We start from the raw sequence: 57,671 nt of genomic DNA, 5'->3' as shown, positions 1-57,671 counted from the left end.
GAAGAAAAGGTCTGAGCAACCCTCAGACCTTTTCTCGATTATTCATTCATATTCACACGATGCCATTCATTGATGACATAAGCTAGTTCTCCCAACTGATAAAGACCAACACCACTGATTTCAGAACTTTCTGGGGTCGTTCCACCCAGTCCTGCAGTATAGATGGCAACCAAATAAGGGGTCGATTCATGGACAATGGCATCCACATTGAGCGCTTCCGCAACATAGCCCGGTTTTTGTTGAATGACCAAATCTGGCAAGAATTTCTTATAGTACTCACCTGGGAAAGATTCCCCAATCAATTCCAACAAATCTGCATATTTTTCTTGATGATTCCAAAGATATTGCAAGACATGGATATAATAATCCGTTGTCGTTTTATTATCTTCGCTAAAGGTTTTGACTTCTGGTGAGCGAGATTGACCATAGCGACTGAATAACTTGCGCGCTTGCTCCATTCCCCCTAAACGATCTGCCAAGGCATAGGCTGGGGTATTTTCAGAGTAAACTAATGAATAGCGTTGCATATCAGGGATAGACATGGCTCCATCAAAGGCAGCAACGTAATTGTCATGTTCCCCTACATATTCATAGTAGGTATTGGTAATGTCAAACCGATCTGTTAAATTGAGTTTCCCCTTTGTGACCTCATCCACCACCAACATGTTCAACGGTAGCTTATAGGTACTTCCTGCCGTCATTGGTTGAAGATCATTCATGGCAAATTGCTCTCCTGTAATGGCATTGCGATACGTGAAGGCAACTTGTGACGGATCAATTCCACTTTCCGCTAGGAAATCCTGGACAACCTCTACCAACCCCTTATTAGCATAATCATAGACAAGGCCATAAGCACTCATCGTTTCCATGTCTGCGTCTACTACTGCTTGCTTAGCTTCAGGAGATTTGACACGTGGTTTTTTCGTCTCAGGCGTAGACTGTTCTATATCTTTTTCTTTTGCTTCTTTTGTTTTCTTTGCTTTTTTCTCAATTGCTGATGCTGTTGGTTGCGTAATATGCAAGTAGCCCAGTGCGCTTGTTCCCACTAAGCACAATAGAATACTGATCGCAATCATGATCGAGCGTAGATTAAAATATTTTTTCATACGAGATTAATTATAAAAGATTCTACTAAAAATAACAAGAATTATCAGAAATAGAAAACGATTTCTTTTTAAAAAGTTTATTTCTTTTCATCAAAGGCTTATTTTCGTTTAAAGGAGCCCATAATGAGCTTAGCGATCTCACGCGCAATCGTCCGGAATAAGGAACTCAAGAAGGAATCTTTTGCCTTTTCAAGACTAGATTTTCTTGGACGACCTGGACTGCGTTTTTGCTCTGCTTTTTCTGTTGCAGCCCGTTCTTTCTCTGCTTCTTTTTTCTCTTCTTCTTGCGCTTCCTTGCTGGCTTTAGCTGCTAATTTTTCATAGGCAGATTCCCGATCAATCGTCGTCGCATACTTTTGATGGAAAGGCGATGTTGTGATCAAGGCCAATTGTTCACTCTCATTTAAGAGGTCAAAACTCGATTGAGGAGAGAGAATGTAAGCACGCTCAACCACACTAGGCTGTCCCTTTTCATTGAGGAAAGAAACCAAGGCTTCCCCTGTCCCTAACTCTGTGATCACTGTTTCTGTATCAAAGTCTGGATTCGGACGAAAACTTTGGGCAGCAACCTTGATGGCCTTCATTTCTTTGGGTGTATAAGCCCGAAGAGCATGCTGAACACGATTTCCAAGCTGTGCCAAAACAGATTCTGGGAGATCTTGAGGATTCTGGGTAATAAAGTAAATCCCTACACCCTTAGAACGAATCAGGCGTACCACTTGCTCGACCTTCTCAAGAAAGAGCTTGCTTGCATCCTTAAAGAGGAGATGCGCTTCATCAAAGAAGAAGACCAGTTTTGGCTTTTCAGGATCCCCAACCTCTGGAAGTGTTTCAAAGAGACGAGACAGCATCCAAATCAAAAAGGTTGAGTACAATTTTGGTGAATGAAAGAGCTTTGTAGCCGAAAGAATATTGATATACCCACGACCAGATGAATCGAGTTGCATGAAGTCATTTAAATCAAGTGCGGGCTCTCCGAAAAACTGGTCTGCTCCTTCTTCTTCAAGAACCAAGAGACTTCTTTGGATCGCTCCGACAGATTGTTTGGTGATATTACCATATTGGGCAGAATAGTCTGAGCTGTGTTCATAGACTTCCTTTAAAAGGCTTTGCAGGTCCTTCAAATCAATCAAGGGCCAATCTTTCTCTTGAGCCACTTTAAAGACAATTGCAAGAATTCCTGATTGAGTTTCATTCAAATCAAGTAGACGAGAAAGAAGCAATGACCCCATTCCTTCGACAGTCGCACGAACAGGATGACCAGCTTGGCCAAAGACATCCCACAATCGAACAGGGAAGGCTTGCGGCTCAAACGGATCTGTGAGGCCAAGCAGTTTGTAGCGTTCTTCCAGTTTTGGAGTCCATTGCCCCGCTTTGGCTAAACCAGATAAATCTCCCTTGATATCAGCTAGAAAGACCGGAATGCCCTCTTTGCTTAATTTTTCTGTGAGAACCTTGAGGGTAACTGTTTTCCCTGTCCCTGTTGCTCCTGCAATCAAGCCATGACGATTTAACATCCGTAAATAGATAGGTGTCTCAACTGCTCCTTTGGTAATGGTAATACTAGTCATTTTATTTCTCCCTGAATGTTTCAGTTTTCATTTTAACGGTCATCTTTTCCTTGCCTAGGCCCTTCAAAATGGGCTTCTGATAAGTATGACACACTCCTATTAGTGTATCATTTTCCTGTCCAAACGCAAGAAATTATACTCCGATTTTCCGGATACAAACAAAAAAATCTATAAGAGCCAATTGTCGCTCTTATAGATTCCTTTATTTTATTATTTTGCTGCTGCAAACAAGTCATTAACTTTATTCCAGTTGATCACTGAGAAGAAAGCTTTGATGTAGTCAGGACGTACGTTACGGTATTTTACGTAGTAGGCATGTTCCCAAACATCCAAACCAAGGATTGGTGTTTTTCCTTCAGAGATTGGTGTATCTTGGTTTGCTGTTGAAGTGACTTCAAGTTTACCTTCTTTGTTGACAACCAACCATGCCCAGCCAGAACCAAAACGTGTCGTTGCTGCTGCTGTAAAGGCTGCTTTGAAGTCTTCAAATGAACCAAATGTGGCATCAATAGCTGCAGCAAGTTCTGCTGAAGGAGCTGTTTGTTCTGGAGTCATCAATTCCCAGAAAAGAGCGTGGTTCAAATGACCACCACCATTGTTGATCACAGCTTGGCGAATGTCAGCTGGAATGGATTCAACATTAGCTAACAAGCTTTCAAGGTCTTCTCCAATTTCAGGATGTTTTTCAAGAGCTGCATTCACATTGTTTACATATGTTTGATGGTGTTTATCATGGTGCAAATGCATGGTTTCTTCATCGATATAAGGTTCCAATGCATCATAAGCATATGGTAATTCTGGTAAAATGATAGCCATTTTATGGTCCTCTTTTCTTTATTACTGACTTGATGATAACGCAAACAGCTAAATTATTCAACTAATCTGCTTGCAATTTCATTCATGTTTAGACGCTATTTGCCACTTTTAAAAGTGCCAAATCAAATAAGTAGTCTTTATCATACGTTCCACTTTTAATTGCATAATCCGTCTCGATGAAGGTCATCATGGCCTGCTTCAAAAAGGACAGGGAAAGTTTGCGGCTATCCCGTAAGGCAAACTTCACCTGATATGGATTGACCTTGCGTCCTGACAACTCCGACAAGCTCGCTACGATTTGGTTTTCGGATTGACCTTCTTCTGAAAATATTTTTACTTGAGAAAACATTCGGAATTGCCCCAACAGAATAGCAATCAATTTTATTTCATCTTCTCCTTGTAAGCGGAGATCTTTCACCAAATTCCGAGCTTGATCGATTTGGCGTTTGAGAATCATTTGGGTCAGATCAAAAATATTATCTTGCAAGGTTTTGGGAACAACCTCCTCAATATCTTCGAGGGTAATCTGACCATCCTCTTTATAAGCCTGCAAAAGAGCGAGATTCTTCTGTAACTCTCCAAAATCATAGCCAGATTTTAAGAGTAGTTGGTCCAAGGAATCGCCCACAAACTGCAGGCCCAATTCTTGGGCTTGGCTTGCAAAATAGCGCTTTACCTCTTGCTCTTTAGGAGTCGCCGCTTCAATGATTTGGGCATCCCGTTTTAGGAGTTTGACCAAGCGACGCTTACTATCTAATTTCCCTTCTGCAAATATCAGCAAATGGGTCGATTCAGAAGGATTTTCCAGGTAGTTTTCAAATTGCTTCAGATCTTCATCTGTTAAATAGCGTTTTTTGGCAGTAGTCAGATCCAATAAGTGATCCAAAATCACAATTTTTTCATCAGCGAAAAAGGGAAGACTGACCAAATCCAGCTCTACCTCAGCATAGGAGGCTTCCTTCATATCAAAATAAGAATAATTCAAATCTGAGGGATCATAGCCTATTTTTTTTAAAATGTCTTTTTTTAACCATTCAAATTGACCTACATCCTCGCCTGTCAAGACAAGAATAGAAGGCAGAGTTTGAACCGTCAGATGTTTAGTGTCGGTAATTGCTTGCATGAAACTCTCTTATCTTTATCCGTTTAGTGGATTTCGTATTCAGCAGCCATTTTTTGTTCCAATGGTGGTTTTTCGTCGGACAAATCTGGAGCTGCTACAAAATTAGGAATTTGCTCAAACGAGTTGCCTCCAAAGCTTCCTTCTGTGGCTGTGACCTGTGGTTCAGAAGTTACTCCCATAGGAGTTTCTACTGGTTGTGGGAAGGTATTTTTTCCTGGAAGCATCATGAGAATCAGGAGAGAAATAACTGTAATCACCCAAAGAAATAGGAAAATATCTAGCCCTGACAATAAATAGAGTAGGACCGGACCAAGGTTCAAAAAGATCCAAGACCAATGGATCCCAGCATCCCGCAAGCGACGCACACAAATGGCTTGACTGGGTACCAAAATGAGGAAGTAAAAGAATGCTAAGATAGCGAGTGCCCATAGACCTGTTTTAGAATGAATAGTTGAAAAATTGAGTATTTCTTGAGCATTTTGATGGGATAAAGAAGTCACGATGTAAAAAACCCAAAGAGGCAAAGAAATCAGGAAATTCCAGAAAAAAGCTAGCCAAAAATGAGCTCGACTGGTCTTACTTGAAAAATCTGCATACTGTATCCAAAATTGCTTAAATGCGTTCATACGATTCTACCTTTACATTGATTTCACCTTCTATAATAGCAATTTTCAGCATAGAAAGCAAACCTCTCCTTATCTCTAGCGGACCGTTTCTACCCTCCAATGATCCCACCCAATCAAGCGAATCGCTCCTCTTTCATCGGTACGAAGGTAAGAAATGGATCGTTCCTCTAAACGATCAAGCAATTCTTTATGAGGATGCTGGTAGCGATTTTTCTTTCCAACGGAGATTAAGGCCAATTGGGGATGTAGCTGATCCAAGAATACATCACTAGAGGAACCTTTCGATCCGTGGTGGCCTACTTTCAAAACATCCACTTGTAATTGGGGATAGTTTCCCAATAGTTTTTTCTCCCCAGCTTCTTCCAGATCACCTGTAAACAAAAACCGTTTCTGATAAAACTGCCCATAGAGGACAATCGAATCATTATTTTTGCCATCCCCCACTTCATCAGGAGATAATACTTCGAGATGATGATCAAAAATAGGAAGTTGATCCCCTCTCTGGACTACTTTAACTGGGCTATGAAGCTGTTTCAATTTATCTTGAAATTTGGAACTGGTTAGACTGCCTGGACTGACATACACTTTTTTAACCGGGATTTGTCTGGCAACCTCTACCATATCGCCCATATGGTCCTGATCTGTATGGGTCAAGACCAAAGCATCGAGTTTTCCAACACCTCGACTCTTGAGATAGGGAATCAAAGTTTTATCCGCATTGGCAGATTGACTGCGCTCTTGCCACTTGTCTCCACTTTTAAAAGTGACGCGTCCTCCGACATCAATCAAAATGGTCCTTCCTTTCCAATCGCGTAAAAAGATACTGTCTCCTTGACCGATATCCACCATGGTGATCTCATTTTCTAAAGGATGCTTGGTCCAACAAAAGATGAGTAGAATCATACCGATGAACAGAAAACGAAGTTTTTTTTGCTTTCGAAGATCATATAAGGTCCCTAAAAGAAGTAAGAGGACGATCAGAGCTAATCCCGTCGGCTTCCCAAATACCAACGGTACCGACGTGAGCTTTGAGATCCAACGAATACACTCCTCTATGAGTAGAAAGAAACTATTAAAAATCGTAAGCGGCTTTAGAATCGATAAGATAAATAGCACTGTTAACCCTGGAAGGAGAACAAGATCAAACAAGAAAGAAAAGAGGAAGGTTAAAGGGAGTGACCATGGTTGAAAGACACTAAAATAATAGGTCAAAAGGGGCAAGATCCCCAGACTAATCCAGAAACTTTCCACTAGCACCTTTTTAATTCCTGAATAAGAATTAGTATCTACCAAGGTCAAAATAAAGGCATAGGCACAACTCAAGACGCCTCCAGCTGTCAGGAGAAACTTGGGCATGAGAATCATTAAGAGCATCAAGGTCATCGCCATATTTTCCATCCCTCGGATGCCCTTTTGAGAGAGGATTTTTTGTAAGAGACTGCGAACCACTGAAACAGAAAAACCTGTCAAGCCAGCATAGACCAAAGAGATTGGAAGCATCCAGATATCGACTGTTTCTTGCAAGATTCCTAGACGTAAGAGAGCTTTTCGGATCCCATTAATGAAAAAGCCGACCTGCATTCCAGACAAGGCAAACAAATGAATAATTCCTAAACTCGTGTAAAGCTGATCCATCTCCTCAAAATCCGTATCTAAATAACCAAAAAGAAGGCCGGTCATATACTGGTTCATCGGCTGGGGAAAGTGATCCTTGCTCCAAACAATGGCTTGGCGCCTCCATTGAGATAGCCAATCGAAAACATTCCACGTTTGGATGGGAAGCGCAGATTGGATCGTTTCAATTCTAATTTGGTGATATATTCCCTGAGTCTTCAAATAAGCTCGATAGTCAAAACCTCTAAAATTTCGCTGCCCTTCTGGCTCTTCTATGACACCCTTATACGTCAAATCCATCAAGTGGATTTGATTTTGCCACTGCTGTTTTTCTTTCTCAGATTTCAAGGTGTAAAAAACTTGGTAGGTACTACCCTGATCTTTAGCACGAAAAGACAGGGCATCTCCATTAACCTTGATGGTATCTGGGATCAGATGTAAATGGGCTGGGGACCGACTTTCGACTTGTTTTGGATGATCATGGACTCGCTGAAAAACAAAGAAGGCCGCAAAACAAAGAATTGCTAAAGCAAGACGCAACAAACTTGAGCGATCCTCCTTATAGTGATGAACCACTAAACATATTACCACTACTAGACCGCTGATCGAAAGCCAAGATGGTTGATAAACACTAAAATACAACCAAAGAAGTAAAAAAGCGAGGTGTACAAGCGAAAAAGGGAGCTCTTTAATCCACCGTGAAAGCATCTCTTAGTTTCTCCAGTGTTTTCTCCCCGATTCCTGAAACATTTTTAAGATCATCCACTGATCGAAAAGGGCCATTTGCCTCGCGATAGGCGATAATATCCTGGGCACGTTTCTGGCCAATGCCTGATACCGCTTGGAGCTCTGACTCGGTCGCTCGATTTAAATGGACCTTGCCTGTTTTTACTGCCGATGCTGACGAAGTTGCAGGACTTTCTGAACTTCCAAGTGCTGGAACATCCTCCCCTTCTTTGGCAACATAAATCACTGCTTCATCAGAGAGTTTTTGCGCCAAGTTGACCGATTGGCTATTGGCTTCAGCAGTCATTCCACCCGCCTTATGAATGGCATCGTGAACTCTGCTATCAGAGCGTAACTCATAGACACCTGGTTGTTTAACAGCCCCTTTGACATCGACCGTAATGATTTCGGGCGCATCAGACACTGAAGCAGCTGGCTTTTCTTCTCTTGAACTAGAAGCAGATGTCTTTTCTTTGCTCGAAGTTGAACTAGAAGCCTGATAAAGATCCGGTATAGTGGATGCATTTGACTGAGGTCGATGGAAAAGAAAATACCCTCCAAGTAAGAGTCCGATAGCTGTAAGTGCTAAAAAGAGCTTATATTCTTTGATTTTTTCGATGATATCCTCCATAAGAAACCTCCTCTCACTTTTATTATTCGTAAAAATAAAAAAAAACTGAGAAAAACTCTCAGTTTTTTTACTTGTTTTTTCGATGTTTGTCCGGATTCCATACAAAGCTGGCTAGGTAACTAAAGAGCAAGGTCAAGATGGCCACGACTAAGACAAGGGGAATCAAAAGGATTTTTAACAAACGAATCAAGATAAACGGTTTTGTTGGGGTGTTGATCGCTTGTGCTTCCGCATCCAAGCGATCAAACTCCTCTTGAATACGACGGGCAACTTCTGCCACTCCTTCGTCATTCATCTTTTTAATATCCGAAATTTCAATCGGATGTCCAAAGTTCATATCAATGCGTTCACCCGTTGCCAACCCTTTCAAATCTCTTGGACCAGTATATGTCACTGGCATGATACGGACCTTAGCCATTTTGGCAATGATGGCAACACCGCCTTTGACGTCTTGAGAATGACGGCTTCCACTTGGAAACATAATCAAGGAACGGTTGCTCTTTTTCAGCATATTGACAGGATACTTAATGGCTTCTGCTCCCGGATTTTCACGGTTGATCGGAAAAGCCCCACACATACGAATCCACCAGCCAAAAATACGATTGGTGAAGAGTTCTTTTTTCGCCATAAAGATAAACTGCTTTGGCTTGGTCGCAAAGGCCATATAGACTGGATCCCACCAGGTCCGGTGAGGCGATACCAATATGTAGTTCTCTTCCCGATCTGGAATATTGTCCTTATGATGATAATGGGCATTGCCATTTAAAACCCAAAGAATAAAGGCAACAAGGCCCCGTAAGTAGGTGTAAAACATAGTTGTTCCTCAAATCCATTTCATTAATCTCTCAACATGATAGTCAATCATATTGAACCTTCTTTCTCATTATACCGTAACCTGATTTTGACCGCAAACTTTTTTTAGATAAAAAATGTCTCAGCGGACCTATTCTAGATAGTCTTTTTCTCAAAAAAATGATATCATATTGTCTATGGAAACGAATGAATTAAAGGGGTTATCCCTCAGTGAAGTCCGCAAGAAAATGGATCGCGGACAAACCAATGATTTTACAACGAATACAAGTACCAGTACCTGGCAAATCATCAAGCGCAACGTCTTCACCTTGTTTAATACCTTAAACTTTGTGATTGCCGTAGCCTTGGCTGCTGTACAGGCCTGGAGCAATATGATCTTTTTCGCGGTTATTTGCTTCAATGCCATTACAGGAATCATGACCGAGATGCGCGCCAAGCGGATGATTGATAAACTCAATCTCATGAGTCGTGAGCTGGTGACTGTCATTCGAGACGGGGAAAAAGATGCGATTCCACCAGAGAAGCTTGTCCTAGGTGATCTAATGCTTCTGTCTTCGGGTGAGCAGATCCCTAGTGATGCTGAAGTCATGTCCGGTATTGCAGAAGCTAATGAGGCTATGCTGACTGGTGAGAGTGACCTGGTCTTAAAAGAAATTGGTGATGAACTGCTTTCTGGTAGTTATATTGCCAGTGGTCAAGTCTATGCCCGTGTCAAGCGAGTTGGGGCAAACAACTATGCCAACAAACTAATGATGGAAGCCAAAACCTTGAAGCCTATCAATTCGCGTATTCTCTATAATTTAGCGAAAATCTCTAGCTTCACTGGGAAAATTATCATCCCATTTGGCCTTGCCCTCTTCTTTGAAGCATTGTTGATCAAGATGCTGCCGATCAAGGATTCTGTCGTGAATTCTTCCACAGCTCTCTTGGGAATGTTGCCAAAGGGAATTGCCCTACTGACGGTTACGTCTCTTTTGACAGCGGTGATTAAGCTCGGTATGCGCAAGGTTCTTGTCCAAGAAATGTACTCAGTGGAAACCTTGGCGCGTGTGGATACCTTGTGTCTTGATAAGACCGGTACCATCACTCAAGGGAAGATGACAGTCGAATCGCTCCATAGCTTATCTGATCATTTTTCTGAGGAAACCATCAAAGTTATCCTTTCAGCTTACATGCAAAATAGCGAGGACACCAATCCTACTGCTCAAGCTATTCGCAAGGCTTATGGGGAGTTGGAGCATGCTTATACTGCGGAAAACATTATTCCTTTCTCAAGTGATCGGAAATGGGGAGCCATGCACCTATCCAACCTTGGAACCGTCTTTCTCGGTGCTCCTGAAATGCTCCTTCAAGAAAATCCAGCTGCTGTCGTCGAAGCACAAGCTCGTGGATCACGCGTGCTCGTCTTGGCTCACAGTTCAGAACTGATCAGCATGCAGGAATTGAAACTGCCTGAAATTCTTGAAGGGATTGCGGTTATTGAGATTACAGACCCCATTCGTGAAGGGGCTTCAGATACTCTTGAGTATTTGCGCTCACAAGGAGTGGATCTCAAAATCATCTCCGGTGACAACCCTGTGACGGTCTCTTATATCGCTCAACAAGCTGGCTTCAAAAATTATGAGAACTACATCGATTGTTCAAAAATTTCTGATGATCAATTAGTGGATCAAGCAGAAGAAACAGCTATCTTTGGGCGCGTGTCCCCTCACCAGAAAAAACTACTCATCCAAACCTTGAAAGCAGCTGGTCGGACGACTGCTATGACAGGAGATGGGGTCAATGATATCCTTGCTCTTCGCGAAGCAGACTGCTCCATCGTGATGGCTGAAGGAGATCCCGCAACCCGTCAAATTGCCAATATTGTTCTTTTGAACTCTGACTTTAATGACGTTCCAGAAATTCTTTTTGAAGGCCGTCGTGTGGTGAATAACATTGGACGAATCGCTCCAATCTTCTTTATCAAAACGATCTATTCCTTCCTCTTGGCTATCATCTGTATTGCCAGTGCTCTCTTCTTTAACGTCAACTATTTGCTGATTTTCCCTTTCATCCCTATTCAAATCACCCTGATTGACCAATTCGTCGAAGGATTCCCACCATTTGTGTTGACCTTTGAACGCAATATCAAACCGGTTGAAAAACACTTCTTGAGACGTTCCCTTCTGTTAGCCTTACCAAGCGCCTTGATGGTCGTCTTTAGTGTTTTGTTCATTCGCCTTTGGGGAGCAAGCCATGGTTGGTCTGCAGCCGATATGTCTACTGTATCCTACTACTTACTTGGATCCATCGGTTTCCTATCCGTTATCCGTGCTTGCCTGCCACTAAATATCTGGCGGGCCCTCCTCATCCTCTTCTCTGTAGTAGGATTCTACGCATCTGCGATCGTGTTGAAAAACTTGATCGAGATTTCCCTCCTTACAGCCACTACTTTCCCAGTTTATCTGGCATTGATGGCCATCTTTACAGGAGTCTTTATCCTCACTACAATTCTCCAAAAATATGAATTTGATTAAAAAAGTTGAGAGTAAAAACTCTCAACTTTTTATGTTTTATCGATCTTTCCCCAGGCCTCTTTTCATGCTATAATAGAGCCATGACAGATATCGAATTAAAAGACGGCGAGCGCGTCAATCAACTTTTTTCAAGTGATGTGAAAATTATACAAAATCGGGAAGTCTTTAGTTATTCCGTGGATAGCGTCCTGCTCTCGCGCTTTCCAAAATTGCCCAAGCGGGGCTTGATCGTAGATCTCTGCGCTGGAAATGGGGCCGTGGGACTTTTTGCGAGTACTCGGACAGAAGCCCAGATCATTGGTGTCGAAATACAGGAACGTCTGGCGGATATGGCAACCCGCTCCATTGCTCTCAATGGCTTGAACCAGCAAATGTCCATGATCACCGATGATCTCAAGCATTTACCCCAACATATCAAGGGCAGTAAGGTGGATATTATCCTCTGCAATCCCCCTTATTTCAAGGTGGATGAGCATTCCAATCTCAATGAGAGTGAACACTACCTCTTAGCTCGACATGAAATTACGACCAATTTAGATGAGATTTGCCATGTGGCTCAGCGAGTTCTTAAATCAAATGGCCGCTTAGCGATGGTCCATCGTCCAGATCGCTTCTTGGATATCATCGAAACCATGAAACGTTACAATCTTGCACCTAAGCGGATCCAGTTTGTCTATCCCAAAGTGACCAAAGAGGCGAATATGTTGTTGATTGAGGCGATCAAGGATGGCTCACTGGATGGTTTAAAAATTCTGCCTCCCCTCTTTATTCACAATGAAGACGGCAGCTATACAGACGAGATTCATGAGATCTACTATGGAAACTAAGGCTTACATGTATGTCCTAGAGTGTGCGGATGGCTCCCTCTACACTGGCTACACCACGGATGTTGAAAAACGCCTAAAGACTCACAATGCTGGAAAAGGCGCCAAATATACACGGGCTCGCCTCCCCGTTAAACTTCTTTACCAAGAATCCTATCCAGATAAACCCTCTGCTATGTCTGCCGAGGCTCTCTTTAAAAAGAAATCACGCCAAGCAAAGCTAAACTATATCAAAAAGAACCGTCGGACTCCTTAGTCCAACGGTTTTTCATTTACAAAATGGTGATACGGTACTGGTGACTCCGTGTTTCTTGAGGAGCCAACTGGATCACACCTTTTTTATCTTCGAAGAAATCGCCCTCTTCTGCAGATGTGGAAATACCCGTCCAAGGCTCCAAGGCAATGAAAGGCCCCTTGTTATTGGTAGACCAAAGGACGAGATTCTCAAAATCTGCAAAGGCAAATTCCAAACCTTTACCAGATTTTTTCGAGAGGAGCTGCACAGATTTAGAAGCTAATTGATCTAAAATAATGGCGTCTTTTTCAAATAGTTCATGGCGCAAAGGTAGGCTACGACTATGGTCTAAAAATGGCGTCCGCTGCAGGCGATCAACCAACCCGGTTTCTGTGAACAAGAGAGGAACGCTACAGCTTTCTTCTTTTTCAAAAATCAACTCGTAGTCTTCATAGTCTTCATCTGCTAAAAGGGGACAACGAAAGGCTGGATGCCCTCCAATGAAATAAGGCATGACTTGATCTGACTCTAAATTTTGCACGCGATAGGTGATGGTGATCTCTTTCCCCTGCAATTCATAGATAATTTCCACTCGAAAATGGTAGGGATAATTTTGTAAGCTTTCGTCGTTATAGGTAATTTCAAAGACAAGACGATGGTCTGTTTGTTCTTTGAGTTCAAACTCTCTCTTCCGAATAAGGCCGTGTCTTGGAAGCTGGCCTGTCTTCACTCCATCTTTTAGATGATACTGCACTTGACCATTACGAACACTCCCGCAAATCGGAAACAGAACCGGCGCTTGTCCTGACCAATACTCTGGATCCCCTTGCCAGAGATATTCTACGCCTTCTTTATTACGAATGGAGCTCAATTCCCCTCCAAATGTCTTACATTGTACTTCTAGATCATCGTTTTTTAATGCAATCACCATGGACGACACCTCTTTATAATTAATATAGTTATTATATTCATTATAACCTTTTAGCTAAGATTGTCAATTTTTATCTTTTTAGTTAAAAATTTTTAAAAAAATAAGAAAAAATCCTTGACAAGGCTTGGAAATAATTGTAGACTTAATATGTTAACAGAAATATTCCATTTTAGGAATTCATTCTTTCTGTTGTCTGACTTTTTTGGATGCTCCTTATCATGATACATTTTTCTAAAAGAGTCAGTTATCATTTAGGTCTCCTTATAAATATACAAGGGTTAACAGCTGGTTAACCCTTGTATTTTTGATTTTCATTAAAAAAACGGCCTATTGCTAGACCGTTCTTAGGGCTTATTTATCCCCTTTATTGCGGATGACAAATCCATTTTTCTTTTCATTGGAAGTACGATGAGGACGTTTGTTGCCCTTGCCTTCAAAGTCTCGGCTATTTTTATTGGACTTACGTTTGAAATCACGGCGTCCACCTTCACGGTCATCTCTGCGATTGCGGTCACGACGTTGGTCTCCACGACGGCCATTTCCACGGCCACCTTTGCCTTTTCCACCAAAGCCACCACCGGATGGTTTAAATGGTAATGGTTTTTCACGCGCAATTTCAACTTCTGGAAGGCTGTCTGGATCTTGAACAGTCAAGCTCAAGATATACATGGCCAATTCTTCAGGAGTGAATTCTGCAGCCAATTTGCGAGCATCCTTGCCAAACTTCTCAAAGTTGGTCCGGATTTTTTCATCTTCAAAGTCTCGCTCAATTTTCTTCAGCGCTACTTGTTTTTTCGCTTGGAAGGCTTCTTCTGCTGTTGCAGGTTTCATTCCCTTCATCCGCTTTTTGGTCAAGTTCTCAATGATTTGCAAATAGCCCATTTCATTTGGCGATACAAAGGTAATGGATTGCCCTGTTTTCCCAGCACGACCTGTCCGTCCGATCCGGTGAACATAGCTTTCTGGATCTTGTGGAATATCGTAGTTGTAGACATGGGTCACACCTGAAATATCCAAGCCACGTGCCGCAACGTCTGTTGCTACCAAGACGTCCAAGTTCCCATTTTTAAAGTCACGAAGGACTCGGAGACGTTTGTTTTGATCCAAATCACCGTGAATTCCTTCTGCTCGGAAGCCACGAATCTTCAAGCCACGAGTCAATTCATCGACCCGGCGTTTTGTCCGACCAAAGACGATAGCAAGCTCTGGTTGCTCCACGTCCATGAGACGAGTCATGGTATCAAATTTTTCGCCTTCTTTGACACGAATATAGTATTGATCGACCAAATCGGTTGTCAATTCTTTGGCCGCAATCTTAACGTGTTCTGGCTCTTTCATAAACTGAACACCGATTCGTTTGATGGCTTCTGGCATCGTTGCTGAAAAGAGCAAGGTTTGGCGTGTTTCTGGGACACGGCTAATGATGGCTTCGATATCTTCCAAAAAGCCCATGTTGAGCATTTCATCTGCTTCGTCCAAGATCAAGGTTTCAATATGATTAAGTTTCAAGGCCTTGCGCTTGATCAAATCTAGCAAACGGCCAGGTGTTCCCACAACGATATGAGCGCCTGACTTCAAGGCTTTGATTTGCTTTTCAATGCTTGATCCACCATAGACAGAGCGGACTTTGACACCCTTGCTGCGTCCAAAGCGGAAGAGTTCTTCCTGACTTTGAACCGCCAACTCACGCGTTGGGGCAATAACAAGAGCTTGGATCACAGTATTATCGACATCAATCTTCTCCAAAGTTGGAAGACCAAAAGCAGCCGTTTTACCGGTCCCTGTTTGCGCTTGGCCGATGACATCTTTTCCTTCAAGGGCCAAAGGAATAGTTTGTTCTTGGATGGGGCTTGCTTCTACAAAGCCAGCTTTTTCGATTTCTGCTAATAATTCAGCAGATAAGTTAAATTCATTGAATTTCAATTCTTTCTTCTTTCTAAAAAGTGGTGCGAAGCCACTTTATCAAACTTCTTTCAATGCGAATACGCACTGATTGCATAGGAAGTCATCTTCCCGGTTACCTGTCGCAAGACTCATCTAAAGAAAAACTAGTCCGTCTGTTTAAGACTACATTTTCTTTAGAGAAAAATGTTTTGCGTCCTAACGGATGTTGTTGACTAGAATCGTTTTTTCAAACAAATAGGCAACATGATCCTATTTGCGGGAGTCTTCTTTCGAACAGAAGCCTTCCATCTGTTCAGTCTCCCCACCATTTCTCTCATACAAGTTTGCAACTTATCTAGTATAACATAATGAAGAGGCAAATGATAGTCACAGGAGACTAATTTTATTTTTTAGGAAAAAATCTTAGATAGCTTAAGATTATAAAAACGCCCCTAAATCTAGCCAGGACTGGTTTTCTTCTTGCGACCATTTCATATACTTCATCATTGGAGTATAAAAAAATCGGAAAACTTTTATTTTTTGGTAACTCTTATCTTGCGTTTTTACAAATAAATATGTATAATACAGTTAGTATCTAAAATATTTCTGTATAAAGAAATAGGATCATTTTATCTGATTCAACGATTTATTCTAAGTTCTGATTTATTTAGAACCACTCAGTACTATTAAATCTACTCCTACTATTTCCAAGAAGATTTTGTACAGTCGATGAACTATTCACACTGCCCCTTCTTTGGAGAGGAGGGCAGGTGTCTAGATGGTTCCTATTTCTCAGATTATTCTAGATACGAAGAGGCTCGGATTTCTCCAAGCCTCTTTTTTTTATCTTTTTTTCACAATCCACCGCATGACCTTTGCCAAAATGAGCCATAATATAAAGCTACATAGGGATACATAGATCCAAGCATTGGGATCCTCTGTCATCGGAAGAGGGATATTCATTCCAAAGAAACCGGTGATAACGGCTAAGACCGCCAACAAGGCTTCAAAGATGGTTAGGGTTGTCAAGTTGTCATTCAAGTTGTTGTTTAGGATATTGTTGTATGATCCAGACAACTGCTGTAAGACATTGGAAATCAACTCGGTCATTGAAACCAACTGACGCGCTTCGATCATGGCATCATCAAACTGCTCTTTTTCAACATCATTCATCCTGCGATAAATGACATGTGCTTTGATATGTTCTAGCAACATCCGATTTTGCTTGGCTGCCGCGACCAGATACACCATACCGGTCTCAAGGTCAGACAGGGCATAAAGATTCTTTGTCGTCGTTGTCTTTCGAAGCAAACGATTGAGTTCATCTTTGTGCTTATCTAAGCGATCAATAATCGGATAATAAGCATTACTGATCATTTCAAGACCTGCAAAAAGCAACTTATAGATCGACAGCTCCTCATGGCTTTCCAAATAACGAACCATTTGTTCAATGATATAGGCATTGTCTTGGTTACTGATGGTCACGAGTCGCGTATCTTGAACGATAAAGGTCATGGGTATGGTTTCGTAATATTCCTTGTCCTTTTCTAAATCCAATACATTGTAGATAAAGGTGATCGTTCCGTTTTCTCGATTGTAATCCATATGGGCACGTTCGTTCTTATCCATCGCGTACTCAATGGTTTCTTTGTCAATATCGTATTTTTTATAAAGATATGAATTTTCAGCAATCAAATCCGAGTCGATATTGATCCATTTCCGATCTTGACCCAATTGTTTATCGATAAACATTCCGTCTCCTTTCTCAACTGTTCTCTATCAACATGATTTTTTATTTAAAGACCGCACTGGCTAATGCTTGCTGGATTTCAATGACACTGTTGTCACTCTTGAATTGTAAAACTTCTGAAGGTTCCACTGCTGAAGAGACCCAGATTTTTAATTCAGCATCCAAATCAAAATGACCGGAAGTTTCTACTGAAAATCGAGAGATGGAGCGATAAGGAAGGGATTTGTAGGAAGTTTTCTTTCCTGTTACTCCTTGCTTATCCACCAAGATCAAACGAAACTCTGTAAAGACGATTAAATCACGAATCAAGCTAAAAGCAAGTGTGACTTGCTCTCCCGGCACCAAGATATCTTCCAGATCTCTTTCTACTTTATCAACATTCTTTTGAGAGGCATTGCCCATCAAACCACTTAGTAATCCCATAGTTTCTCCTTTATAAGCGAAAACGGGTAGATTTTCGTCTTCTTATTCTATTGTTATGGATCGGTTTTGAATCGTTCCTTACCCCATCTTTTCTTCCAGCTCAACGTCTGGATACTTATCCGCAAACCAACGGAGGGCAAAGTCGTTTTCAAAGAGGAAGACTGGTTGGTCAAAGCGGTCCTTCGCCAAGATGTTTCGGCTTGAAGACATGCGCTCATCTAAGTCTTCTGGTTTGATCCAGCGAACGGTCTTTTTACCCATTGGGCTCATGACCACTTCGGCATTGTATTCATTTTCCATCCGGTGCTTAAAGACTTCAAACTGAAGTTGACCAACGGCACCAAGCATGTATTCACCTGTTTGGTAGTTGGTATAGAGCTGAATAGCTCCTTCTTGCACCAATTGCTCAATCCCTTTGTGGAAGGATTTTTGCTTCATGACGTTCTTAGCAGACACCTTCATGAAGATTTCAGGCGTAAAGGTTGGCAGGGGTTCAAATTCAAACTTGTTTTTGCCCACTGTCAAAGTATCTCCAACCTGATAAGTCCCGGTATCGTAAACCCCGATGATGTCTCCTGCTACAGCATTGCTGACATTTTCACGGCTTTCGGCCATAAATTGAGTCACGTTAGATAACTTAGCGCCCTTACCGGTACGAGGCAGGTTGACGCTCATGCCACGCTCAAATTCACCCGATACGATCCGCACAAAGGCAATCCGGTCACGGTGACGAGGGTCCATGTTGGCTTGGATTTTAAAGACAAAGCCTGAGAAATCCTTGTCGTAAGGATCGACCATTTCTCCATCGGTCTTCTTGTGGCCATGTGGTTCTGGAGCAAACTTGAGGAAGGTTTCCAAGAAAGTCTGTACACCAAAGTTCGTCAAAGCGGATCCAAAGAAGACTGGTGTTAATTCACCCGCAAGGATAGCTTCTTCTGAAAATTCATTTCCGGCTTCTTGCAAGAGTTCGATATCGTCTTTCACCTGCTCGTAGAATGGATTGTTGGCAAAGAGCTTGTCTCCATCTTCTAGACTGGCAAAGCGTTCATCCCCTTTGTAGAGTTCCAAGCGTTGGTTATAAAGGTCGTAAAGACCCTCAAAGGCTTTCCCCATCCCGATCGGCCAGTTCATTGGGTAACTCGCAATGCCCAAGACTTCTTCCAATTCTTGCAAGAGGTCCAGTGGCTCGCGACCGTCACGGTCCAGCTTGTTCATAAAAGTAAAGACTGGAATGCCACGGTGTTTCACAACCTCAAACAGTTTCTTGGTTTGAGCCTCGATACCCTTGGCAGAGTCTACAACCATAACCGCGGCATCCACCGCCATCAAGGTCCGGTAAGTATCTTCTGAGAAGTCCTCGTGCCCTGGGGTATCTAGGATATTAACGCGCTTGCCATCGTAGTCAAACTGCATGACAGATGAGGTTACCGAAATCCCACGTTGTTTCTCGATGTCCATCCAGTCAGATTTAGCAAAGTTTCCTGTTTTCTTTCCTTTTACGGTACCAGCTTCCCGAATCTCTCCCCCAAAGTAGAGCAACTGCTCTGTAATCGTCGTTTTACCAGCATCCGGGTGGGAGATGATGGCAAAGGTACGGCGTTTTTTAATTTCTTCTTGTACGTTCATGTTCCTAATTCTTTCTCTTCTTATTTTTTGATAAATTTATAAATTCATCTCTACATCGGATTTCTCCTCAATTTCTCTATCTGTCCTATTATAGCGAAAAGAGGCACTTTTTTCAACGATGATTCTTCTTTGAGAGCAAAAAGAAAGACCAAAATCCGTCGATTCTAGTCCTCTTATCATGACTGTTAGAAGGCTCCAAATCCTCCGCCACCGCCACCATCAGAAAAGCCACCGCCGTCAAAACCGCCACTGCCATCTGAGGAGTTAGTAGAGAAGCTTGAAACGCTATAGGAATCATCTGCATAACTCATCAAGGTAGAGCCGTCTAGGAAGGAATTTGAAGAGGTCGTTATCCAAACAACAGCATCCCAATCCTCATATGGTAAGGAAATCTGATGATTTTTGAGTACCTGACTCACTTTTTTAGCTTGACCATACATAGTTGCATAGACTAGGATACGATTCCATAGGATGACACTCTCAAGTTCTGCTTGGTTGAAATTTGGAATACTTTCGATCATATTTCGAAAGGCCATCCATTGGAATTGTGAATCCAAGTTTTCTAAGGATTGGAGATGTTCTTCGCGAATTTTCACAAGAATATAAAATGGAATGAAGAGAACGACCAACAATACAATCATCCAAAAATAGAAGGAAGATAGGTGGGAACCAAATCCAAAAGATAAGAAACACATGCTCACAAATAAGATCAGTAAGAGCCAAAAATGTATGGCACAGCCTGTTTTTGAAAAAGCTTCTTCTTTTTCAGATAAGTCTCTAAAATAAGAAGGCAATCCTAATTTCGCAATCTCCTTCTCTACCCCTTTTGACAATTGCTGGGCATCTTTTTTTAACAGTGATTGAACGTCATTTCCGACCTTTCGAATACGGTCTCGTTGGGTGTCTGATTTAGCAGCTCGAAAGTCTTTTTTTAGGGCTACTTTGTCGATTTTATACCTTGAAAATACTTCACTGATATTGATTTGAGATTCTTGATCAAAGATCATTTCAATAAACTTCAATTCAAAATCAGCCAAGCCTTCATAATGGAGACAGGTCAAGGTTTCCCCATTTTCATCCCTAGTCAACCGAAGATTTCCTCGATCAATAAGATCTAACATGGTTGCCTGGATGAGATGATTAAATTTTAGTTGCCCCTTCTCTCTAGACATCACCATCCGTTCAAAATCAAGTTGATACAGTGCCTTAGCTAGGACAAGAGGAGGTAAATTCTGTGGTGGTTCGTATAATCGTACTCCTTTTGCAATCCGACGAGTTCTGGTACTGATAAAATACCGGATCCATGGAATGAAAGCTAGGATAAATAAAAGAACCGATACAATTGGAACGACCTTGAGTAGAAGGGTCCGATAGAGGAACGTTTTTTGTTCAATGGATTTCTCTTTTTTGAGAAATTTCTCTTTTCCATTTCCCTTGTCAATCTCATTTGCTTGGTCTCGACGCAGGGCCTCTGTCATTGGCCAATAGGCATGCAGTTCGAGCTTACCATTTTTGGGAAAATCCTTTGTCCAAATATGATAACCAGTTGCAGTCCGTTCGACTTGGGCTGGTGGATTAAAGTAACCAGTATGGGCATACAGTTTTCCCTGCTTGGCATCCAAGCCATCTACATAAAAATCTAATTTCGCGACTTTCTCATCTCCATCTGAAATAGGAAACCAATTCAGTTCTGCAATATCCTTGTAGAAAGTCAAGAGATGATCAATCTTCCATTTTACTTTGATCTTGACCGTTCCTCCGACGATACGGGCATTGTATATTTTTAATTGCCGACCATCTTCCAGGTCTGTCTCCTCTACACGAATCTCACGTTTTTCCCCATCCACATAGGCTTCCACCTCAGGATGACGATGAATCTTAAACCCTTTTGGAAGAGGATCTGCGCTTCCTAGGGTCACATATTGACCATGATAGCCTGTCTGAAACTGATAGGTAATCTCTTGTGTAAATGTTGCTTGGCTATCTTCCTGCAATTGGAGGTGTCCTACATAGGATTCAATCGAATAGCGAACTTCATCATCTGCATGTGCGATCGTGATTGTACAAACCAAACTCCAAATGAGGGAAATCATTAGCAAGAAACGCTTCATATATTCTCCTTTAATATAAAACAGGGTTGAGACCGAGATATCCCAACCTTCCTACTTGTTATTTTCTCACTTTCACCCGCTCACTTCTGCGACTGAAGAACTGATTAAAGAGTAATAAAGCAAGAGCTAAAATACTGGATACAACCAGATAGTTGAGCCACACCTTATCCCCTCTCATAATCGGAGGGCGGGCCATCAAGCCATAATTTCCTCCCGTCAATTGATTGACTCCAACCAGGAATAAATCTAAGGCAAAGGTATAGAGAACAATCTGACTATTTTTTAAGAGGTTTCGATCATACCATCTCAAGAGATAAATCAAGGAATTGATTAAAAGACAGTAATGTCCGAGGAGGAAAGAAAAGCTTGTAATATGAGGGAAAGTATAGGGATCAAAGACTGGATAACCCAAGGCAAAGATGGCTCCACTCACTCCCATCAAGGCAAAGAACTGTTTACTTTTCCAGCGGTCTGGTAAAAACAAGACCGCAAACATGGCCAAACGGCAATGATAAAATGGTAAGCTATTGGACCAAGGAATGTGGTAGGCAAAATACCAAAGATACAAGCAAATTAACTGGAAGCCTTGTAAGTATTGAAACCATTTCCGAAATTGCTCATTCTGATAATAGCGAAGTGACACCATAATCGCTGTCACAATTAACAAGACCATCACACTATACCAAAGTGCTGAAATAGCTGGTGGTGCTGTAGATTCTGTAGTGAAAAAATGATGCATAAAATCTCCTTATTTAAACAGATTTAGGTATTCTTCTTTTCTTACTGTACTGAACGATCGTATTGATGAAAATCAGTGTCCCCGTCATGAGAACTGTCACGATCAAATAGTTGAGCACAAGGCCGTGGTCACCTATCACAGGAGGGCGACGCATAAAGCCGTAGTTTCCACCCGTTGCGAGATTCGCAAGCTGAATAATGGCATTGACCCCAAACGTCATCTGACAGATTTTCCAAACAGCCCCTTCTTCCACCTGGTAGGATTGACCCAGATAGATCAAACAGTTGGCCAGGAGAGCCCAGTGACCAAAGACATTGTTGATAGAGGATACATGAGGAAAAGGATAAGGATAAAAGACAGGATGAACCAAAGCCATAATGGAGCCAAAGACACCAACAAGAGCAAAATATTGCTTGAAGCTTCCCTTGGGAGCCAAAAGAATAATCCACATGGCCATCCGGCTATGATAGAAGGGAAGACTCTCTGAAAGAGGCAAGTGAGCAGCTAGATACCAAGAGTTGATGATGAGCAACTGAATCAATTGACCCCAATACCAAAAGTTTTGATAGCCTTTGGAAGAAGCAAATCGAATGGATAGAAGACCCACCACTACCAATGAGGTCGGCAACAAGAAATACCAAGCCCCCAATTGAGGAGGGGCTGTTGGTTGACTGGTAAAAAATAAATCCCAAAGAGTCATGATTTCCTAACCTCAGCTAAGCTATTTTCTATTCTGACTGTGAAACGACAGTCTCTTCAACCATCTTGTATTTGTACTTATACCGTTGGTTGACCAAGCAAATTCCAGCTACCATCACAAAGCTAACCAAAAGGTAGTTCAAGAGTGCACCGTGGTCCCCAATAATTGGTGGACGCCGTAAGAAGCCGTAATCCCCTTTCGTCAAAAGGTTGACCAAGAAAATCAAGGCATTCATGCCAAAGGTGATCTTGAAAATTCTCAAGCCGTCTTGTTTTTCAGATTGATAATGATCCTGTAGGTAAATCAAACTATTGGCAAGCAAGGCCCAGTGGCTAAAAATTAGATTTAGAACTGTGATATGAGGGAAAGGGAAGGGATCAAAGGCTGGGTAAACCAAGGCCGCAATCGATCCTAGAACTCCCAAGAGAGCAAAATATTGCTTGATATAGGTCCCTCTAGGTGCAAAAAGAATCACCAGCATGGCCAAGCGGCAATGATAAAAAGGCAAATTATCCGTCAAAGGCATGTGGGCAAGAATATACCAAGCATTGATGGTCAAGACTTGGATCAACTGCGCCCAATACCAAAAGCGTTGGTAGCTTTTGGACTGTGCATATCTAATAGAAAAGTAGCCAACCACCAACAAAGAAGCTGGCAGAATGAAATACCAGAGCCCAAATTCAGGCGGGGCTGATTTTTGGTTCGTAAACAATAAATCCCAAAGTGTCATGTTCATATTCCTTTAGTTTATAGATCGTTTTTAATCACAATACAAATCTCGTTTCCCATCATAAACCTCCCAAAGGAAGTTCAATTGTTCTTCTGTATTACGCTTGGTAGAAAGAGCAGGCATTTTCCCTCTCTCAAAAAATGCAAGATCGGAAATTTCCTGATTCTGTTGAAAACTTCCATCCAGCAATTCACATTCAAATACCAATTTCACATATTGGCGGCTCTGCAATTGGTAGCGATTGGTATCAAATACTGCCAACAATCTGATTACACGCGCAGAATAGCCCGTTTCTTCTTGGATTTCCTTTAAAATGTTTTCCGTCGGAGAATAGCCAAACTCACCAAAGCCACCCGGCAAGGCCCAGGTCTCTTCTCCCTGACCTTTCACCAGACAAAGTTTTCCATCTTTGACAATCCATGCCCTAACATCAATCAAGGGAGTGTCGTAATGGTCTGTCGGTCTAAACAAATCCGATAATTCTTGTGGATTCAAATCAGTCGCTTCTCTGACAAGATCCTGTAAAATGGCACGAATATCCTGGTAGCGCTCTTGATCAAATGGATCTTTTGAGAACGCTAAGCCTGTATTAGTGATTGAAATCAAGCGCTGAATGTTCTTCAGTACATTATTACTCGCCATTCTCCAACTCCTCTACCAATTTGGCTAAATTCATGGAATTGCTTCCCTTGATAAGGATTTGGTCCTGCTCTTTCAAGCTTTCCTTGACTTGTTTGACCATATCCTCAAACTGGTCTTCCTCAGCTGTCTTCTTGAAATAATAGACATGTCCGAGTGGGAACATCTGACTCGCTAACTGAGCCAAGCCCGCAATGTCCTGGCCATAGAAAATCACCGTATCCAAGACATCCGGCGAGAGACTGAGAATCATTTGGTTGTGCAGATCAATGGATTGCTCCCCTAGTTCTTTCATATCTGCAAGAACTGCCAACTTCCGGCCATTTGGATTGGCAGGAATGGTTGAGAAGGTTTCTAAAATCAAGCGCATAGCCGTCGGATTAGCATTGTAGACATCGGATAAGATATCTGCTCCGTTACTGGCCTTTTTCCATTCCGTGCGGTTACGCGTCAATTGCAAGGTAGCAAAACTATCACGAATCGCCGCTTCGCTCACTCCTTCTTGCAGGGCAACATAAGCTGCAATCATGGCATTGGTCGCATTGTATTTTCCTGTTACTGGTAGATCAATCGCTTCTTCTAAGAAATTAGCTCGGAAAGTTAAGCTATCCTTTCGCTCGATTAACTCGGTAATAAAAATCTCCTCGTCTGGACCAAAGCGGACCACTTTTTGTTTTTCAGGGAGGTAGGCATTCACGATCGGATCAGCTGGAACCACCAGAAGGCCACCTTCTGGCATGCCATCCGCAATTTGGAGTTTTCCTTTTGCGATCTCGCTTCGATCTTTGAAAAATTCCAAATGGGCTTCCCCAATTAAGGTGACAATAGCAGCCTTTGGATGCGCCAGTTCTGACAAGAGATGGATATCTCCTAGATGGTCTTGTCCCATTTCAAGGACGAGTTTGTCTGTCCCTTCTGGCATATGAAGAACCGTATAAGGAAGACCAATTTCATTATTATAGTTTCCCTGTGTTTTATAGGTCAGGTAGGTAGTGGACAAAAGCTGTGCCAACATATCTTTTGTGGTTGTTTTACCATTTGACCCCGTCACTGCAAAAACATCTACTTTTGTCTTTTGAAGATAGGCTGCAGCCAATATTTGAAATGCGCTCAAAACATCTTCCACCAAAATATAAGGGTGGCCTTCAATCACTTTCTCTGAAAAAGTGGCTACGGCTCCATTTTCAAAAGCGGTCTCGATGAAATCATGACCATCACGCGCTCCCTTCAAAGGAACAAACAGGTCTCCAGGCCCAATCAAACGGCTATCAAATTCAGGCTTGACGAGGGCCACATCTTCAAATTGGCTGATATTATTTTTTGCATGTACTAGATGAGCAACTTCATGTAATGTGAGATTCATATCCGACTCCTCAGTTCTCCGTAGCGTCGTCCCCAAAAGTCTAGACGCTCGTTTCAAATTCTTCTTATTATACCATATTCTAGACCACAAAAAAAGCCACCAAACGGTGGCCTCTTTCTTACAACAAATGTGCTTCGTGTTTTTGGAAAACTTCTTTTCCAAGCTCTACTAACTTGGTGATCAAATCTGTATAGTTGAGACCCATATTGTCCCAAAGCAAGGGATACATAGACCATTGGGTAAAGCCTGGCATAGTATTGAGCTCATTTAAGAAGATCTCTCCTTTATCAGTATAGAAGAAATCACAGCGAGCTAAGCCCAAACCACCGATCGCACGAAAGGCTTTTTCTGCGTTGGTCCGCATGGTTTTCACAACCTCAGGGTCCAATTGAGCTGGAATGGCCATGGTAATTTTGTTGTCGATGTATTTGGCATCATAATCATAGAAGGCAACATCTTTGACAACTTCACCTGGCAAGGTACTTTTCACATCATAGTTTCCAAGGAGCCCAACTTCGATCTCACGCGCATTGACCCCTTGTTCTACCAAGACACGGCTATCGTATTTGAAGGCCAATTCGAGAGCAGTCCGAAGTTCTGTTTGGTTTTCAGATTTTGAAATCCCAACACTAGATCCCATATTGGACGGTTTGGTAAAGACTGGATAAGAGAGAGTAGCTTCAATTGCAGCAATTTTCTCCTCCAAGTCATCGCCTTCCACTACAGCTACATAAGGAACTTGTGGAATCCCTGCAGATTCCAAAACCCGCTTGGTCGTGATCTTGTCCATCGCGACACTAGAAGCCAAGATGCCACAGCCAACATAAGGCATTTTCAAGACTTCTAAGAAGCCTTGGATGGAACCATCTTCACCCATTGGTCCATGAAGAACTGGAAAGACCACTGCTCCTTCCTTGTAAATCGCTGATGGTGCGACTTTTTTAGACCAGTCCACTGTATCGTTGGTCATCAATTTCTCATCATCCGCTGGCTTCTCTTCAAAAGCTTGCGTCTGGATGAAATCTCCTGACTGCGTAATAAAATAGGTTTGAACCGAAAATGCTTGGTAATCAATCGCGCGCATCACGCTTTCTGCTGAAAGAACAGATACTTCACGTTCTGCGCTACGTCCACCATACAACAGGATTAAGTCTTGTTTACTCATAGTTTCTCCCTAATTGTTCCCTTGATTTCTTACTTGATAGTATACCATAATGATAGCCCTTTCGAAAGAACTTCTCTTATAATTCTGTCCGATTTTCAATCGCACGAAGAAGGGTCACTTCGTCCGCATACTCGATATCGGCTCCAACTGCTAGACCTCGTGCCAAACGGGTCACTTTGATGCCTGCTGGTTTGAGCACGCGTGAGATATACATGGAAGTTGCCTCTCCGTCTGCCGTCGCATTGGTCGCAACAATCACCTCAGTAACTGTTCCATCCATCAAGCGACTGAGCAAACTCTTGAGATTGATATCATCGGGTCCCACGCCATTCATGGGTGAGATCAAGCCATGCAAGACATGATAACGACCGTGGTATTCCTGGATATTTTCCATAGCAGAGACATCCCGGCTATCTTCAACAACGAGAATGAGGGATGGATCCCGCGTTTCATCTCGACAAATCTCGCAGGTTTCTTCATCAGTCAAATTGCCACAAATACTGCAATACCCTAGCTCACGCTTGGCATTCAGTAAGTTCTTGGCAAATTCATTAACATCATCATCTGACATGCCAATAGTGTAAAAAGCAAGACGGGTCGCTGTTTTGATCCCAATTCCTGGCAACTTCGAATAGCTGTCAATTAATTTTGCAATAGGTGCTGGATAAAGCATAGTTTCCTTTCTAATTCATGGGGTGTTTCTGATTGTATAAGTTAATAATGTCACGCGTAATGGAATGACTGACCGTCGCTTGCAGATTGGTATTGTGCGGAAAGACCACCGCTACTGCAATCTTCGGATTATTCGATGGGGCATATGCCACCACATTGGTATTAATGGCTTGTTTGCCTCCATCGACAGTGGTTTCAGCTGTACCAGTCTTTGCACTGATGGGCACACTGGCCCCTTGACCAAGGGTTTTCCCTGTCGTCAACCCACTCGTACCATTCGCAACCTGGTAGAATCCTTGTTTGATCAAGGCCATGTCCTCCTCTGAGATATGGACCTGATTGAGCTCCTTGGTTTCGATCGCTTTTTTCAACTGACCGAGGCCACCTTGGTCATTATTATCATAGATGCCTTCGACGACATGAGGACTCACCCGCTTCCCATCATTTGCAACGGTTGCCGCATACTGAGCCAATTGCATAGGGGTGTAGTTGTCAAACTGGCCAAAGGCATTGGTCAAATAATTACCGACTGTATACTCTTTCGGGATAAAACCGGTCGATTCATTGGGAAGGTCAATCCCCGTTGACGTTCCAAGACCGTACTCTGCAAAAGTAGAACGAAGTTTTTTCATAGCAGGGTCCACTTGATCTACTTGTAAGGTCATATTTGGAGTGTAGGGTTGCCCCATCATCTTAAGAGCAATTTGAACCATGTAGGTATTGGAAGAATATTCCAAAGCTTCTACTGCATTGATGGAGCGACTGCCATATTGGGTAAACCAAGAGTTAATCGGCGTTGATCCTGCAAAAACAATGGGCTGATCGGTCAGTACTTGATTGCCGGAAATGGCACCATTTTCCCATCCTGAAGTCAAGGTTGCTCCTTTAACGACCGATCCTGGGACGAAAACATTGGTGACTGTTCCCAAAGCATCGGTTGATAAATCTTGACTACCAGCCTGGTGTTTAATCCCTGCCATGGCAAGGACTTTCCCTGTATCAGGCTCAAGGGCTACAGCATAGACACCTTCGGAGTAGGTCGCATTTCCAGCTTGCAACTCTGCGCTAAAGGCAGAGCGGAGAATATCTTCCACCCCTTTTTGGAAATCCAAGTCAATCGAGAGCTTGAGGTTTTCCCCCTTAGCTCCTTTTGAAATGTCTACCACTTTATCCATATTGCCATTTTTATCCAGGAGAATTTCTTTTTCACTGCGTTTTCCTTGAAGGACGTTTTCGTATTCCTTTTCGAGATAAGAGGTTCCAACCCGGTCATTGAGGGCATAACCTTTTTTGACATAGTCCTCGACTTCTTCTGCTGGAAGTCCTGCCTGCTCAGTCGAAACCGTTCCGATGATAGAAGCTAAAGGAGTATCCAAAACCTTGCGGTCCCAGCTGGTCGTGATCGCAATTCCAGGAAGGTCCTGACTGTCAGCCGCGATGGTCGCAATCTGCTCAGCTCCTAGTGCTTGCGTCGAAATAATCCCCGTCGCAAAATTCTCCACAGCATTCATCTGGCTATAAAGATAGATAATCTTTTTCTCATCATCCGTGTAACCGAGTTTTGAAGGGTCAATGCTGTCCGCTGCTGCTTGATAGATTTTAGCTTCTGGTAGACGATTGCCATCGGTATCAAATTTCTTTTTCTCAGGCAGGTGCTCTACGACCTCTTGGTAGACTTTGGTATTGGCTAGATAGTAATCCACTTCTTGCCGTTCGGTTACTTGAGGATTTTCTACATCGACATACTGCAAGAGTTTTCCAGCTGTCTCTCGCATTTCTTGGGCCGTCATTTTACGATCCCGAGTAAAGGTCAAGACTTGTTTTCCCACATTTTCCACCAAGGGCTTACCAGAAGCATCATAAATTTGCCCTCGCACACTCCCTTGTTTGACCGTCTTTTTGGTAGCTTTTGCCAATTTATCCGTATAGTAGACTTGGTGAGTGATCTGCATATAGCCAAGCCTGGCAATGAGAGCCAAAAAAAGAAGGCAAATCAAACTAAACAGCAGGTACATTCTGCGTGTAATCGAATGATTTTCAAACTTCCGTATTTTCTTCTTCATGAAATTTTCTATCCTTCTTTTCTAATCAACACTTACCTTCCATTTTACTATTTTTCCAAGAGTATCTCAAGAAAAGGAAGGGTCCTTTTCTCTTTTTTGCAAGGAAAAAAGATTGGACATGCTCGCCCAATCTTTTTTTCTAATAAGTCACAACATTGATTTTTCCTTTGTCATACTCAGCAATGAAAATATCCAAAACGTTGTCATAGCCTTCTTTTTCCAATTCAGCTAGCAACCACTCTTCACTTTTCCCAATTGTTTCCAAAATTTCAAGCTGAACCACACCATCCGTAATGATTGGGTATTTAGGATTTTCATCCCCCGCACGGACAACGATCATTTGACCGTTTTGTTCAATGACAGCTCGTTTCACTCCCTTTAATTGGAAAATTCCTTGTGAACGCAATTTCAAGGCAACGTCTGAAGCAGAAAGTCCCTTGGATCGACAAGCTTCCGGATCAAGCTTCCCATTTTTGATAATGACAGTTGGTTTGCCATCGATCAAGTGCTTCATAAAACGGACATTGGTATTGAGCCATTTTAAGAGTAAGATCAAAATAGTCCACATCAAGAGAATCACAATGTATTGAAGAATAGTAATGGAGCTATTGTAGATGACCCCACCAATAATTCCCCCCAGAACAAAGTTCTGTATCTGGTCTACTGCAGAACTTGGTGCTAAGTTTCCTTTCCCGGTCACATTGATTACAAATACCAAGGAAATCAAGCCGATAGCTAATTTAATCAAAATGGCTAAAAAATCTACTGTCATTTGTTCACCTCCACAAGTTCCACGTCTGTTTTATACAGATCCATCTTTTCTAATAGGTAGCTATCTGGGTCAGAGCCTGCGATAGCTCGGTAATAAACCTCTCCAACCTTCAGGATCGCCCCATCTGTGGCTGCTGAAGTATTGACATAGACATCTTCTTTTTTGACATCCAACTCCTTTGAGATGAGCTCAATAAAATGGAGTGAGCGTTGGAACTGATCATTATTACTTTGGCTATTTTGGAAATTGCTGATACTGATCAAGACCACTGCAACCAGAGTCAAAATCGAGATAATGGATAATTCACGGAATTTGCTATCGTGCTTCTCCCGATAAGCTTTCACCGCAAAAAAACCAGTCAGTAGAATGAGCAAACCAGAGATCCCAATAGTCACCCAATTTTGCTGGCTGATCTGACTCAATACATAGTCATAAGAGTAAAATTTCATAATGAACTCCCTTTCTCCAAATGAATTCAAGCTATTATAATAGATTTCAGGGGAGAATTCAAGGCATTCTAATCAGAAAAAAATATATTTTTTGTTATAATAAAATTATCTATCATGTCAAGAAAAGGAAATACAATGAAACTCATTTCATGGAATATCGACTCGCTTAATGCTGCATTAACTAGTGATTCAGCACGCGCCAAACTCTCTCAAGAAGTCCTCCAAACCTTGGTTTCTGAGGATGCAGATATCATTGCCATTCAAGAAACCAAGTTATCCGCCAAAGGTCCTACTAAAAAACACCTCGAAATCCTTGAGGAGCACTTCCCTGGCTACGAAAACACCTGGCGCTCTTCTCAAGAACCGGCTCGTAAAGGCTACGCTGGAACCATGTTCCTCTATAAAAAAGAGCTCACACCAGTTGTGACTTTCCCAGAAATCGGAGCTCCTTCGACCATGGACTTGGAAGGTCGGATCATTACCTTGGAATTTGATGGCTTCTTTGTAACACAAGTCTATACTCCTAATGCCGGTGATGGTCTCAAACGTTTGGAAGAACGTCAAGTTTGGGATGTCAAATATGCTGAATATTTGGCTGAATTAGACAAGCAAAAACCTGTCCTTGCAACTGGTGACTACAACGTTGCTCACAAGGAAATCGACCTTGCAAACCCAGCCAGCAACCGCCGTTCGCCAGGATTCACAGACGAAGAACGCGAAGGATTTACAAATCTTTTGGCCAAAGGATTTACAGACACCTTCCGTCACCTTCACGGGGATGTACCAGAGCGCTATACCTGGTGGGCACAACGCAGCAAGACTTCAAAAATCAACAACACCGGCTGGAGAATCGACTACTGGCTCACAAGTAACCGTGTAGCAGATAAGGTTACCAAGTCAGATATGATCGACTCAGGCCCACGCCAAGACCACACACCGATTGTCTTGGAGATTGAACTCTAAGGAGAAAGCTAATGGACTATCAAGCTGTCATCCCCGAATTTGTGGTATCCAACATCGAAAAGTCGCGCTACTTCTACTGCGACTTGCTGGGCTTCTCTGTCGAATACGAACGCCCCGAGGAAAAATTTCTCTTCCTCTCCCTTGAAGACTGCCAACTCATGTTAGAAGAAGGTGACGCAGAAGAATTAGCTCAGCTGACTTATCCTTTCGGGCGTGGTGTCAATATTTCCTTTGGCATTGAGGATGTTCCTCAGCTCCACCAAAAACTGCTGGAAGCTGACTATCCCATTCATCGTCCTTTGACCAAAAGAGAATTTCGTGTTGGCGACCATTATATCTATCCTCATGAATTTGCAGTTTTAGATCCAGATGGCTATTTTTTAAGATTTAGTGAATAAGAAAAAGGAGGTTGTTGGCCTCTTTTTCAGTAAGTAAATATAAATTGACAGACCTGTAAATCCAGTGACAGAAACCTTTGCTAAAGCCCATGAAATCAGCATGTCAAAGAACTTTGATAGCCATTTTTTGTATAATTAGGTAGAATGAAATCAGAAAGCGAGGAAATCTTATGCAAGTCGGAAAGCAGATCCAGCACTATCGTAAAGAGAAAAATTTATCTCAAGATGATTTGGCTGAAATCATCTTTGTCAGCCGTCAATCCATTTCCAACTGGGAACGCGGAGCAACCTACCCTGATATTCAAAACCTGCTTTTACTGAGCAAGGTCTTTGAAGTGTCATTGGACCAACTCATAAAAGGAGATGTGGAAACCATGAAACAAATTATTCACGACCAAGAATTTATGCGCTATCAAAAAGATGGAGTGGTTTTTACCATTTTACTAATTGGAAGTCCTATAATAATGATTCCTCTAATTCTTTATCTGGAATGGTTCGGTATCGCTATTAGTTGCTTGATTTATGCTATCACAATGTTCTACGCCCTACGCATTGAGAAATTTAAGAAACAGCATAATCTTCGTACCTTTCGCCAGATTGTCGCCTATGATCAAGGACGCAGCCTGAGCGAGATTGAAGAAGCCGAGGAAAGGGGCAAGGCTCCTTGCCAAAATATTATCCTTCCTGTTCTATTTTGCCTTGGAATTGGAGCTATTGCTCTGTTGTTTTCTTGGCTCTTACTGACTTTCTTCCCTATCAAATAAAAGCGAAGTCATCAGACCTCGCTTTTCAAATGTCTTTAAAGTTATAGAGTTGCGGATAGTGATCACACTCAGAATTTTTGAGATGTAACTTCCTACTCATGCTTTCCTATATCCTCACCTGTCTATCTTCAGACCGTTGGCCTGTGACAAACATGGTGAAGGTTGCCTTGCAGACATTTCGGCCATCTTGGTTGGTGATATCTACATCGACGACACAGGTTGTACGACCTTGATGGACACATTCCCCCCTGATGGTTAGGACATCCCCTAGATTTCCAGCTTTCAAATAGTTGATAGAAGACTGGAGCGTCCCACCTCCGCACAGTTGAGTAGGGCTGTAAAAGCTGATGAAAGCAGCGTAGTAGAGACCACTCAACCACTGCGTCTTGCTCGACAATCCAGAAACAATTGAGAGGCTAGGACTTTTGTCCCAGCCTCGACTTTTTTATCTTCATTGATAGACCAATGATTGATTTTTTTATTTTTTCTTCTCAATGTGATCTTTGAGATCTTCTTGAGCTTTTTTATTGGATTCTGCTTTTTTCTTCAACCATTCTTCTTTGGCCTTGTTAAAGTCTTTTGTTGTGACAACATCTTTAGACATTTCAAGGTATTTGTAGAAGGTTCCTGTTCCTTTTGTACCAACCCATGAAGCAGCACGGCTGTATGGTACTGTCCGTTGAAGCATTGGAGCACCACCATTTGAAACAGTTGGAAGTGTAATCGAGCTATCTGTCAACCAAGCTTGCGCTGCTGCATATTTTTCATAGCGTTTTGCTTGATCCAACAATTCAGCATCGGCATCTTTCAACATGTTAGCGTATTGATCCAAACCAACTGTTGCAATGGCTGGATTATTTGAACCTGCATCAATACCAAGATAGTAGAAGACAGAACCATTTACTGGGCTGATACTTTCGAGGTAAGTCGATGGGTCTTGGTAGTCAGGAGCCCAACCACCGCCTGAGATATCGTAATCTCTCGCAGCAGCAGTATCGCTGAAGTAGGTGATATTTTGGAAATCATCATCCGAAACCTTTTGAAGGTCTACAACGACATTGTCTGCACCAAGCGCTGACTCTACAGATTGTTTGAAGGAGCTCGCTTGTTGGACCATGCTGTTGTCCACTTGGCTGACAATGTAGTCCAAATGAATTGGGAATTGAACGCCTTGTTTTTGCAATTCAGCTTTGGCTTTCGCAAAGGAAGCTTTGGCTTTTTCTGGGTTGTAAAGGCTAGTTTGACCATCGGCCAGGCTCACACCCTTCCATTGATCCCCATAGGTAACCAATTGTTTTTCAACGACTTTACCAAAATCTTCTCCATTGACTTGGACATAAGTTGGTGGCACCAAAGTGCTACGAAGGGTATTTTCAGCCGCATCAGATCCAGATACTTGTGCCGCATATGATTTGCGGTCAAAGCCAAAGTTCACCGCTTGACGGAAGTCCTTGTTCAGAATTGCTTTCTTAGTAGAAGCTTTTTGTTCATCCGTTGTTTTGGCAGTGTGGTCATACTTTTGACGGTCCAAGTTGAATCCAAGATAGTAGGATGTTCCCAATTGCAAACCGTAGACAATGTTGTCGCCAAAGTTTTTCTTGACGCTCTTATAAGTCGAGCTGTTTGGCATAACAGATGCAAAGGAATATTGACCTTTTTCAAAGTTCTTAATGATAGAATCTGGGTTTGATCCATCATTAAAGGTCAATTTGACATTGTCGATATGAACATTTTTCGCATCGTAATAGTCTTTGTTCTTGACCAATTCAATCTCAGATTTTGAAGTCAATGATTTCAGGTAATATGGACCATTGTATAAGATGCTGCTAGGTTTCAAAGAACCAAAATCTTTTCCTTGAGATTTCAAGAAATCCGCATTGACTGGGAAAAGAACACCTGAGGTTGTTTTTGAGTTCCAGAAGCTTTCTGGACGGACCAAGGTATATTGGATGGTGTGGTCATCTAAGGCTTTCACTCCAACTGTGTTAAAGTCTTTGGTTTCCCCTTTTACGTAGGCATCCAAACCTTTGATCGAATTTTGAATCAAGAAGAGACCTTCTGATTTAGACTCAACCGCGTGTTTGATCCCTGTAACAAAGTCTTGAGCCGTTACAGCACCATATTCTTCTCCTTCACTCGTATACCATTTGGCATCCTTACGAAGTTTGTAAGTATAGGTCAATCCATCTTCAGAGACAGTCCAATCTTCTGCTAGACTTGGCACAAAGTTTCCGTATCGGTCGTTTTCAAGAAGACCATCTACAAGGTTACTTGTGACATCTGAAGTTGTTGTACGAGTTGCAGCGATGTAATCCAAGGTATTTGGATCTGCTGAATAGACGAATGAGTAGGTTGCTTGATTGCTACTACCACCGCCACATGCTGCTAAAAGAAAGGCACCTGCAACAGAAACTCCTGCAAGAGCTAACAGTTTTTTTGCTTTCATCACTATCTCCTTATGTTAGATTTTCTACCATTATACACTATTTCTTAAAAAAAACCAAATTTATTTAAAAAAAGTTCGTTATTTCTGAATGAATATAATAAGATATAAAGAAAAAGCATCTTGAAATCGATCTCAAAGAAGCCGGATAGAGGAGTCTAGGCACCTACCACCAGATCCAACATAGATATCACCTTTCAATCCTTTTAATAAATATACGTTTCATTACAAAAAAAGAACCTCTGCTCTTTCGAGCAGAGGAACTGATTCCTAATCAAAATGATAGAGTTGTGGATACTGGTCACATTCAGGATTTTTAGGATGGCAGATGGCCCGTCCAAAATAAATCATGGCTTGATGGGCCGCTAGCCATTCGCTCTTTGGCAGAACATCCATGACCCGCTTTTCAACTTCCAATGGCGTCGCTGATTTCTTGACGATATCATGGTGCTTGCAGATCCGCTCCACATGGGTATCGACAGCAAAAGCTGGAATCCCAAATCCTACACTCATAACCACATTAGCTGTCTTGCGTCCTACTCCTGCTAGACTTTCTAACTCTTCACGAGTCTGAGGCACTTGACCATCAAAATTGTCTAGCAATTGCTGGGCACATTTTTTGAGAAATTTGGCCTTATTTCGATAGAGGCCTAATTTAGAAATATGCTTGGCGATATCAGCTTCACTGGCTGCTGCCATGGCTTGTGGGGTTGGAAAAGCCGCAAACAAACCTGGTGTCGCTTTGTTAACAGCCGCGTCTGTCGTCTGAGCTGAGAGCATGACTGCCACTAGTAATTCAAAATGATTACGGAAATCCAGACTTGGCTTGGCATCTGGAAAGAGGGCGATAATTTCTTCAATCACATGACATGCCCGTTTCTTTGATAAAACCATATTCTCTCCTTTACATTACTAGTCTTTATTATAGCATGAAAGTTCTCTATTTCTGAAAGAATCGGCTTCAGAAAAAGACTAGTCCGTAGACGAGTCCTTTTCAATTAGTCTATAAAATGAGTATGCTTGGTAATCCATTGAGTGACCTTGATATTTAACCAGAACACATAGATCCCAAATGTAATGATGGTAAAGAACCACCATTTGATCCAATTTCCAAATAACTGCATAGCCGTGCCGTCAAAGTACTGACGACGACCATCAATCACGGTATGCTTGACCTTCCAGTTATACATAATGCACACGCCCCAAGGAGCACAAATCCCAAAAGTAAATACTGTAATGAAGGTTGCTAATAAAACATGGCCAATATATGAAAATAAGCCTCCATCAAAATACGATTCACGATACATGGTCCATCTCCCTATATTTTTTCTACACCAATCTCTTCAAGAAGGTAATCAGGATTTGAGCAGAGCGTTCGCCAGCCTCTACGATAAATTCATCAAAAGAAATATTGGCTGCGTGATCTGCCGTATCACTCATCGCTCGGATGACCATGAAGGGACGTCCAGCTGCATGAGCGGCTTGGGCAATAGCTGCCCCTTCCATCTCAACTGCTAATACTTCTGGGAAATGCTCCCGAATTGTTGCGACTTTTTCTTCACTCGCGATAAAGCTATCTCCTGTTGTAATCAAGCCCACATGTGTGGTTGCAGCTTCTTCTTCCAGAACTTTTTTCATCTCTGAAACAAAATAGCGACTGGATTCAAAGTAAAGTGGTTGACCTGCCATTTGACCATACTTGTAGCCAAAGGCTGTCACATCCACATCATGATAAGCCAATTTGTCTGCAAGGACGATATCCCCAACAGCCATTCCCGGTGCAACCGCACCTGCAGAACCTGTATTGATAATGGCTTCCACTTTGAAATCATTGGCCAAGACTGCCACACTCATAGCAGACATGACTTTTCCGATACCACTTTCCACCAAAACGACCTCATGGCGACCAATCGATCCTGTATAGTAGACTTTTCCAAGACGCAGATGCTTTTCCCCATTTTCAAGGGCTTCAACCAAGATCTTCAACTCCTGGGGCATGGCTGCGATAATTCCAATTTTCATGTCATTCTCTCCTTATAACGACCTTATAGACGCCAAATAGCAATAATTAAAACAATGAGGAGCACAATGATCCAGAACAAAATCTTATTGAGTTTGGATTGGACCACACTTTGTTTGCGTTCTTCAATGCGACGACTCTTGGTCACTGTGGGCTCCACTTGGATCTGCACAGTATCCTGAGAATAACGCTCTTGTGGACGCTCCATACGACTCTCTCTCATAGGACGTTCATAGCCAAATCCTCTGTGGTCTGTCCGAATAATTTTCGTCTCTTCCGCATCGACCATATTAGGACCGGTGATGTCCTCACCTCGCCTTGCTCGTTCAATCATTTCATCGGTTAATAAAGGTTTTCCCATCGGATCCTCCTCTATTTATTGATTAAGTCCCAATATTGGATAGCCATAATGGTCTTGGCATCACAGATTTCACCAGAAAGGATCAAATCTTTCGCTTCCTTCAAGGTCACTTCTAATAACTCTAAGGTCTCATCCGCATCTTGTGGACGTGGATTTTCCACCTTTTTCAAGTTGGTCGCACCATAAAGTTTGATCCGCTCATTACAAAATCCAATGGCTGAATAAAAATCATACAACAATTCTAGATCCGCTGTGTAGCCAATTTCTTCTTCCAATTCACGCAGAGCAGCCGCTTTGGGATCCGCATTTTCTCCCTTTTCTAACTTCCCTGCTGGAATCTCCACCGAGGTCCTTTCAATCGCCTTACGGTACTGTTTCACCAAGATCGTCTTCCCATCTTCTGTGATCGGCAAAACCGCTACTGCTCCATTATGGAAGATTAAATCACGCTGCGCTTGGCCTTTTCCAGCAGGTAGTTCTACTTGATCAGTGACCACTTGGAAAATCGGTCCCTGATAAATCTCCTTGCGCTCAATGGTTTTTTCTTCAAATTGCATGAGAATCTCCTATTTATTTTTAGGATGGTGTGGCAAGCGAAGGGCATACCCTTCTTTATTCACTTGACGTCCACGACCAATCGCAATCGCATCAGCTGGTACATCCTTGGTAATAGTTGATCCAGCACCGACTAAGGAATTGTCCCCTAATTCAACTGGCGCAATAATCGTCGAATTGGATCCGACAAAAACATTGTTTCCAATCGTCGTTTTAAACTTGTGTTGGCCATCATAATTCACAGTGATAGTTCCTGCCCCAAAGTTGACGTTGCTGCCAACTTCACAGTTGCCAATGTAAGTCAAATGACCAGCTTTGGTATTTTCGCCAATAGACGAACCTTTGACTTCGACAAAGTTTCCAATATGGACATCTTTGGCGAGGCTAGATCCTGGACGAATATGAGCATATGGTCCTACTGTCACGCCATCGGCTACGGTGCTTTCTTCAATCATAGAGTTAGTAATAACGGCACCTGCACCAATTTCACTATCCACGATATAGGTTCCATTGGTTAAAACTGTCTCAGCCCCAACTTTTGTGTGCCCTTTTAGGGTAACATTGGCTTCGATTTGTACCTCAGGAGCGATTTCGACATCGATATCGATATAGGCCGCATCAGGATTGACGAAGCTCACTCCATTGACCATATGAGCTTGGTTAATGCGACGACGCATGATGCCTTCTGCTGTCGCAAGGGCCACGCGGTCGTTAACCCCGAGACTTTCATCAAAATCTTTGAGCGTATAGGCCCCGACTTTTTCACCAGCCTCACGGAAAATTCCGATGACATCCGTGATATAGTATTCACCTTGGGCATTGTTGGTATTGATATTTTTCAAAGCTTCAAAGAGGCGCGCATTGTCAAAGACATACGTTCCTGTATTGATTTCTTTAATTTGTTTTTCAAAATCTGTCGCATCTTTTTGCTCAACAATTCGAAGCACTTCCGCATTGTCATTACGGACAATCCGACCATAGCCAAATGGATTAGCTGCTTCTGCTGTCAAAATCGTTGCTACATTCTTGTGGTTGATATGAAAGTCGATCAAGTGTTTGAGGCTTTCACCCGTAATCAAAGGTGTATCTCCTGCGATGACAAGAGTATGCCCATCAAGACCTTCCAAGACTGGCTCTGCCATCATGACCGCATGACCAGTTCCCAATTGTTCGGTTTGTTTGACAAACTCTGTTTGTCCAGTTAATACTTGCTCCACCAATTCCGCCTTGTGGCCTACAACCGTTACCGTCTTCTCAGGTGAGATAGCTCCAACACTACGGAAGACATGCTCCAACATAGAAATCCCTGCAACCTTGTGGAGAACCTTAGGCAGATCTGATTTCATACGGGTACCTTTCCCCGCTGCTAAAATAATGGCATAATTTGGCATAACATTTCTCTTTTCTGTACAATATCGTACTTATTATACCATTTTTCACCCCTTTTGGAAAATAAGACCCAAATCAAAAAACTCTCCAAAAAGGAGAGCGTATCTATAATGGATAAACCTTGCGAAATTCTTCTAAAACCACCTTGCTATCAGGTGTAAAAGTCAGTCCTGCTTCTCCTAAGCAATCTTTGAAAAAGTCTTCATGAACCTGATGCCAATAAGCCAGAGATTTGTCTCCTTCGCCTTCTTTATAGGCATGGTCGGCTGACACTTGATGGAAAGGCTGAACAGAAACTTTTGTAACTTCGATGATGCAGACAGCTTGATCTTGGCTGTCTAAAATGACATCAAAAGTCCCTGCTTGAGGAAGGGGTTCGTCCTCTATTGCGTAAAGATCGTAAGCTGAGGCGGTTGCTGTTTTTTCCCCTTTAAAGACCAGATCCGCTAAAAGGTCTGGGGCCACTCCAAAGGCCCAAGCGTCTATCTCATCTCCGATAGAGGGGTTGATTTGCTTGTAGGCATTCCACATTTCTTGAGGTGTCATTTGTTCTCCTTCTTTTCTTTCACCTTCCAATTTCTATAGCTTGTCATGTCCAATTCTGGAAATCCTCGTAACTCCGCCTTTACCTTCAATACTAAAGGAGAAGCATTGTCTGCAGTAATTTCTTCCACATTCAACCAAATTGCCTTTGCTGAATCATTACTTCCATCAAGAACCTCATGTGGAAGGGATTTTTGAGAGCGTTCTAAATCAAGTACTACATCATAAAAGGCCATGATATGATGTACTGCGAAGTCTTGCCCCTCTTCTTGAACCAGCATATCATACATCCTAGGATTTGAATAACAGCTAAGCGTATAGCCTGTCTCCTCCAGAACCTCTCTCTTGAGAGTTTCTGTCAATCCTTCACCTAGTTCTTGACTCCCCCCCGGTAGATCAAAACGATGCTGATAGGGGCCTCTTGTTTTTTCAATGCAAAGCAATTTCCCGTTTTGGAGACAGACCCCGTATACACCAAAGTGATTTTTGATTTCCATCAAATCCTCCTACTTTCATTCAAAGCTCAGTCGATAGTGAAATCAGTATAGCTATTCTTTTTGCAACACCATCTCTTATTGACCCTAATCATTTCTTCTCTATTGATTTAATACTTTTTCAATATCAATTTTAGTAATTTTTCTAGATACCAATAATCCTGCAAAAACTGAAGTGAGTATCCCTATTAATACCGGGAACAACAATCTACTAAGTTCAATATCTAGTGGCAATCCACTCAAAAAGATGATCAAATAAGAAATAGCAATTCCTATCACCAATCCCGCGCTTGTACCTCGTACTCCCATCATGAAGCTTTCAAATAAATATATTCTTTTTATCTGTCGATCAGATGCACCGATGATTTTAAAAGTTGCGATCTGTTTATGATTCTCCTGAATGGTAATGGCAAGAATATTGATGATATTAATAATCGCTACAATAGAGATAAGAACTATGATTAAGAGGATAAAAAGGTCGATGTAGGAAAACCATCTGGATAGCATATTGATAACATCCTGTTGTGTTGCTACAACAACATCTAATCCTGTTCCTGATAAAGATTGTTTTAAATTTTCATTTTTTAAAACAGTCTTTTCTATCTTCTTTGCTACTTCATTTAAATCTGTTCCATTTTTTACAGTAGCATTCAGATAGTAATACTTATTTGATGAAACGCTACTACTTTTTACATTTATTGCCATCATTTGATTTATTTCTGTTGGCAAGGTAGAAAATAACTGCGCTTCTTGCTTGTCTATAATGCCAGAAATTACAAACTTTTCATAATGATTATCAATCTTTATAGTCACCGTATCTCCGACATTCATTGATGTAGCCTTGTGTACGGAATCTCCGATTAATATTTCATTGTCCTTCTCTGGAAATTTCCCTTCAGCAATTCTAATATTCAGGTTTTTTAAATACTTTTCTTCTAGACAATGGATAGTATTGGAAACCGATGTCTTACCATTTTGGAATTTGATATCATCCGTAAATAGTAGTTTCACACCTGTAATATTTTTTACTTCATCTATTTTTTTAACTCGATCAATATCATCACTAGAAAATAAAGGTAAAGCTTTATAATTCAGAGAATTTTCTTTATTACCAAAGGCAACAGTAACAACATTTTTATTTGCTACAGTCATTTCATTAATCATTTTATTATAGAAAGAATTAGAAATGAGCATCACTAAAACAATTAGCAAAACAGAGATCGCTATTGACAGTCGAACTAATCTATATCTTCGTTTGTTAACTTCTAAATCTCTTCTAGCAATGAATAATATGGAATGATTCATTTTATCATCTCCTTACGTACTCAATTTTGCCATCTACAACTGTGCAAATAGACTGCATACTATTGGCCACTTTATCACTATGAGTTACTGTTATAATCGTGATACCTAACTCCTCATTGATCCGCTTCAACAATTCTATTATATTTTGTTCGTTATCAGCGTCTAAATTACCGGTAGGTTCATCCGCTATCAATATTTCTGGATTGTTAATAAGAGCTCTTGCCAAAGCAACTCTTTGATTTTCACCTCCACTAATCTTATCAATACTCTTACTTAATATTTCCTTTGAAAGGCCTAGAGTGTTACAAATTTCGTTAATGTTATTCTCTCCATTTTCAAAAAAATATCTTGGAAGTAGAATATTCTCTTTCACCGTGAAACCTGAAATCAAATTAAAGTTTTGGAAGACACAGCCAATATTCCTACGCCTTACCTTACTCAAATTTTTCATATCTAAAATGGAACTACCACAGACTAAGATATCCCCCTCATTTAAACTGGTAATCCCTAATATTAATTTAACAAGAGTAGTTTTTCCTAATCCAGAACGGCCAATTATTGCAGTCGTGCTACCTTTTTTAAATTCAAAATTACAATTTTTGAAAATATATCTGACATTCGATCCATCACTAAAACATTTAGTAACATTCACTAATTTAATCATGACTTCACCTTCATTCCACAATAACTTAGCAAATCAATTGTACTATTCGTTTCTTCTAAAACAATCTCTTAAGGTTTCAGGTAGCCCATTCAAAAAGTTCTTCTGAACTTACCCTCAGTTATCTTCATAATTGTTATTATCCCTGTCTTTTTTTGGTGAAAAAGGCTAGATCTCCATCGTGACCAATCATAAAGAAATCTGATTCATCCTGATCACTCTGGTAGGTTTAATTTCGTTCAGTAAGATCTTCTTTAGCATAGAGGTATACCTGTCTCACCACTGTCCTAACTTAATTGTTCACCTCGGTTTGATCCTCTTTCAGTAAGGAAAAAACAATTACGTTTCTTAGCAAGATTTCAACTCTTGCTTTTTCATCCTCCTACTTCAAACTCCAACCACCATCAATGGTCAGGATTTGCCCTTGCATAGCAGACGCCTTACCGCTAGCCAAAAAGAGGCTGACTTCGGCTACTTCCTCTGGCTCAATCCAGCGCTTGATCGGCGTCTCACTGGCTACCCAGTCAGCCAATCCACCTGGTTCAAAATCCGCTGCGGTCATGCCTGTTTTGACAGCCCCAGGAGCAATCCCAAAGACCTGAATACCAGCTTCTGCATAATCCAGGGCCAACTGCTTGGTAAAGCCCGCTAGAGCATGCTTGGAGGAAGTATAAGCGTGGCCGCCTCCTCCTGCCAGGCTAGAAGCAATGGAGCACATATTGATGATGATACCTTGCTTCTTCTCCAACATTTGAGTCAGATAATACCGTGTCAACTCTACCGGGGTCACATAATTGATCTCAAAGATCTCCTGAATCTCCTCAGCGCTTTGCTCCAGAAGCGGTTTGTAATCATCCAAAACACCAGCTGTATTGCACAAGACATCGACCTCAGGACACCAGTCGAAAATTGGCGTCAAATCTAGGGTTAAGTCCCGCTGTAAGAAATGAAAATCACCTACTAACTGGGGATCCGCTCCCTGGTCCACCCCATAGACCTGGTAGCCCTTCTCTAGAAAGAGGCGAGCTTGAGCCAGACCAATCCCGGAACTCACGCCTGTAATCAAGACTCTTTTAGTCATGGACTTCCACCCAATCTGTCGCTAAAACATCACAAGGTGTTGGACTCCACATGGAGAAACCTTCACCCTCACCAGAGACGTTGATGAGGAAATAAGGCGTCACTTCCAGAGCCACCCCATTTTGCTCAATGGTATCAAAGAGTTGGACGTAGTTTTCTGCTCCACCCCATCCTGTTCGCACATATTTTTTCTTAGCCTTTAAGCCTGGTAAAATCTCTTCAAATGTCATGTTTTTTCTCCTTTGTTATCTAGTTAACTTTCTCCCTTTATTATACCAAAAAAAGAGCTTTCTCTATGTAAAAAGCCAGAGTTCTTCTACTCTAGCTTTCATCTTTTATTGATTTTCTTCTGAATGGCGATAGCCATAACCGAAATAAATTCCGACCCCGATCAAGAGAGCAACTCCGAAGGCCAGCCAGGTCGATAGGGAATACTGGGTCATAAAGGACAGACAGACCACAATCGACAGGATTGGCAAGACTGGAACCAAGGGTGTTTTAAATTCACCAGGTCCAGGAGCCCCGTGTTCCTTGCGCAATTTCAAGAGGGCAAAGGCCAACATAACCAGGTAAGCCAAGGTACAAATATTTAAGAAGGAAGCGATACTGGCTAGTGGAAAGACTCCACCAGCAATAGCAGCCATCGATCCAGCTACTAGTGTTGCATTTTTGGGAATTCTAGTTTTTGGATCGAGTTGTTTCATAGCTTTTGGCAGGAGACCATCCCGCGCCAAACTGTATATCATCCGTGAGAGGGCAAAGGTCATGGAAATGCAGACGGTAATTAGGGTCAAAATCGCTACCAGCGATACATAATTTCCAGCCCAGCCGGCTCCGACCTGACGAAGAGCAAAGGCTACTGCATCATCTACATTTAAGTTCTTAAAAGGAACCATACCGGTCAAAACCAGAGTGACCAAGATATAAAGAACCGTTGTGATCAAAAGACTAAGGACAATCCCGCGAGGGACGTTCTTTTGTGGTTCCTTGATTTCGTCGACCGCCATTGAAATGGACTCAAAACCAAGAAAGGCGAAGAACATGAGCGAAGCTCCAGCCATAATCCCTGTCTGGCCACCATAGATTTCGCCAAATCCATAAGGAGCAAAGTTTGCCCAGTTGCCAGGGTTTAGATGAAAAATCCCCACAAGGATAAACAAGGCAAGAGCGGAGAACTTGAGTAAGACCAGCAAGGAATTAAAGCGTAAAACCGCTTTTGCATTCATAAGAACTAAGGCTGTGACGAGAACCATGACCAAAATAGGCAAGAGATCCACATAAGTTCCCGCAGCTGGATCAAAAGTCCCATTTAAAGCCGTCGGCAGACGCCAGCCAAGATTGGCCAACAATCCCTTGAAATAAGCAGCCCAACCTGAGGCCACACCTGATACGGCTGTCATGAATTCCATCACGGTCAACCAACCTGCAATCCAGGCTGGAAACTCTCCAAAGATGGCATAGAGGTAGCTATAGGCTCCACCAGTTGAAGGAATGCGGGATGCAAATTCTGCAAAGAAGAGGGCAGATAAGCCGACGCAAAAAGCCGCAATCACAATTGAAATGATCAAGGCTGGACCAGCTAAATTCGCCGCTGCAGTCCCCGTAATCGTGAAGATCCCTGTCCCCACCATGGCACCGATTCCTAAAATAATCAAATCCCACAACCGTAAATAGCGGTTTAACCCTGGGTGAACCTGTCCCCAAGCCTTTTTTCGAAATAGATTCATGTATATTCTCCCATCTAATGAGTTTATTCTATCATACTTGGAAGAGAAAAGGGAGACACTTTCTCCCCCTTTTCTTTCTATTTATCACTTTCAGTCCTATTCTTTTTCAAAGAACGAATCGTAAACCAATAATAAATAACCAGCCCAAAGATGATGATCACTGTGGGCAGAAGAACTGTCATACCAAGATTCTGAACTCCTTGTGCCAAGGTCCAGCGATGTAAGAATCCAACCACTAAAAAGGCAATGATAGGAAAGACGAAGGCTCTGCCAAGCTCTTCTTTCCATTGCCAAAGAATGAGAGCTCCACTAGCTCCTGTCATAAGGAGAGTATCCCATGGATTCGGCACTGTCAACCAAGCAAGTGCTGGTAAGAAACGGACCCCCACGATCTCACTAGCGAAATAGACTCCTAAAACCAAAACGATTGCCACATGGATTACTTTTTTCGACTTTACTTCTGCAAAAATGAGGCGACGAAGGAGATAGAAGAGTAGCCCAATTGCTAGGAGTCCCAAAATGATGTCGGTTAAATAGACTAGAGGCTTGAGCACAAGGACCGCTTGTGAAGCAAAATCACTTAAGAGGCGATAAAAAATCACAATTCCCGAGATGATCGCCCCATATTTTAGAACAGATCGCGTGGATTCTTTAGGCATGTTCTCTATGATTTGGTCTGCCATTTCCTTTGGATCGAGACCAAAATAGTCCTTGGCCGTCCATCCATCCGCTCCTGCTTGCGAAAAATCTAGTGCTAAATTATAGACCTGCTCTCTCAAAGCCTTCTCCTCATATAAGAAACCGGCGAAATTGAAATAATCCCATAGATCTTGGAAATAAGCTTGGTCCTCTTGGCTAAAGGTTTGAACCAAAGCCTGCGTTTCTTCATAATAAATAACTGATGTCATCTTTCTTCCCCCTTTCTTTGGAGACGAAATACAACGAAGGTAAGGACTAGTCCTATGAGAGGAAGTAGCCAGCCTAATAAGTGAGCAGTTTCCTGATTCACAAGACGAATCCAGCATCCCGTAACTAGGAAAGTCAGGCCCATGACTAGTAGACTCGTCATCAAACGCTCCCTGCTTCTATAAGCCATAACCGCAAACCCAAGTAGGACTAGGACAGCAAGAACAACCGCCCAACCATCTGATAAGAAGAGACTCCCAATGTGGCCAAAATAAATCGAAAATAGTCGTACGATGTTCAGAAATACCATCAGGCAGATCACACTGATAAAAATAGCCCAAGACCACTTCATTTCACCATAGCTCTGTTTGGACCAAAGCCACGTGATGAACTGGCTAAACACCAAGAAATTGAGGAGAATGACAATATAGGTTAAGGGTTCGATTTTCAGTGGTGTCATCCAGGTGAAATCCATTAAATAACGCATGCCAACTAAGATCACTCCAATTAGGAAGACGAGTCCCACATAAGATCCTAAAGAGCGTTTAGGCAAATCTGAAAGAACTTGATCCACCATCGCCCGTGGATCCTTTCCAAAATAATCCACTGCCCGAATGCCTTCTTTCTCAGCAACTTTTAGGTCGCAAACCATATTGTAGAGTTGTTCACCAAGTGCTTCATCATCATAAAAATAGGACTTAGCCCCAATATAAGCGACCATTTTTTTCACATAGGCTTGATCCTCTTTCTTTAAATGAATCAATTCATCTGACATTTTTTCTGTATAACTTTCTACCATTCTTCTCCCTCCTTCTTGATACGTTCTACTTTTGTGACTAGCTCCTGCCACTGGTCCCAAAATTCCCCTAAACGCTCTTTTCCAGCATCACTGAGTGAAAAATACTTGCGATCAGGACCATCTGGAGACGGCCTCATTTCCCCATGAATGACCCCTTGTTTTTCTAATTTTTGAAGCAGGGGATAAATGGTCCCAGCGACAATCTTATCAAATCCCATCTCTTTGAGACTTTGGATCAATTCATAGCCATAGATAGCCTTTTTGGAAATAATCTCCAGCACACAGCCCTCCAAGACTCCCTTTAGTAATTGGGACTCTTTCATCCTTCTCACCTCTTTCTTCACATTTTTCACTAGTTTGTTTTACATACTAGTTTGCTCACTATCAGTATACTCTTTCTTTACTAGTATGTAAAGCATAATAGTAATTTTTTAAAAAAATTTTTATTCCTTAAAAATCCCTTAAAATCAAGGGTTTTACTGTATAGTGGTGTGTAAATATACAAAAAAAGTTCAAAAAACACTTTATTTTGTAGATTGATTGGAGTATAATAATTAAAATTATTCAAAAGGAGACACGAATATGAAAAAATCGAAGCTTGCTCTTTTAGCAGGTGTCGCCGCGGCTTCAACGCTTTTCCTTGCTGCATGTGGCTCATCTTCTAATGCGTCAAAAGGGACTACTTACAACTACGTGTATGGTACAGACCCTGATTCCTTGAACTATTTGACTTCAAATCGTTCAACTACAAGCGACATTACAACCAACTTGGTCGATGGTTTGTTTGAAAACGATCAATACGGTAACTTAGTGCCTGCTCTTGCTGAGGACTGGTCCGTTTCAAAAGACGGTCTGACTTATACTTACAAGCTTCGAAAAGATGCGAAGTGGTATGATTCAGAAGGAAATGAATACGCTGACGTCACTGCACAAGATTTCGTGACATCTCTAAAATACGTAGCAGATAAAAAATCGGATGCTCTTTACTTGGTTCAAAACTCGGTCAAAGGCTTGGATGACTATGTAAACGGGAAAACCAAAGACTTCTCAACTGTTGGGGTAAAAGCTGTTGATGATCACACTCTTCAATACACTTTGAACCAACCAGAATCTTTCTGGAATTCTAAATTGACGACTGCTACCATGATGCCAGTTAATGAAAAATTCTTGGAATCAGCTGGGAAAGACTTTGGTAGCGTGAAACCAAATGGTATCCTCTACAATGGTCCATACATTTTGAAATCCTTCACTTCAAAATCACAAATCGAGTTGGATAAAAACCCTGATTACTACGACAAGAAAAATGTTCACATCGATACGGTTAAATTGACTTACTTCGATGGATCTGACCAAGACTATCTTGCTCGTAACTTCTCAGATGGGAACCTATCTACTGCTCGTCTCTTCCCAACAAGCTCAACTTACAGCACAATTGAGAAGAAATTCAAGGATAACATCGTTTATACACCTCAAGATTCTACTGTTTACTACGCTTACTTCAACGTCAACCGTCAAAACTACGGTCATACGAAGAAGACTTCTGACGAACAAAAGAACAGCACCAAGACAGCTCTTCAAAACAAAAACTTCCGTCAAGCCTTGAACTTCGCTTTGGATAGAACTTCATACAGTGCACAAGCTAATGGTAAAGAGGGAGCATCAAGAACTCTTCGTACACTTCTAGTTCCACCTACATTTGTGCAAGCCAACGGAAAAGACTTCGGTACGCTCGTTGAAGAAAAACTTGCCGCAACAGGAGATGAGTGGAAAGGTGTTAGCTTTGCTGACGCGCAAGATAGCTTGCATAATGCGGATAAAGCCAAAGCGGAACTTGAAAAAGCGAAATCTGAATTGCAATCACAAGGTGTTCAATTCCCAATCCATATCGACTATGTCGTAGACCAATCTTCTAATGCTCTTGTCCAACAAGCAGACTCTATGAAGAGTTCTATTGAAACAGCTCTTGGTAAAGACAATGTCGTGATCGATGTACAAAAATTGTCTACAGACGATGCAGACAACGCTACTTACTTCGCCCAATCACCAGATCAAAAAGACTTTGATATGGATATCACAGGTTGGGGACCTGACTTCCAAGATCCATCTACTTACTTGGATATCTTGAACCCAACAGATGGTTCAACCTTGACTGGTATGGGACTTGATCCTAAGAAAGACCAAGCTCTCATCGAAAAAATTGGTTTGAACCAATACAAAGAATTGTTGGATGCTGCTAATGCTGAAAAATTGGATACCAATGCGCGTTATGAAAAATACGCTGCTGCCCAAGCTTGGTTGACTGAAAACGCAATGGTACTTCCAATCTACTCTAAGGGTGGAGTTCCATCTATCACGAAGGTAACGCCATTCTCAGCAGCAAATTCTGCAATTGGTATTAAAGGTGAAACAAGCTTCTTCAAATACCAAAAAGTGCAAGACAAGACAGTCACAACGGCTGACTACGAAAAAGCTTATAAGAATTGGTTGAAAGAAAAAGAAGAATCAAACAAAAAAGCGCAAGAAGAACTTGCAAAACACGTGAAATAATCACGATAAAAACACCGAGGATCAAATCCTCGGTGTTTTTGATTAAGGAAAAACCTATCCTTGAAACTTTCCTTAGGTGAGTACGGACGTTAGGTGAAATTATCCAGTGGATGATTTCAGCAATCCAGGAAGTCCCATAACTTAGTTTTGGACCTAAGGTTCCAAAACTCCCGAGTGATAGAAATACTAGTATTTCTATCACTTTTCTCACGGCGGAAAGTTTCGGTATTTGTTTAAATAAGCTTAATAATATAGATTATTATAATTCTTTCTGCAACACTTAGCTTGTTCTAAGTAAAAAAACAGTTTGTCTATTTATTGGATTTTTCATTTCTCAATCTTTTATAGACTCAGCGCTACCTCACGACAATCTTCCGATAACTTCTAGAAGTCAGAAGAAAGACAAGGACATAGGAGATGAAGAAGACAGCGCAGATAGAAAGAGTTGTTTGAAGCACCAAGCCCGCATTGGTTGCTCCTAAGATAGCAACGATTTTTGCGATCATCTTGTAGGCTACTCCTAGGTACAGGAAGGAGAAGAATAATGGAAGAAAAAAGACAGTGAGTATCTGTTTGCGAATGGTGGTGCCGGTTTGCTTTTGGTCCAATCCTACTTGTTGCAAGATCACAAAATTATCTCGATCCTCATGACCCTCTGAAATCTGCTTGTAGTAAATCACGAGAACTGTAGCTAATAGAAAGATCGCCGATAGAAAAATCCCGATAAATAGAAGAGTCCCTGCTGTTTCACGCCAATCTTTCTCTATACTGTATCGATCAAATCCACCAAAATAAGTCGCACCATATTGACTGATTTTGTCTGTCGAATACAGCTCTTTGATCAAGCCAGAAATAAAATCTTGGTTATCTTTATTTTTAGCAGTAATAGAGAATTCCAAATTTTTATCAACTTTTAGTCCCAGTTGGTTCAAGTCAGGGAGGACCAGGTACAAGCCCATTTGGTGTTGAAACAGGTCGGATTGAGGGAGTTTCCCTTGGATAAAATTGGAGTTTAGTTTTTCTTTAATCGTGAAGGTCTTCCCATTGATTTCTAATTGTGCGTCTAATTTTCCAGGATATTGATACCCATAGGCTAGGATTTCATTTTCCCCAAGCTCAACTTTTTGACCGGTCAGTTGCTCATAAGTCGCCTGATCAAAAAAGTAGACTGTTCCTTCTGACTTCAACTCCTGACCAGTTGATGGAGTGGACTGGTCATTCACCTCTAAGCTCCTTCCATCAATCTTTCGAATTTCAGCCGACCAGTATGTAGTCTGTGCCACCTGATAATCTGATAGATGTGTCGCATCGGCTGTTTTCTTAATTTGAGCTTGAACATCCTCAATAACCGATTCTGTTTCAGCATCTGAAGGCATATGCCCCACACTAATCATGTAATCAGAAGGGTAAACCGTATCTAGGTAATTCTGCCCTCCAATAAAGATATTGAGCGACCCGGTTAAGGTGACCAAGACCATGGTGGATAGAATACTAATGGTCGCAAGGCCCGCTGCATTTTTTCGCATCCGAGCTATTAAGTTGGAGACAGATATAAAATTCTCTGGCTTGTAATAGTAGGATTTCCGACCTTTGAGAAATCTTAAGAAGGTAATAGAGCCTGCGTTGAATAAGAGATAAGTCGCTAGAATGACCAAGATGACGGCAATAAAGAATCCTTGGACAGCCGCAACTGGCCGCTCAACGGTTAGCGCTATATAAAACGCAATTCCTAAGAGCCCAAGTCCTAACAGAGTTTGAACCAGCAAGAAGCGTCCCTTCTTCTCTCCTGCTTTCTTTTGCTGCATAAGGTGGAGGGAACTGTAGCGCAAGAGGCGGAAAGAATTCAACAAGAGAATGAGGCCAAAAGCTAAGGCTAACCCAAGTAAAGTGTTAAGAACAGCCTCTATCTGGAAGGTTGATTGAATGACGACTGGTAAACCCATACATTTTAGAAGCAAGGCGAAAATCAAGCGATCAAACAAGAGTCCCAAACCCAGTCCTACTCCAACTGTGAGAACATAGAAGAAGAGCAATTCCCATAAGGTCATGATGAGGAGATGCTTCTTCTCCATTCCCAGAACACTGTAGAGTCCCAGTTCTTTGGAACGATTTTTCATGACGTAGCCATTGGCATAAGCCACCAAAATGATGACGACCAGCTGGACGACGAAACTGCCAAAACCAAGAACAGTTCTCGCCGATCCCCCTCCGTAAGAATCCTCTAAATGAGGGGTCAATGACAAGGCGATAAAACTATAAAGGATCATGGTCGTTAAAATGACAGCTATAGCGAAAGGATAATACAACTTGCGATTTTGTTTGAGGTTGGAAAGTGCTAATTTACTTGTTAATTTAAACATCAGGATCCTCCTTTCCCGCCATGACCGTCAGAGTATCTGAGATTTCTTGGAACATCTGACGCTCTGTCTTTTCCCCACGAAAGATCTGGTTGTAAAGAATCCCGTCCTTGATAAAGAGCACGCGCTTGGCCCGAGCTGCTGCTGCGGTTGAGTGGGTCACCATGAGAATGGTTTGCCCCATGGTATTGATATCTTCAAAGACATCTAGCAAAGCTGCCGAAGACTTGGAATCCAGCGCCCCTGTTGGCTCATCCGCAAGAAGGATTTCAGGTGAGGTGATGATGGCCCGTGCTACGGCTACCCGTTGTTTTTGTCCACCAGAGATTTCGTAAGGGTATTTTTCTAAGAGCTGGTGAATGCCCAACTCCCGACTCACGCTATCGACCTTACTCATCATTTCCTTGATTGGTCTGCGGGAAAGGACCAAGGGCAGGAGGATATTGTCCTTGACAGATAAGGTGTCGAGCAGGTTGAAATCTTGAAAGACAAAGCCTAGTTTTTCCCGGCGGAAGCTGGAGGCGTCCTTGTTTTTGATGGTTGAGGTATCGGTGCCATTGAGGTAGACCCGCCCTTCCGTCGGCTGATCCAGCATGGCTAGGATATTGAGGAGGGTGGATTTCCCGGATCCTGATTCCCCCATGATAGCCACGTACTCACCCTTTTCCACGGTGAAGTGAATATCCTTTAAGGCTTCAACCTGCGTTCCTTGAAAGCGGGTTTTGTAAATTTTTTTGATATGTTGAACGTCTAGTAGGGTCATGGTCCATTCCTTTCTAGCTCGATAAAAGCTTCAATCGTTTTTTACAAATCTATTGTACTAAAACTGAAACGCTTTCACCATAACATAACCTTACATTTTACCCTTTATTTCTTACATTTTTGTAAGAAAGCAAAAATAGGCTAGGACTTGAGGTCCTACCCTATTTTTTTCATTGATTATTCAGCTGATGAAGAGAGCAATGGCGCAATTGATTTATATGCACTTTCAAGAGCTTGTTTCATAGTGTCACGTCCAGATTTCAATTGTTGTACAAAAACAGTACGCCCTTGTTCAGGAACAACCGTATCATCTGAACCACCAGTTGAAAGTGCTGTATCAAATTGAGTTTTTGATTCGTCCAATGTCTTGAGAGCTGGTTCCACTTGTTGAGTATATTTAGATCTCAGTGATTCGGGAATTTGATCGCCAATATCTTGAGCATATTTTTTATAGTTATCCACTAATTTACTATAAAGAGTTTTCATATCACCAATTGTTTTGGCATTATCGATTTCATCATCAGTCAACAAGACAATTTCTGGAATTTCAACAGAAGAGGATGCTGATTTTGAAGTTTTTGATGAACTGCTTGATTTGCTTTTTGAAGTAGATGATTTTTCTACTTTGCTAGAAGAAGCTTTAGCATCTTTGCTTGATGATTCTGAAGCAGTTTTACCAGAACATGCTGCTAAGGTTGCAACGGACAAGAGAGCCACACCGGCTGTAAGAAGTTTTTTCATATTTTTTCTCCTATAAATAAAGAATGAATATATTCTAAATGATTTTCCTTTGCTTGTCAAATATTTTCCGTTTCTAAATGCAATTACACCGTTAATTATCACTAGTTTTTAACATATTTTCTATCCCAAAAAATGTCGTTTATTTTGTATTTTTATTCATACATTGAATAAACAAAACCAGAAAAACAGTCGTTTCCTGGTTTTTCTTTTTTTATTGATGAAGCAGTTGCGTAAATTCTTCTTGAAGTTCCTTGTTGTCTGTTGGTTTTAGATACATCTTTCCACCATTGGTCGTTGGCGAGTGAAAGACGATGGCTTCTCCCGTATCCGTAATGGCAAAGAAATAACTATGCACATCTGGATACTTGTCCCAATTGCTATAGCGTTCTACAATGCGGTATTTTGCATTTCCTTGGCCAGTATATGTATAAATTGCATCCATCTTGCTATTGTCCCCTAGAGTATAGAGGTTATCTGGTCCTACATCACCGCCAGCTATGCCTTTTTGGTAGTTGGGTTGCCCCATCTTTTCGCCCCAGGTCTTCATAAATTCTGCTAATTTTGCTGATTTTTCAGCATTCCATGGTGTTTTCTCCTGGCTTTGGGTATCGCCTCCTGATGGTGTACTTTCAAAGGTTTGCCAGTCAAAACTCTTGAGGTCCAGTTTATCCTCATCAGATTTTCCAAAGAGGGCATTCAGATCTGACCCACGTACCTGAACTTCTTCTTCCTGGACTTTTGTCGCGGCTTGAGGTGTCTTTTCTATTCGTGAAAGTACGGCTACACCACGGCCAGTTCCCGACAACCAGCTGACTTCTAAGACATCTCCACCCTTATAGAGAGTTGTCGCATTGCGCGCTCCTCCGTGTCCAGCGACAAAACCTTCTGCAAGCAAGGTCGGCTTTTGGTCCTTGAGGTAGTAGACTCCTGTCGCAAAGTAGCTCCCATCGGTTTGCTGGTTGGCGATGATCATCTCATCTACCCCATCGCTATTTAAGTCCTTAAAGGCATAGCGAACAGCTGCTGGCTGATTGATGACAGTCTCGATCACCCAGCTATTGATCATCCGATCTTCTTTGGCCAATTCATCATTCAATTTGGAAATGGCATCCAAATCCTTTGAAGTGGCAAAAATCTTTTGGTAGTCTGAAAAAACAGACTGGTATAATTGTTTGTTGTCTGCTTTTTTCGCTTGTTTTTTAGCTGCTGTCTGGCTGGTTGCAACCTCTTTTTTAGGACTGGACTGGCGCTGGTATCTTTGGTAACATCCTGTTAACAAGACCATACTCGAAGCCGCTAATCCCAACTGCATCCAATGTTTTCTTTTCATCTGATCTCCTTTGGTCTCCCTTATTTTCATACTAAACTTTATTATACTAAAAAAAGTGTGAGGAAGGAATCCCTCTTCACACTTAGTTTCCTTTATTCGGACCTCTTCTACGATCCGTTTGACTTTCAATATGCTCTTTCACCAAGGCGACGACCTCATCATTGGTTGGAAGGTCCGAGTGCTGGGCATCTTCGCCCGTCACTGTAATCTCCGTATAGCTTGCAGCTTGGTTTTGATAGATGTATTTCCCAGCCGATACACTGGCATCTGGGACCAACTCATCTGAATCATAGGTAATAGTCCCTGCTACTGAATACATATGGAGCGTATTGGGAATGGCTTCTTTTCCCTTGATAAAATCTGCCAACATCTCCGATTTGTTTTGAATATTGGTCTCTGTAAAGTTGTATGGGGTGCCGATGGTCATCAAGGTTTTCAGATCGATATCATAATCCCCTAGATAATTTTCAATAAAGGCTGTATAGATTAAGCCACCGTTGGAATGACCTAAGCCCTTAAAGTTATTAAAATTGTATTTTTCTTGAAGGGCTTCGAAGGCTTGGTTGAATAGTTTGGCCTGCTTTTTAATATTGCTATAGCCATCTTTGTTGTTTTCAAAACCAACCACAATCACTGGCTCATTGTCCTTCGCATCGATACTCCCACTATAGGTCATCCTACCATCATTCCAGACCTTAACCTTGAGAAGGCTGTGTTTGGTCCCTTGGCGTTCTTTATTGAGCTTGGTCACCAAGCCATCAAAGCGGTTCTCTGTCGCGGAGCTTCCTGGAATCATAATGATAGGAGACAGTTTAGAATTATAGAATTTCTCAATTTTTGAAACATTGGTTCGAGTCCAGCTATAAGAAGGAATGGCTAAACCGATCAAGAAAAGACAGACCAAAGTGAGGACGATGGTTGTTTTTTTAGAGACTTTCATCGCTTTCTCCTTTCACTTTTAGATCTTTTCGGATACGATTTCCCATATGGACGAATGGTAGATAAAGGAGCACGTCGATGGCAAAACAAAGAATGCTGACAACTAAAGCTCTCAGACTTCCTCCGCTTCCAATAAAGGCATAGAGAAGGCTCGGAGTCCCATCTGGCACTGGATAGACAGCCGCTGGCATCAGTTTGAAGCACAAGGCTACCGCTGCAATCCCCATATTCACCAAAGGAATCAATAAGAAGGGAATCAGATATAGAAGATTGAGAAGGACTGGTATTCCTACCATGAAAGAAGCCCCATTGTTAAAGAGACTTGGAAAAATGCTGAGGAGACTCACTTTCTTGTCCTTTTGACTTCGCGAAACCAGCAAGATCGCTACCAATAAGGCTAGAACTGCACCAACACCAGCCACCAGGCCAAAACTGCGATACAAGTTCGTCAAGGTATAGAGATGAGGAATGCCTGTCGTTGTATGTTTCGTCACAGCATAGGTCAGATTTTCTAAAGCAAAACTGTCATCTACAATCGCGTTCAAGGTAAAGGCTTGACTATTTCCAACCCAAGCAGATAGGCCGCTGAAGAGCCCCATGACAAAGGTGGGTAAAAGGTGATGACTGCTAACAGTTAACGAACTAAAGAATTGTCCAAGCGTTTGAAAAACACGGTACTGATTGCCTAGAAGGAGGAGAAGATTGAGACTAACCCCAAGGACCAAGGACAAGAAAATGGGCCGCACAGTCTTGGGCTGATAGATGAAATCTTTGTCCACGATCTGGTCGTCACTGGCTTTGGATAGCCGAAAGATCTGTCCGATTAGATAACCTAAAAAAATCGCTAACACAATATTGGTCGTCGCTGGGAGATTGATCCGCGTCAGTTGCCCATCATTGAGTGGGCTCACCAATAATTCCTGAGAACCTACAATCAAGCTGACCAACAGAGCAGTGACACCCGCTGTCCCAGTACTTCGACCGTAGTGCCCAGCTGTATATTTCCCAGCAAAGTAAGTCGCTAAAGGCCCTGCTAGACCTCCTAGAAAGTTAGAAAAATTAATGAGGACCTGGCTCATGCCCTGATCCCATGGTAACCAACTATCCATCGAAAAGAGTTGATGAATATAGCCTCTATCCGAAAATACGGATAAAGCAATCACCCGAATGATTCCTGAGAATAGGAAAAAAGGAAATAAGGAAACGAGGGTTTTCTGGGAAATCTGAATCAAACTTTTTTCTCGTAACCAGAAAAACTTCTGGACTAAATACTTGGTCATAGGGCCTCCTGTTCAGTTTTCCGCAATGGATCACGTTTATTTATTTCTTCTTATTATATCATACTGATGAGCAATCCCTTTCATCTGAAGAAGCACCATCTATTGAAAACACTTTTAAAATTTTCGCAATTTTTCAAAAACTCTTTGACAGGGGTCTTCATTTCCACTATACTATTTCTTAGCTAGTAAAATGATCACTCATTTTGCTGTCAGACTTGCTCTACTTATAGCAGTCGAGTCTGACGAAAAATCAGATCAATACGATGGATTTTCATTCCATTTTACAACATTATAGAAAGATTTAGGAGGAATCAGACGTCTATGTCACAAGAAAAAATTTCAGCCAAGGTCTTGTTCGCAATCTTTGCGACAGGGATCCTGTCCTTTTGCGGGGTGGCTGGAGAAACTGCCATGAACATCACCTTTCCAATATTGATGAAGGAATTTGAGATCAACACCGCAACAGTCCAGTGGGTTACGACCATCTATCTTCTAGTGGTTGCCTGTGTGGTCCCCTTATCTGCTTATCTCAAGCGTTCCTTTAAAATGAAGTCCATCTTTTTAGTTGGAAATCTCCTATCTGTTTTAGGTGTTCTTATCGACTTCTTAGCTCCAAATTTTGCCTTTGTGGTTCTTGGGCGATTGGTCCAAGGAATGGGGGTTGGTTTTGCCCTTCCTCTGATGTTTAA

The 57,671-nt window shown here is 41.9% G+C and carries 55 protein-coding genes and 1 pseudogene (1 of these 56 cut by a window edge); 8 read left to right on the top strand and 48 right to left on the bottom strand.

The window, feature by feature from the left end:
• Positions 1–38: 38 nt before the first annotated feature.
• The 8 genes from QM351_RS00915 to QM351_RS00880 all read right to left on the bottom strand — a co-directional run bounded on the left by QM351_RS00915 (position 39) and on the right by QM351_RS00880 (position 9,027).
• Positions 39–1,106 (bottom strand): serine hydrolase, encoded by a 1,068-nt coding sequence (locus QM351_RS00915; protein ID WP_049514066.1) that lies wholly within the window; start codon positions 1,104–1,106, stop codon positions 39–41.
• A gap of 98 nt (positions 1,107–1,204) precedes the next feature.
• Entirely contained in the window at positions 1,205–2,677 is a 1,473-nt protein-coding gene (locus QM351_RS00910) for a helicase HerA-like domain-containing protein (protein ID WP_414326175.1), read from the bottom strand.
• A gap of 210 nt (positions 2,678–2,887) precedes the next feature.
• Positions 2,888–3,493 carry a superoxide dismutase SodA gene (sodA, locus tag QM351_RS00905; RefSeq protein ID WP_061455362.1) on the bottom strand — a complete coding sequence of 202 codons (606 nt, stop codon included), beginning with the start codon at positions 3,491–3,493 and terminating at the stop codon, positions 2,888–2,890.
• Positions 3,494–3,581: 88 nt separating this feature from the next.
• The gene (gene holA / locus QM351_RS00900; protein WP_201036888.1) at positions 3,582–4,616 is read right to left on the bottom strand and encodes a DNA polymerase III subunit delta; all 1,035 of its coding nucleotides are present in this window, start codon (positions 4,614–4,616) and stop codon (positions 3,582–3,584) included.
• Positions 4,617–4,639: 23 nt separating this feature from the next.
• Entirely contained in the window at positions 4,640–5,242 is a 603-nt protein-coding gene (locus tag QM351_RS00895; RefSeq protein WP_414326173.1) for a DUF805 domain-containing protein, read from the bottom strand.
• 75 nt (positions 5,243–5,317) lie between these two features.
• Positions 5,318–7,564, bottom strand: coding sequence for a DNA internalization-related competence protein ComEC/Rec2 (locus QM351_RS00890; protein ID WP_414326172.1), 2,247 nt, complete (start codon positions 7,562–7,564; stop codon positions 5,318–5,320).
• Positions 7,545–8,213, bottom strand: coding sequence for a helix-hairpin-helix domain-containing protein (locus tag QM351_RS00885; protein WP_414326170.1), 669 nt, complete (start codon positions 8,211–8,213; stop codon positions 7,545–7,547). Before QM351_RS00885 ends, QM351_RS00890 begins: the two co-directional genes overlap by 20 nt.
• Before the next feature lie 67 nt (positions 8,214–8,280).
• Positions 8,281–9,027, bottom strand: a complete 747-nt coding sequence (locus tag QM351_RS00880) for a lysophospholipid acyltransferase family protein (protein ID WP_414326168.1) — start codon at positions 9,025–9,027, stop codon at positions 8,281–8,283.
• Between the two features lie 175 nt (positions 9,028–9,202).
• Between QM351_RS00880 and QM351_RS00875 the strand changes: the two genes are divergently transcribed.
• From QM351_RS00875 to QM351_RS00865, 3 genes are all read left to right on the top strand, one after another.
• Positions 9,203–11,542: a cation-translocating P-type ATPase gene (locus QM351_RS00875; RefSeq protein WP_414326166.1), complete on the top strand. Its 2,340-nt coding sequence runs from the start codon at positions 9,203–9,205 to the stop codon at positions 11,540–11,542.
• A gap of 80 nt (positions 11,543–11,622) precedes the next feature.
• Positions 11,623–12,369 (top strand): tRNA1(Val) (adenine(37)-N6)-methyltransferase, encoded by a 747-nt coding sequence (locus QM351_RS00870; protein ID WP_021152863.1) that lies wholly within the window; start codon positions 11,623–11,625, stop codon positions 12,367–12,369.
• Positions 12,359–12,622, top strand: coding sequence for a GIY-YIG nuclease family protein (locus tag QM351_RS00865; protein WP_004219743.1), 264 nt, complete (start codon positions 12,359–12,361; stop codon positions 12,620–12,622). Before QM351_RS00870 ends, QM351_RS00865 begins: the two co-directional genes overlap by 11 nt.
• A 16-nt stretch (positions 12,623–12,638) precedes the next feature.
• On the opposite strand, the gene QM351_RS00860 is transcribed toward QM351_RS00865, so the two are convergent.
• The 16 genes from QM351_RS00860 to QM351_RS00785 form a co-directional block, all read right to left on the bottom strand.
• A complete protein-coding gene (locus tag QM351_RS00860) occupies positions 12,639–13,532 on the bottom strand; it encodes an aldose 1-epimerase family protein (RefSeq protein ID WP_414326164.1) in 894 nt (297 codons plus the stop codon).
• A 351-nt stretch (positions 13,533–13,883) separates the two neighbouring features.
• A complete protein-coding gene (locus QM351_RS00855; RefSeq protein WP_070589484.1) occupies positions 13,884–15,455 on the bottom strand; it encodes a DEAD/DEAH box helicase in 1,572 nt (523 codons plus the stop codon).
• 804 nt (positions 15,456–16,259) lie between these two features.
• On the bottom strand, positions 16,260–17,168 hold the full coding sequence (locus tag QM351_RS00850) for a magnesium transporter CorA family protein (RefSeq protein WP_070666301.1): 909 nt from the start codon (positions 17,166–17,168) through the stop codon (positions 16,260–16,262).
• Positions 17,169–17,208: 40 nt separating this feature from the next.
• Complete coding sequence (locus QM351_RS00845) at positions 17,209–17,589, bottom strand: PH domain-containing protein (RefSeq protein ID WP_003015210.1); 381 nt, start codon at positions 17,587–17,589, stop codon at positions 17,209–17,211.
• Between the two features lie 78 nt (positions 17,590–17,667).
• Entirely contained in the window at positions 17,668–19,215 is a 1,548-nt protein-coding gene (locus tag QM351_RS00840) for a peptide chain release factor 3 (protein WP_003012237.1), read from the bottom strand.
• A gap of 185 nt (positions 19,216–19,400) precedes the next feature.
• On the bottom strand, positions 19,401–21,326 hold the full coding sequence (locus QM351_RS00835; protein WP_414326161.1) for a DUF2207 family protein: 1,926 nt from the start codon (positions 21,324–21,326) through the stop codon (positions 19,401–19,403).
• Between the two features lie 58 nt (positions 21,327–21,384).
• On the bottom strand, positions 21,385–22,065 hold the full coding sequence (locus QM351_RS00830) for a TIGR02206 family membrane protein (protein ID WP_414326159.1): 681 nt from the start codon (positions 22,063–22,065) through the stop codon (positions 21,385–21,387).
• Positions 22,066–22,078: 13 nt separating this feature from the next.
• The gene (locus tag QM351_RS00825; protein ID WP_414326157.1) at positions 22,079–22,765 is read right to left on the bottom strand and encodes a YwaF family protein; all 687 of its coding nucleotides are present in this window, start codon (positions 22,763–22,765) and stop codon (positions 22,079–22,081) included.
• Positions 22,766–22,793: 28 nt separating this feature from the next.
• Positions 22,794–23,495, bottom strand: a complete 702-nt coding sequence (locus QM351_RS00820; protein WP_414326155.1) for a YwaF family protein — start codon at positions 23,493–23,495, stop codon at positions 22,794–22,796.
• Between the two features lie 30 nt (positions 23,496–23,525).
• Positions 23,526–24,137 (bottom strand): NUDIX hydrolase, encoded by a 612-nt coding sequence (locus QM351_RS00815; protein ID WP_414326153.1) that lies wholly within the window; start codon positions 24,135–24,137, stop codon positions 23,526–23,528.
• Positions 24,127–25,497, bottom strand: a complete 1,371-nt coding sequence (locus QM351_RS00810; protein ID WP_414326151.1) for a UDP-N-acetylmuramoyl-tripeptide--D-alanyl-D-alanine ligase — start codon at positions 25,495–25,497, stop codon at positions 24,127–24,129. Before QM351_RS00810 ends, QM351_RS00815 begins: the two co-directional genes overlap by 11 nt.
• A 118-nt stretch (positions 25,498–25,615) precedes the next feature.
• Complete coding sequence (locus QM351_RS00805; protein ID WP_414326149.1) at positions 25,616–26,662, bottom strand: D-alanine--D-alanine ligase; 1,047 nt, start codon at positions 26,660–26,662, stop codon at positions 25,616–25,618.
• A gap of 76 nt (positions 26,663–26,738) precedes the next feature.
• Positions 26,739–27,335, bottom strand: a complete 597-nt coding sequence (gene recR, locus QM351_RS00800; RefSeq protein ID WP_021152853.1) for a recombination mediator RecR — start codon at positions 27,333–27,335, stop codon at positions 26,739–26,741.
• A 10-nt stretch (positions 27,336–27,345) separates the two neighbouring features.
• Positions 27,346–29,397, bottom strand: a complete 2,052-nt coding sequence (pbp2b, locus tag QM351_RS00795; protein ID WP_414326146.1) for a penicillin-binding protein PBP2B — start codon at positions 29,395–29,397, stop codon at positions 27,346–27,348.
• Between the two features lie 139 nt (positions 29,398–29,536).
• Positions 29,537–30,169, bottom strand: coding sequence for a DUF421 domain-containing protein (locus tag QM351_RS00790; RefSeq protein WP_049515494.1), 633 nt, complete (start codon positions 30,167–30,169; stop codon positions 29,537–29,539).
• Positions 30,166–30,618: a DUF3290 family protein gene (locus tag QM351_RS00785; protein ID WP_414326144.1), complete on the bottom strand. Its 453-nt coding sequence runs from the start codon at positions 30,616–30,618 to the stop codon at positions 30,166–30,168. Before QM351_RS00785 ends, QM351_RS00790 begins: the two co-directional genes overlap by 4 nt.
• A gap of 135 nt (positions 30,619–30,753) precedes the next feature.
• Here QM351_RS00785 and QM351_RS00780 point away from each other — a divergent pair, with 135 nt between their 5' ends.
• The 3 genes from QM351_RS00780 to QM351_RS00770 all read left to right on the top strand — a co-directional run bounded on the left by QM351_RS00780 (position 30,754) and on the right by QM351_RS00770 (position 32,743).
• Entirely contained in the window at positions 30,754–31,581 is an 828-nt protein-coding gene (locus QM351_RS00780; protein WP_414326143.1) for an exodeoxyribonuclease III, read from the top strand.
• Positions 31,582–31,592: 11 nt separating this feature from the next.
• The gene (locus QM351_RS00775; RefSeq protein ID WP_223356171.1) at positions 31,593–31,979 is read left to right on the top strand and encodes a bleomycin resistance protein; all 387 of its coding nucleotides are present in this window, start codon (positions 31,593–31,595) and stop codon (positions 31,977–31,979) included.
• A 170-nt stretch (positions 31,980–32,149) separates the two neighbouring features.
• On the top strand, positions 32,150–32,743 hold the full coding sequence (locus QM351_RS00770) for a helix-turn-helix domain-containing protein (protein WP_414326140.1): 594 nt from the start codon (positions 32,150–32,152) through the stop codon (positions 32,741–32,743).
• A 106-nt stretch (positions 32,744–32,849) separates the two neighbouring features.
• Here the strand turns inward: QM351_RS00770 and QM351_RS00765 are convergent.
• The 18 genes and pseudogenes from QM351_RS00765 to QM351_RS00680 all read right to left on the bottom strand — a co-directional run.
• A pseudogene (locus tag QM351_RS00765) lies at positions 32,850–33,059 on the bottom strand (PaaI family thioesterase); the annotation flags it as partial.
• A 162-nt stretch (positions 33,060–33,221) separates the two neighbouring features.
• On the bottom strand, positions 33,222–35,189 hold the full coding sequence (locus QM351_RS00760) for a peptide ABC transporter substrate-binding protein (protein ID WP_414326138.1): 1,968 nt from the start codon (positions 35,187–35,189) through the stop codon (positions 33,222–33,224).
• A gap of 267 nt (positions 35,190–35,456) precedes the next feature.
• Entirely contained in the window at positions 35,457–36,080 is a 624-nt protein-coding gene (nth, locus tag QM351_RS00755; protein ID WP_350012282.1) for an endonuclease III, read from the bottom strand.
• A 104-nt stretch (positions 36,081–36,184) separates the two neighbouring features.
• Positions 36,185–36,493: a hypothetical protein gene (locus QM351_RS00750; protein ID WP_049473168.1), complete on the bottom strand. Its 309-nt coding sequence runs from the start codon at positions 36,491–36,493 to the stop codon at positions 36,185–36,187.
• Between the two features lie 22 nt (positions 36,494–36,515).
• Complete coding sequence (locus tag QM351_RS00745; protein WP_155168895.1) at positions 36,516–37,208, bottom strand: 5'-methylthioadenosine/adenosylhomocysteine nucleosidase; 693 nt, start codon at positions 37,206–37,208, stop codon at positions 36,516–36,518.
• A 23-nt stretch (positions 37,209–37,231) separates the two neighbouring features.
• On the bottom strand, positions 37,232–37,567 hold the full coding sequence (gene macP, locus QM351_RS00740) for a cell wall synthase accessory phosphoprotein MacP (protein WP_070594427.1): 336 nt from the start codon (positions 37,565–37,567) through the stop codon (positions 37,232–37,234).
• Positions 37,568–37,578: 11 nt separating this feature from the next.
• Entirely contained in the window at positions 37,579–38,124 is a 546-nt protein-coding gene (locus tag QM351_RS00735; RefSeq protein ID WP_003002456.1) for an NUDIX hydrolase, read from the bottom strand.
• Positions 38,125–38,133: 9 nt separating this feature from the next.
• Entirely contained in the window at positions 38,134–39,513 is a 1,380-nt protein-coding gene (glmU, locus tag QM351_RS00730) for a bifunctional UDP-N-acetylglucosamine diphosphorylase/glucosamine-1-phosphate N-acetyltransferase GlmU (protein WP_414326137.1), read from the bottom strand.
• Positions 39,514–39,616: 103 nt separating this feature from the next.
• Positions 39,617–40,057: an ASCH domain-containing protein gene (locus QM351_RS00725; protein ID WP_125826215.1), complete on the bottom strand. Its 441-nt coding sequence runs from the start codon at positions 40,055–40,057 to the stop codon at positions 39,617–39,619.
• The gene (locus QM351_RS00720) at positions 40,054–40,551 is read right to left on the bottom strand and encodes an NUDIX hydrolase (protein WP_350012280.1); all 498 of its coding nucleotides are present in this window, start codon (positions 40,549–40,551) and stop codon (positions 40,054–40,056) included. The genes QM351_RS00725 and QM351_RS00720 overlap by 4 nt, the downstream gene beginning before the upstream one ends.
• 99 nt (positions 40,552–40,650) lie before the next feature.
• Positions 40,651–41,853 (bottom strand): ABC transporter permease, encoded by a 1,203-nt coding sequence (locus QM351_RS00715; RefSeq protein WP_350012279.1) that lies wholly within the window; start codon positions 41,851–41,853, stop codon positions 40,651–40,653.
• Between the two features lie 4 nt (positions 41,854–41,857).
• Positions 41,858–42,517 (bottom strand): ABC transporter ATP-binding protein, encoded by a 660-nt coding sequence (locus QM351_RS00710; RefSeq protein WP_125826212.1) that lies wholly within the window; start codon positions 42,515–42,517, stop codon positions 41,858–41,860.
• Between the two features lie 379 nt (positions 42,518–42,896).
• Positions 42,897–43,595 (bottom strand): 3-oxoacyl-ACP reductase, encoded by a 699-nt coding sequence (locus tag QM351_RS00705; protein WP_150905665.1) that lies wholly within the window; start codon positions 43,593–43,595, stop codon positions 42,897–42,899.
• Positions 43,588–43,824 (bottom strand): DUF2829 domain-containing protein, encoded by a 237-nt coding sequence (locus QM351_RS00700; protein ID WP_000141913.1) that lies wholly within the window; start codon positions 43,822–43,824, stop codon positions 43,588–43,590. The genes QM351_RS00705 and QM351_RS00700 overlap by 8 nt, the downstream gene beginning before the upstream one ends.
• A gap of 105 nt (positions 43,825–43,929) precedes the next feature.
• Positions 43,930–45,321 (bottom strand): APC family permease, encoded by a 1,392-nt coding sequence (locus QM351_RS00695; protein WP_350012278.1) that lies wholly within the window; start codon positions 45,319–45,321, stop codon positions 43,930–43,932.
• Between the two features lie 77 nt (positions 45,322–45,398).
• Positions 45,399–46,229 (bottom strand): hypothetical protein, encoded by an 831-nt coding sequence (locus QM351_RS00690; RefSeq protein WP_003006164.1) that lies wholly within the window; start codon positions 46,227–46,229, stop codon positions 45,399–45,401.
• Positions 46,226–47,026 carry a hypothetical protein gene (locus QM351_RS00685; RefSeq protein ID WP_003006161.1) on the bottom strand — a complete coding sequence of 267 codons (801 nt, stop codon included), beginning with the start codon at positions 47,024–47,026 and terminating at the stop codon, positions 46,226–46,228. Before QM351_RS00685 ends, QM351_RS00690 begins: the two co-directional genes overlap by 4 nt.
• Positions 47,020–47,349, bottom strand: a complete 330-nt coding sequence (locus QM351_RS00680; protein WP_414326136.1) for a PadR family transcriptional regulator — start codon at positions 47,347–47,349, stop codon at positions 47,020–47,022. Before QM351_RS00680 ends, QM351_RS00685 begins: the two co-directional genes overlap by 7 nt.
• A gap of 259 nt (positions 47,350–47,608) precedes the next feature.
• Here QM351_RS00680 and QM351_RS00675 point away from each other — a divergent pair, with 259 nt between their 5' ends.
• Positions 47,609–49,573 (top strand): peptide ABC transporter substrate-binding protein, encoded by a 1,965-nt coding sequence (locus QM351_RS00675; RefSeq protein ID WP_414326135.1) that lies wholly within the window; start codon positions 47,609–47,611, stop codon positions 49,571–49,573.
• Positions 49,574–49,929: 356 nt separating this feature from the next.
• On the opposite strand, the gene QM351_RS00670 is transcribed toward QM351_RS00675, so the two are convergent.
• The 6 genes from QM351_RS00670 to QM351_RS00645 all read right to left on the bottom strand — a co-directional run bounded on the left by QM351_RS00670 (position 49,930) and on the right by QM351_RS00645 (position 56,982).
• On the bottom strand, positions 49,930–51,933 hold the full coding sequence (locus QM351_RS00670) for an FtsX-like permease family protein (protein WP_129299576.1): 2,004 nt from the start codon (positions 51,931–51,933) through the stop codon (positions 49,930–49,932).
• On the bottom strand, positions 51,926–52,693 hold the full coding sequence (locus QM351_RS00665; protein ID WP_031576714.1) for an ABC transporter ATP-binding protein: 768 nt from the start codon (positions 52,691–52,693) through the stop codon (positions 51,926–51,928). Before QM351_RS00665 ends, QM351_RS00670 begins: the two co-directional genes overlap by 8 nt.
• Before the next feature lie 176 nt (positions 52,694–52,869).
• On the bottom strand, positions 52,870–53,433 hold the full coding sequence (locus tag QM351_RS00660) for a hypothetical protein (protein WP_272107325.1): 564 nt from the start codon (positions 53,431–53,433) through the stop codon (positions 52,870–52,872).
• Between the two features lie 211 nt (positions 53,434–53,644).
• Complete coding sequence (locus QM351_RS00655) at positions 53,645–54,763, bottom strand: DUF4767 domain-containing protein (protein ID WP_350012273.1); 1,119 nt, start codon at positions 54,761–54,763, stop codon at positions 53,645–53,647.
• A gap of 82 nt (positions 54,764–54,845) precedes the next feature.
• Complete coding sequence (locus QM351_RS00650) at positions 54,846–55,703, bottom strand: alpha/beta hydrolase (protein ID WP_414326134.1); 858 nt, start codon at positions 55,701–55,703, stop codon at positions 54,846–54,848.
• Entirely contained in the window at positions 55,690–56,982 is a 1,293-nt protein-coding gene (locus tag QM351_RS00645; RefSeq protein ID WP_414326133.1) for a PTS transporter subunit EIIC, read from the bottom strand. Before QM351_RS00645 ends, QM351_RS00650 begins: the two co-directional genes overlap by 14 nt.
• 321 nt (positions 56,983–57,303) lie before the next feature.
• Between QM351_RS00645 and QM351_RS00640 the strand changes: the two genes are divergently transcribed.
• On the top strand, positions 57,304–57,671 hold the start of the coding sequence (locus QM351_RS00640; protein WP_414326132.1) for an MFS transporter. Its footprint extends 1,027 nt past the window's final position; the window shows 368 of its 1,395 coding nt (coding positions 1–368); the start codon lies at positions 57,304–57,306; its stop codon lies off the right edge, out of view.

This window comes from Streptococcus parasanguinis, from assembly GCF_047465465.1.
GTDB classification, from domain to species: Bacteria; Bacillota; Bacilli; order Lactobacillales; family Streptococcaceae; genus Streptococcus; species Streptococcus parasanguinis_AI.
This window is presented reverse-complemented; position numbering and strand designations above follow the sequence as displayed.

What these genes read in the sequence shown, in the direction of transcription:
- QM351_RS00685 (WP_003006161.1), bottom strand. Translation starts at nt 47,026, where the DNA reads ATGGTAGAAAGTTATACAGAAAAAATGTCAGATGAATTGATTCATTTA.
- holA (WP_201036888.1), bottom strand. Translation starts at nt 4,616, where the DNA reads ATGCAAGCAATTACCGACACTAAACATCTGACGGTTCAAACTCTGCCT.
- QM351_RS00790 (WP_049515494.1), bottom strand. Translation starts at nt 30,169, where the DNA reads ATGACAGTAGATTTTTTAGCCATTTTGATTAAATTAGCTATCGGCTTG.
- recR (WP_021152853.1), bottom strand. Translation starts at nt 27,335, where the DNA reads ATGCTTTATCCAGCACCTATTGCAAAATTAATTGACAGCTATTCGAAG.
- QM351_RS00780 (WP_414326143.1), top strand. Translation starts at nt 30,754, where the DNA reads ATGAAACTCATTTCATGGAATATCGACTCGCTTAATGCTGCATTAACT.
- QM351_RS00745 (WP_155168895.1), bottom strand. Translation starts at nt 37,208, where the DNA reads ATGAAAATTGGAATTATCGCAGCCATGCCCCAGGAGTTGAAGATCTTG.
- QM351_RS00835 (WP_414326161.1), bottom strand. Translation starts at nt 21,326, where the DNA reads ATGAAGCGTTTCTTGCTAATGATTTCCCTCATTTGGAGTTTGGTTTGT.
- QM351_RS00885 (WP_414326170.1), bottom strand. Translation starts at nt 8,213, where the DNA reads ATGGAGGATATCATCGAAAAAATCAAAGAATATAAGCTCTTTTTAGCA.
- nth (WP_350012282.1), bottom strand. Translation starts at nt 36,080, where the DNA reads ATGGTTTTATCAAAGAAACGGGCATGTCATGTGATTGAAGAAATTATC.
- QM351_RS00895 (WP_414326173.1), bottom strand. Translation starts at nt 5,242, where the DNA reads ATGAACGCATTTAAGCAATTTTGGATACAGTATGCAGATTTTTCAAGT.
- QM351_RS00915 (WP_049514066.1), bottom strand. Translation starts at nt 1,106, where the DNA reads ATGAAAAAATATTTTAATCTACGCTCGATCATGATTGCGATCAGTATT.
- QM351_RS00830 (WP_414326159.1), bottom strand. Translation starts at nt 22,065, where the DNA reads ATGCATCATTTTTTCACTACAGAATCTACAGCACCACCAGCTATTTCA.
- QM351_RS00655 (WP_350012273.1), bottom strand. Translation starts at nt 54,763, where the DNA reads ATGAAAAGAAAACATTGGATGCAGTTGGGATTAGCGGCTTCGAGTATG.
- QM351_RS00725 (WP_125826215.1), bottom strand. Translation starts at nt 40,057, where the DNA reads ATGACACCTCAAGAAATGTGGAATGCCTACAAGCAAATCAACCCCTCT.
- QM351_RS00680 (WP_414326136.1), bottom strand. Translation starts at nt 47,349, where the DNA reads ATGAAAGAGTCCCAATTACTAAAGGGAGTCTTGGAGGGCTGTGTGCTG.
- QM351_RS00705 (WP_150905665.1), bottom strand. Translation starts at nt 43,595, where the DNA reads ATGACTAAAAGAGTCTTGATTACAGGCGTGAGTTCCGGGATTGGTCTG.
- QM351_RS00825 (WP_414326157.1), bottom strand. Translation starts at nt 22,765, where the DNA reads ATGACTCTTTGGGATTTATTTTTTACCAGTCAACCAACAGCCCCTCCT.
- QM351_RS00720 (WP_350012280.1), bottom strand. Translation starts at nt 40,551, where the DNA reads ATGGAAATCAAAAATCACTTTGGTGTATACGGGGTCTGTCTCCAAAAC.
- QM351_RS00690 (WP_003006164.1), bottom strand. Translation starts at nt 46,229, where the DNA reads ATGACATCAGTTATTTATTATGAAGAAACGCAGGCTTTGGTTCAAACC.
- QM351_RS00815 (WP_414326153.1), bottom strand. Translation starts at nt 24,137, where the DNA reads ATGGCGAGTAATAATGTACTGAAGAACATTCAGCGCTTGATTTCAATC.
- QM351_RS00865 (WP_004219743.1), top strand. Translation starts at nt 12,359, where the DNA reads ATGGAAACTAAGGCTTACATGTATGTCCTAGAGTGTGCGGATGGCTCC.
- QM351_RS00805 (WP_414326149.1), bottom strand. Translation starts at nt 26,662, where the DNA reads ATGAGTAAACAAGACTTAATCCTGTTGTATGGTGGACGTAGCGCAGAA.
- QM351_RS00810 (WP_414326151.1), bottom strand. Translation starts at nt 25,497, where the DNA reads ATGAATCTCACATTACATGAAGTTGCTCATCTAGTACATGCAAAAAAT.
- QM351_RS00660 (WP_272107325.1), bottom strand. Translation starts at nt 53,433, where the DNA reads ATGAAAAAACTTCTTACAGCCGGTGTGGCTCTCTTGTCCGTTGCAACC.
- QM351_RS00665 (WP_031576714.1), bottom strand. Translation starts at nt 52,693, where the DNA reads ATGACCCTACTAGACGTTCAACATATCAAAAAAATTTACAAAACCCGC.
- QM351_RS00700 (WP_000141913.1), bottom strand. Translation starts at nt 43,824, where the DNA reads ATGACATTTGAAGAGATTTTACCAGGCTTAAAGGCTAAGAAAAAATAT.
- QM351_RS00775 (WP_223356171.1), top strand. Translation starts at nt 31,593, where the DNA reads ATGGACTATCAAGCTGTCATCCCCGAATTTGTGGTATCCAACATCGAA.
- QM351_RS00670 (WP_129299576.1), bottom strand. Translation starts at nt 51,933, where the DNA reads ATGTTTAAATTAACAAGTAAATTAGCACTTTCCAACCTCAAACAAAAT.
- QM351_RS00710 (WP_125826212.1), bottom strand. Translation starts at nt 42,517, where the DNA reads ATGATTAAATTAGTGAATGTTACTAAATGTTTTAGTGATGGATCGAAT.
- QM351_RS00845 (WP_003015210.1), bottom strand. Translation starts at nt 17,589, where the DNA reads ATGGGATTACTAAGTGGTTTGATGGGCAATGCCTCTCAAAAGAATGTT.
- QM351_RS00850 (WP_070666301.1), bottom strand. Translation starts at nt 17,168, where the DNA reads ATGTTTATCGATAAACAATTGGGTCAAGATCGGAAATGGATCAATATC.
- macP (WP_070594427.1), bottom strand. Translation starts at nt 37,567, where the DNA reads ATGGGAAAACCTTTATTAACCGATGAAATGATTGAACGAGCAAGGCGA.
- pbp2b (WP_414326146.1), bottom strand. Translation starts at nt 29,397, where the DNA reads ATGAAGAAGAAAATACGGAAGTTTGAAAATCATTCGATTACACGCAGA.
- QM351_RS00715 (WP_350012279.1), bottom strand. Translation starts at nt 41,853, where the DNA reads ATGAATCATTCCATATTATTCATTGCTAGAAGAGATTTAGAAGTTAAC.
- QM351_RS00770 (WP_414326140.1), top strand. Translation starts at nt 32,150, where the DNA reads ATGCAAGTCGGAAAGCAGATCCAGCACTATCGTAAAGAGAAAAATTTA.
- QM351_RS00870 (WP_021152863.1), top strand. Translation starts at nt 11,623, where the DNA reads ATGACAGATATCGAATTAAAAGACGGCGAGCGCGTCAATCAACTTTTT.
- QM351_RS00840 (WP_003012237.1), bottom strand. Translation starts at nt 19,215, where the DNA reads ATGAACGTACAAGAAGAAATTAAAAAACGCCGTACCTTTGCCATCATC.
- QM351_RS00695 (WP_350012278.1), bottom strand. Translation starts at nt 45,321, where the DNA reads ATGAATCTATTTCGAAAAAAGGCTTGGGGACAGGTTCACCCAGGGTTA.
- QM351_RS00785 (WP_414326144.1), bottom strand. Translation starts at nt 30,618, where the DNA reads ATGAAATTTTACTCTTATGACTATGTATTGAGTCAGATCAGCCAGCAA.
- QM351_RS00890 (WP_414326172.1), bottom strand. Translation starts at nt 7,564, where the DNA reads ATGCTTTCACGGTGGATTAAAGAGCTCCCTTTTTCGCTTGTACACCTC.
- QM351_RS00645 (WP_414326133.1), bottom strand. Translation starts at nt 56,982, where the DNA reads ATGACCAAGTATTTAGTCCAGAAGTTTTTCTGGTTACGAGAAAAAAGT.
- QM351_RS00880 (WP_414326168.1), bottom strand. Translation starts at nt 9,027, where the DNA reads ATGTTTTACACCTACTTACGGGGCCTTGTTGCCTTTATTCTTTGGGTT.
- QM351_RS00820 (WP_414326155.1), bottom strand. Translation starts at nt 23,495, where the DNA reads ATGACACTTTGGGATTTATTGTTTACGAACCAAAAATCAGCCCCGCCT.
- sodA (WP_061455362.1), bottom strand. Translation starts at nt 3,493, where the DNA reads ATGGCTATCATTTTACCAGAATTACCATATGCTTATGATGCATTGGAA.
- QM351_RS00760 (WP_414326138.1), bottom strand. Translation starts at nt 35,189, where the DNA reads ATGAAAGCAAAAAAACTGTTAGCTCTTGCAGGAGTTTCTGTTGCAGGT.
- QM351_RS00675 (WP_414326135.1), top strand. Translation starts at nt 47,609, where the DNA reads ATGAAAAAATCGAAGCTTGCTCTTTTAGCAGGTGTCGCCGCGGCTTCA.
- QM351_RS00650 (WP_414326134.1), bottom strand. Translation starts at nt 55,703, where the DNA reads ATGAAAGTCTCTAAAAAAACAACCATCGTCCTCACTTTGGTCTGTCTT.
- QM351_RS00750 (WP_049473168.1), bottom strand. Translation starts at nt 36,493, where the DNA reads ATGTATCGTGAATCGTATTTTGATGGAGGCTTATTTTCATATATTGGC.
- QM351_RS00910 (WP_414326175.1), bottom strand. Translation starts at nt 2,677, where the DNA reads ATGACTAGTATTACCATTACCAAAGGAGCAGTTGAGACACCTATCTAT.
- QM351_RS00875 (WP_414326166.1), top strand. Translation starts at nt 9,203, where the DNA reads ATGGAAACGAATGAATTAAAGGGGTTATCCCTCAGTGAAGTCCGCAAG.
- QM351_RS00860 (WP_414326164.1), bottom strand. Translation starts at nt 13,532, where the DNA reads ATGGTGATTGCATTAAAAAACGATGATCTAGAAGTACAATGTAAGACA.
- QM351_RS00735 (WP_003002456.1), bottom strand. Translation starts at nt 38,124, where the DNA reads ATGCAATTTGAAGAAAAAACCATTGAGCGCAAGGAGATTTATCAGGGA.
- glmU (WP_414326137.1), bottom strand. Translation starts at nt 39,513, where the DNA reads ATGCCAAATTATGCCATTATTTTAGCAGCGGGGAAAGGTACCCGTATG.